A 57,671-nucleotide genomic window follows, 5' to 3' on the forward strand; every position below is an offset into this window, starting at 1 on the left:
GCGCCTTCTGGTGTACCCCACCCCCCACCCCCGAAACTCTTCTTTCGGCCAGGTGGGGGGGGGGGGGGGTTGGCCCCGAGCCCCCCCACCCCTGGGGATGTTCTACTAGCCAAGTGCCCAAGTGGAGCCGGGGCTTGCGTCGCTGCGAACACAGGACGCGTCCTGTCTCCCCGAGGAAGACTGGGGCAGTTGGCGATGCCCCGCAGCCGGGCATCGCAGCCTGGCCCGTCTGATGCGGTCACTGCCGTTCCATAACCGGGTCCACCAGCTCAGGGCTGGACTTGTGCCTCCGCGACTCGCGCACCGACAGCCCAAGCGTGGCACGGAGGCGTGCCACCTGTCCGGAGATTTCCTAACTTGCCGGGCGCGCGGAGGCGAACGCCTCGTACACCCGCTTCGGGATCCGGCCCCGCGCGGGCACGTCCATCTTGTTCGCCTGCGCCCAGGCCCGGACCGCCGCCGGGTCGGGGGCGACCTCCGTCTGCCGGTACGCCTTGCCGGACCGTGACCGCTTGCGGCCGGCCGACACGAACGGCTCGAGAGCTTTGCGCAGCTTTCGGGCATTGGCTTCGTTCAGGTCGATCTCGTACATCCGGCCGTCGACACCGAAGGCGATCGTCTCCGCCGCTTCCGAGCCGTCGATGTCGTCAAAGAGAGTGACCACGACACGCTGCGCCACGAATATCGGTCCCTTCGTGCGGCATCTCCGCGATGACGTGCCCGAACGTGCCAAGACACCGCGATGATGCCGACTGTTCGCCTGTAATTGGGCAAAGTATCGGCTAATGACATTTCATTTGTACAGTGCCCGGCATTGCAATGGGAAGCCCGACTAAATCTCTCCGCGTGTCCGTCGCGCAATAGGCGTCCATGCCCGATCCGGGATCTTTCCCGAAGCTTTTCGTGAGCACCTCCTCCCGATGCCGAATCGTGACAGGGCTCACGTAGTTTCCTCCAAGGCTACGCGCGTAGAAATTTTGTACGGGTAGTCTGAAGGAACCTGCTCAGCACCACACACCGGGAGTGCCAGTGGCACGCGTCGTAGTCGACGTCATGCTCAAGCCGGAGATCCTCGACCCCCAGGGCCAGGCGGTGCAGCGCGCACTGCCGCGGCTGGGATTCGAGGGGATCTCGGACGTACGTCAGGGAAAGCGATTCGAACTGGAAGTGGACGGGCCGGTCGACGACGCCGCCCTCGCCCGCATCCATGATCTTGCGGAATCCTTCCTCGCCAACACCGTGATCGAGGACTTCACCGTCAAGGTCGAGTCGGACGACGTAGTCGCGGGGGCAGTGAAGTGACCGCTCGTATTGGCGTCGTCACTTTCCCCGGCAGTCTCGACGACCGGGACACGCAGCGCGCGATCCGCGTCGCCGGCGCCGAACCCGTGGCCCTCTGGCACAAGGACAAGGACCTCAAGCAGGTCGACGCCGTGGTGCTCTGCGGTGGTTTCTCTTACGGCGACTATCTGCGCGCCGGCGCCATCGCGCGCTTCTCGCCGGTGATGGACACCCTCATCGACCGGGCGAAGGCCGGTCTCCCGGTCCTCGGCATCTGCAACGGCTTCCAGATCCTCACCGAGGCCCACCTGCTCCCCGGCGGCATGCTGGGCAACGACCACCTGCACTTCATCTGCCGCGACCAGAAGCTGCGGGTGGAGAACGCGGGCACCTCCTGGACCAGCGACTACACCGTCGGCCAGGAGATCCACATCCCGCTGAAGAACATGGACGGCCGCTACGTCGCCGACCGGCGCACGCTGGACGAGCTGGAGGCCGAGGGGCGGGTCGCGTTCCGCTACGTCGCCCGCGGCGAAGCCGCTGATGGATGCGGCAACCCCAACGGCTCGCTCAACGACATCGCCGGCATCACCAACGCCGCCGGCAACGTCGTCGGCCTCATGCCGCACCCCGAGCACGCCGTCGAGCCGCTGATCGGCACCGGCCGCACCGACGGCCTCCCGTTCTTCACCTCGATCCTCAAGAAGCTGGTCAACGCATGAGCCGGACGCCTCTGGACACGGTCGAGCACGCGGCCGAGACCCCCGACGTCGAGCTGCCCTGGGCCGAGCTGGGCCTGAAGAAGGACGAGTACGAGCGGGTCGTGGAGATCCTCGGCCGCCGCCCGACCGGTGCGGAACTCGCCATGTACTCCGTCATGTGGTCCGAGCACTGCTCGTACAAGAGCAGCAAGGTCCACCTGCGCCAGTTCGGCGAGAAGGCCCCCGAGTCCGACGCCATGCTCGTCGGCATCGGCGAGAACGCCGGTGTCGTCGACGTCGGCCAGGGCTACGCGGTCACCTTCAAGGTCGAGTCGCACAACCACCCCTCCTACGTGGAGCCCTACCAGGGCGCGGCCACGGGCGTCGGCGGCATCGTCCGCGACATCATCGCGATGGGCGCCCGCCCGGTCGCCGTGGTCGACCCCCTGCGCTTCGGCGCCGCCGACCACCCCGACACCAAGCGCGTTCTGCCCGGCGTCGTCGCCGGCATCGGCGGCTACGGCAACTGCCTGGGCCTGCCCAACATCGGCGGCGAGGTCGTCTTCGACGCCTGTTACCAGGGCAACCCGCTGGTCAACGCCGGTGCCATCGGCGTCATGCGGCACGAGGACATCCACCTCGCCAAGGCGTCCGGCGCGGGCAACAAGGTCATCCTGTACGGCGCCCGGACCGGCGGCGACGGCATCGGCGGCGCGTCGATCCTGGCGAGCGAGACCTTCGACGATGCCAAGCCCTCCAAGCGCCCCGCCGTCCAGGTCGGCGACCCCTTCCAGGAGAAGCTCCTCATCGAGTGCACCCTGGAGGCGTTCAAGGAGAAGCTGGTCGTCGGCATCCAGGACCTCGGCGCGGCGGGCCTGTCCTGCGCCACGTCCGAGCTGGCGTCGAACGGCTCCGGCGGCATGCGCGTCACCCTGGACGACGTACCCCTGCGCGACTCGACCCTCTCTCCCGAGGAAATCCTCATGAGCGAGTCGCAGGAGCGCATGTGCGCGGTCGTCGAGCCCGGCAAGGTCGACCGCTTCCTGGAGATCTGCGAGAAGTGGGACGTCATCGCCACCGTCATCGGTGAGGTCACCGACGGCGACCGGCTGGAGATCTACTGGCACGGCGGCAAGATCGTCGACGTAGACCCGCGCACGGTGGCGCACGAGGGCCCGGTCTACGAGCGCCCCTACGCCCGCCCGGACTGGCAGGACGCCCTCCAGGCCGACGACGCGAACAAGCTGCCCCGCCCGGAGACGAGCGAGCAGCTCAAGGACCAGGTCCTGAAGCTGGTCGGGTCCCCGAACCAGGCGTCCAAGCAGTGGATCACCCAGCAGTACGACCACTTCGTGCAGGGCAACACCGTCCTCGCCCAGCCCGAGGACTCGGGCATGATCCGCGTGGACGAGGAGAGCGGCCTCGGCGTCGCCATCGCCACGGACGGCAACGGCCGGTACGCCAAGCTCGACCCGTACACGGGCGCGCAGCTGGCCCTCGCGGAGGCCTACCGCAACGTGGCGACGACCGGTGCGAAGCCGCTCGCGGTCTCCGACTGCCTGAACTTCGGCTCGCCGGAGGACCCGGCGGTCATGTGGCAGTTCGCGGAGGCCGTGCGCGGTCTGGCGGACGGCTGCCTCCAGCTGGGCACCCCGGTGACCGGCGGCAACGTCTCGCTCTACAACCAGACGGGCGAGGCCGCCATCCACCCCACTCCCGTGGTGGCCGTGCTGGGCGTCATCGACGACGTGGCCCGCCGCACGCCGGTCGCCTTCCAGGAGGAGGGCCAGCTGCTCTACCTCCTCGGCGACACCCGTGAGGAGTTCGGCGGCTCGGCCTGGTCCCAGGTGATCCACGACCACCTCGGCGGCCTGCCCCCCAAGGTCGACCTGGAGCGCGAGCGCCTGCTCGGCGAGATCCTGATCTCCGCCTCCCGCGACGGCATGATCGACTCCGCGCACGACCTGTCCGACGGCGGTCTGGTCCAGGCGGTCGTCGAGTCGGCGCTGCTCGGGGAGAAGGGCGCGCGTCTGGTCGTACCGGACGGGCTCGACGCCTTCACCTTCCTGTTCTCGGAGTCGGCGGGCCGCGCGGTCGTCGCCGTCCCGCGCTCGGAGGAGCTCCGCTTCACCGACATGTGCGGCGCGCGGGGCCTGCCGGCCACCCGCATCGGTGTCGTGGACGGGGACGCGGTGGAGCTCCAGGGCGAGTTCACGCTGCCGCTGACCGAGCTGCGCGAGACCCACGAGGGCACGATCCCGGCGCTGCTCGCGTAGAAGGCCTGTGCAGTCGAGGTCCCGTCCGGTTCTTCCGGGCGGGACCTCGTGCGTTTCAGCGCACGTAGCTCTTGAGGATCTCCGTGTCGAGTTCGATGCCGACCGGGTCGGGCCCGTACGCGACCCGCTTTCCGTGCCGGTCCCGTCGGTCCGCGTCCGCGTCGTACGAGGTGACCTCGACGGCCATGAGGACTCCGGCCGGGCTCTGCTCTGCCGGAGTGTCGCCAAGGGCGGGCGCCGGGGTGACGGCTTTGCCGGCCGGACACACGCACGGGTGACTGCCGCATGGCCCCTTGCGCAAGATTACGTACTTACGTAATCTCGAAGGAGTGGAGCAACTGGAACAACGCGTAGCCGAGCTCGAACGGCGCCTGGCCGCACTGGAAGCCGCCGACCGGCCCGCGCCCCACCTCGGCGAGGGCGAGTTCTGGGCCCTTGAGGGGCTGAAGGAGCAGCTCGCGCGGCTGCGGGCCGGCGACGGGGGTGTCCTGTTCACCGGCGCCGTCCGGCTGCCGGCCGGTGAGCGGTACGAATGGCAGCACGGCGCCCTCACCGAGGGCCTGCTGGACGCCGACTGGGCCGAGACCGCCGAGGCGTTCGCCGCGCTCGGGCACCCCGTCCGGCTGCGGCTGCTGCGCGAGGTCCTCGGCGGCCGGCGCACCGCCGCCGAGCTGGCCGAGCTGGACGAGGTGGGCACGACCGGCCAGATCTACCACCACCTCCGCCAGCTCACCGGCGCCGGCTGGCTGCACACCACCGGCCGGGGCCGCCACGAGGTGCCGCCGGGGCGGGTCGTACCGCTGCTGGTGGCGCTGTCGGCGGCCCGCGGCTGACCGGAAACGGCGCGACCGCCGATCGAAGGGGGACCCATGTCCGCACGCAAGCTAGCCATGATCACCTTCCGGGCGCTGCAACTGGGCTTCATCGCCCTGGTGACCGCCCACATCGTCTTCGGCTTCGGGTACCCGTGGTGGTGGAACCTCCTGCTGCTGCTCCTGGCCTACGCCCTGATCACCGTGGTCAACCGCTGGGGCGGCGGCGCCCCGGACGCCCCGGGCGTCGCCCGTGAACCCGTCGAGGTCGACCCGCCCGTCACCGGCCGCTGGTCCGCGCTGAACAGCCCCGCCGACCGCACCCCGAGCCACGGCATCCACGCCTACGGCCAGACCTTCGCCATCGACCTCGTCGCAGAGCCGCAGCCCGGTGCCCGCCCCGGCTTCCGCGCCCTGTGGCCGATCGCCCGCCGCAGCCGTGACTTCCCGGCGTTCGGGGCGCCGCTGCTCGCGGTCGCCGACGGCACGGTCGTCCGGACCGAGGACACCCAGCGCGACCACCTGAGCCGCAACTCGCTGCCCGCGCTGCTGTACCTGATGCTCGTAGAGGGTTCGGTCCGCGAGATGGGCGGGGTCCGCCGGATCGTCGGCAACCATCTGGTGCTGGATCTCGGCGACGGCACGTACGCGATGTACGCCCATGTGCGGCGCGGTTCCTTCGCCGTACGCGAGGGCGACCGGGTGCACGCCGGCGAGCTGCTGGCCCGGTGCGGCAACTCCGGCAACTCCTCCGAGCCGCACGTCCACTTCCAGCTGATGGACGGTCCCGACCCGGACACCGCCCGGGGCGTCCCCTTCACCTGGCGCGGGATCGGCGTCCCGCGAGGCGGCGAGCTCTTCGACGTACCCGAACCGGCGGACCGCGCCTCCCGCCGCGGCTGTTAGCTTCGTCGGGCGGTCGCGGAGCCGGTGGAGCCGCCGGGAGCCGCGGAACCGGGCAACCGGGGAACGGGGGAGCGATGCGGGTTCCGGACGGTGTGCGCAAGTCTGTGAACGTCCTGCTGTGTCTGGCCGCCGTCGTGGCGATCGGCTGGAGCGGCCGCGAGATATGGCAGGTGTGGGACGGCCGGCGGCAGATCGACGAGGCCTGCGCGGGACTCGTCCCGGCCGGGCGGGTGCTGGCGCTCTCCCCGGCCGGCGGCCGGATCACCCACCGCGAAGCCGACGAGGGCGTGATCGAGATCGACCGTGGCCTCGGCGCCGGGTCCGCGCAGGACTGCGAGATCTTCAGCACCGAGGCCGGCGAGAAGGACGGCGAGGAGACGGGCGGGCGGTGGTTCTTCACGGCCGCGGTGGGGGTGCTGCCGGCGGACCGGCCCCTGATCGCCGACGGGCCGCTGGAGGACCTCGTCGACAGCTTCGGCGGTCCCACCCATCCCGACCAGCCGCTCGGCGGAGACATCGCGGGCCGGGTCACCGAATCCGACGTCGTCGTCCAGCTCCCGTGTGCCGAGGGCAGGGTGAACGGACGGCAGGTGGAGGCCCTGTGGGCGCGGGCCTCGCTGCAGAACCCCGGGCGGCGGTTCACCGTCGACGGCCAGGTCAGTGCCCACGACCGCGACATCCTCGCCGAGACCGCCGTGACCACCGCCAACAACCTCGCCGACCGGCTGGGCTGCGCCGACCGGCTGCCCGACCCGCCGGAGAACGTCCCCGCGCTGCCCGAGGGACCGGTCCCGGCGGCGCGCGCCGAGGGCACCTGCGCCTGGTACGGCAAGGCCGGCTTCGCCCGCCGGGAGGGGTTCCCGGACCAGGTCGTCGAGAGCCGCACGGACGACCGGCTGTGGGACCAGCGGTGCGGCCTCGTGCTCGGTGAGAGCCGGGCGAGCGCGCTCTACCTGACCGAGGGGAGCGAGCACCGCGTCAGCCGCCCGGAGCGCCCCGGACGGTGGTTCGTCTCCCTGCACACCTACGCCGGCGAGGAGGCGAAGACCCTCCTGCTCACCAGCACCGACCCGCGCGAGAAGCCCGAGCCCGCGACACCCGGCCGGGCCGGACGCAGCACCGAGGACCCGATCTGGTGGGCGTCCTCCGTCTGCGACGGGAAGCCGCAGATCCACACCATGACCGTCTCCCTGGGCTACAACAGCATCATGGCCCCGCGGATGGAGCAGGTCTTCCGCGCCTACGTCGACGACGTGACGAACCGCCGACACTGCACGGACCTGGTATTTCCCAAGAGCCCGACCTTCCGCGCCGACTAGGCTCGCCGCCATGCCGCCAGCCAGGAAACGCGCCCGCGCCTACGACCCCGCCCGGACCCGCACCGCCGTACTGGCCCAGTTCGGCAACGTACGGGAGGCCGTCCGCGCCCTCACCCCCGAACAGCTCGCCCTGCCGACACGGCTCGGCGACTGGACCGTACGGGAACTGGTCGCGCACATCGGGATGGCCCTGACGGCGGTGGACCGGCTGCTCGGCGAGCCCGAGCCGACGCGGCAGGACGGGCATCTGCTCGACTGGCCGTTCGCGATCGCCGCCGACGCGGACGCCATCGCCGGCACCGCCCGGCGCCTCGCGGCCGAGCACCCCGACCTCGACGCCCACCTCGCCGAGGTCGAGCGGCGCTTCACCGACCGCCTCGACGCCCACCCCGGCAGCCGGCTGCTGCCCACCAGCGCGGGCGCCCTGCCACTGGCCGACTACGTCGTCACCCGCACCGTCGAGCTGGTCGTCCACACCGACGACCTGAACGCCGCCGTGCCCGGCCTCGACATCCCGTACGACCGGCAGGCCCTGGCCGCCGCGACCCGGCTGCTGGCCGACGCGCTCGCCGCGAAGGCACCCGGCGGCTCGACGGAGGTGCGGATCCCGCCGTACGCCGTCGTGCAGTGCGTCGAGGGTCCCCGGCACACCCGCGGCACCCCGCCCAACGTCGTCGAGACCGACCCGCTGACCTGGGTGCGGCTGGCCACCGGGCGGCTGGCCTGGGAGGACGCCGTGGCCGGGGCGAAGGTGAGCGCGAGCGGGGAGCGGGCCGACCTCGGGGAACTGCTGCCGCTGCTCAGGTGACGCGGGGGACGGGAAAGCGGGGGACCGGAAAGGTGAACAGGTGAGGGGAACCAGATCCTCCGCACCTCCGTCGAATGGGCATGTACAGGCAGAAGCAGCAGCGCAGCATGACCCTGACCGTGGCGGCAGTCGCCGCGCTCGTGCCGCTCGCGGCGGCCTGCGGCAGCGAGAAGGCCGACGGCGGCAGCGGCTCCGTCGGCGCGGGCAAGCCCCTCACCGGCGTTCAGTGGAGCATCGACAGCGTCACCGTGGACGGCACCACCCACCAGGCGCCGGACGCGGCGCGGGTGCGGATCGACGACAGCGGTCAGGCGGCGGGCAGCACCGGCTGCAACACCTTCAGCGCCCGCGCCGACATCGACGGTGAGCGCGTCCGGCTCAGCGACGCCATGTTCACCGAGAAGGCCTGCGAGAAGACGCCCGTCGACTTCGAGACGTCCCTCGGCCGCGCCCTCACCACCGGCCCGCTCACCACGAAGACCGAGGGCGAACGGCTGACCCTCACCACCTCCGACGGTGACACCGTCCGACTCAGCAAGCAGCCGGACGCGCCCCTGTACGGCACGAAGTGGACCGTCACGGCCCCCGGCCAGAAGGACGCAGACCAGAAGGACGCGGACCAGAAGGACCCGAGCGGCCAGGGCAGCGCCCACCTCACCTTCGACCGGGACGCGAAGACCGTCTCCGGCCGCCTCCCCTGCAACCACGTCAACGCCAAGGCCACCGTCAGCGACGGACATATCACCCTCGGCGCTCCGTCCACCACCCGAATGATGTGCGAAGGCTCACTCATGGACGCCGAGAAGCGGATACTGCGCCTCTTCGACGGCCGGGTCGATTATCGGATCGATCAAGAAACCCTCACGCTGACCAGCGAAGACGGCACCACCGTCCGGGCCGTCGCCGATCAGTGATCCACTCGTGAGCCCATGTCCCCAATTCGGACCAGTGGTCGATCTCGCCTACACTCGAAGACGTGCCACGTGGTGACGGTCGACTCAATCACGATCTGCTTCCCGGCGAGAAGGGCCCCCAGGACGCTTGCGGCGTCTTCGGTGTCTGGGCCCCGGGCGAAGAGGTCGCAAAGCTCACGTACTTCGGGCTCTACGCCCTCCAGCATCGGGGCCAGGAATCCGCGGGAATCGCGGTCAGCAACGGCTCCCAGATTCTCGTCTTCAAGGACATGGGCCTGGTTTCCCAGGTCTTCGACGAGACCTCTCTCGGTTCGCTCCAGGGTCACATCGCGGTCGGTCACGCCCGCTACTCGACCACCGGCGCCTCCGTGTGGGAGAACGCCCAGCCGACGTTCCGTGCCACCGCGCAGGGCTCCATCGCGCTCGGGCACAACGGCAACCTCGTCAACACCGCCCAGCTCGCCGAGCTGGTCGCCGACCTGCCCAAGCAGGACGGCCGCTCGACGCGGGTCGCGGCGACCAACGACACCGACCTGGTCACCGCCCTGCTCGCGGGCCAGGTGGACGACGACGGCAAGCCGCTGACCATCGAGGAGGCGGCCGGCAAGGTGCTGCCCGAGGTGCGCGGCGCCTTCAGCCTCGTCTTCATGGACGAGCACACCCTCTACGCCGCCCGCGACCCGCAGGGCATCCGCCCGCTGGTCCTCGGCCGCCTTGAGCGCGGCTGGGTGGTCGCGTCCGAGTCCGCCGCCCTCGACATCTGCGGTGCCTCCTACGTCCGCGAGATCGAGCCGGGCGAGTTCGTCGCCATCGACGAGAACGGCCTGCGCACTTCCCGATTCGCGGAAGCGAAGCCCAAGGGCTGCGTCTTCGAGTACGTGTACCTGGCCCGCCCGGACACGGACATCGCCGGCCGCAACGTCTACCTCTCGCGTGTCGAGATGGGACGCAAGCTGGCGAAGGAGGCCCCCGCCGACGCCGACCTGGTCATAGCGACCCCGGAGTCCGGCACCCCCGCCGCGATCGGCTACGCCGAGGCCTCCGGCATCCCCTTCGGCGCCGGTCTGGTGAAGAACGCCTACGTCGGCCGCACCTTCATCCAGCCCTCGCAGACCATCCGCCAGCTCGGCATCCGCCTGAAGCTGAACCCCTTGAAGGAAGTCATCAAGGGCAAGCGGCTGGTCGTCGTCGACGACTCCATCGTCCGCGGCAACACCCAGCGGGCCCTGGTCCGCATGCTCCGCGAGGCCGGCGCCGCCGAGATCCACATCCGGATCTCCTCCCCGCCGGTGAAGTGGCCCTGCTTCTTCGGCATCGACTTCGCCACCCGCGCCGAGCTCATCGCCAACGGCATGAGCGTCGAGGAGATCGGCACCTCCATGGGCGCCGACTCCCTGGCGTACATCTCCATCGACGGCATGATCGAGGCGACCACCATCGCCAAGCCGAACCTGTGCCGCGCCTGCTTCGACGGCGAGTACCCGATGGAGCTTCCCGACCCCGAGCTGCTCGGCAAGCAGCTCCTGGAGACCGAGCTGGCCGCCGGGCCCGCCGGTACGGCCGCCACCGACGCCATCCGTCGCCCGTAGCCGTCCGCCTCCCTGGCCTGCCTTCCTGCCGTACGACACAAAGGTTCTCATCGTCATGCCTGACACAACTGGTGCCAGCTACGCAGCAGCCGGCGTCGACATCGAGGCGGGCGACCGCGCCGTCGAGCTGATGAAGGAGTGGGTGAAGAAGACCCGGCGCCCCGAGGTCCTCGGCGGCCTCGGCGGCTTCGCCGGTCTCTTCGACGCCTCCGCCCTCAAGCGCTACGAGCGTCCCCTGCTCGCCTCCGCCACGGACGGCGTCGGCACCAAGGTCGACATCGCCCGGCAGCTGGGCGTCTACGACACCATCGGCCACGACCTGGTCGCCATGGTCATGGACGACATCGTGGTGTGCGGCGCCGAGCCGCTCTTCATGACCGACTACATCTGCGTCGGCAAGGTCCACCCCGAGCGTGTCGCCGCGATCGTCAAGGGCATCGCCGAGGGCTGTGTGCTCGCCGGGTGTGCCCTGGTGGGCGGCGAGACGGCCGAGCACCCGGGCCTGCTCGGCGAGGACGACTTCGACGTCGCGGGCGCCGGTACGGGCGTCGTGGAGGCCGACCGGCTGCTGGGCGCGGATCGCATCCGTAAGGGTGACGCGGTGATCGCCATGGCGTCCTCCGGGCTTCACTCGAACGGGTACTCGCTCGTCCGCCACGTCCTGCTGAACGAGGGCGGCCTGTCCCTGGACGCGCACCTCGACGGCCTCGGCCGCACCCTCGGCGAGGAGCTGCTGGAGCCCACCAAGATCTACTCCCTGGACTGCCTGGCCCTCATGCGCACCGCCGAGGTCCACGCCTTCAGCCACGTCACCGGCGGCGGACTCGCCGCCAACCTGGCCCGCGTGATCCCCGACGACCTGCACGCCGTCGTCGACCGCTCCACCTGGACCCCGGGCGCGATCTTCGACCTCGTCGGCACGACGGGCCGAGTGGAGCGCCTGGAGCTGGAGAAGACCCTCAACATGGGCGTGGGCATGATCGCCATGGTCCCCGAGGAGTTGACGGACGTGGCACTGGCGACCCTGGCCGACCGCGGCGTGGACGCCTGGGTGGCCGGCGAGATCACCGACCGCGACGACCACGGGACGGGCGCGACGCTGGTGGGCGACTACGCCGTCTGAGACAGCGCGGTCAGCGCTGCGGGTAGCACAGAACCCGGTCGGTGACAGAGTCACCGACCGGGAAGGTGTTCAGTGCAGGGTCAAGCGCCGCGTCGCTGTTGAGACGGGGACTGGCCGTCCTCGTCCTCGTCGTCGTCCTCATAGAGGTCGGCGTACTTTGCGTACACGTCATCGTCTTGCTCATCGTCCTCGAATTGCTCGCCGTTAGGCGGTTGCGGATTCGACGGCGATGCGCCCAGCTCCTCGGCCAGGCGGGAGAGATCAGTCCCACCGCTGTTGTACTTCAGCTGGCGGGCGACCTTCGTCTGCTTGGCCTTGGCCCGGCCGCGCCCCATGGCTCGACCCCCTCAACGACGGGGCTCGACGGCCCCAGAGTCTTGACACGCGTTCATGGTCCGGAACGGGCTCTCCGTGGAGAGACCGGTCCGTAGGGCTTCCACGGTACCTGAGCCCACGCCCATACGGTACGTCGCCCGCAGCACGTGGCCATGCCCAGGACCCTCGAGGCGCCCCGTCCTCGCTGGTCAACGGCGATTTTAACCACCTTTCGACGGTCGACCCGCCGGGATAAGTGAGAGTTCTCTCCAACTGCCCCCCGACGGGTACCGGTCAAACCCGCGAAGACCCCGCCCCGACCAGTGCGTGATCACTGCGGGTGCACCGCGCGATCACCGCCGGGTACGTGCCTCCGCCATCCGCTGCTCGGCGATCCGGTCGGCCGCCGCGGCCGGCGGAATACCGTCGTCCTTCGCACGTGCGAATATGGCCAGCGTGGTGTCGTAGATCCTCGCGGCCTTCGCCTTGCACCGGTCGAAGTCGAAGCCGTGCAGCTCGTCGGCGACCTGGATGACGCCGCCGGCGTTCACCACGTAGTCCGGCGCGTAGAGGATGCCGCGGTCGGCGAGGTCCTTCTCCACACCCGGGTGCGCGAGCTGGTTGTTGGCCGCGCCGCACACCACCTCGGCGGTCAGCACCGGCACGGTGTCGTCGTTCAGCGCGCCGCCCAGCGCGCAGGGGGCGTAGATGTCCAGGCCCTCGACGCGGATCAGTTCCTCGGTGTCCCGGACGGCCAGCACGTCACGGTGGCGCTCGGTGACGCGCCGTACGGCGTCCTCGCGCACGTCCGTCACGAAGACCTCGGCGCCCTCCGCCACGAGGTGGTCGACCAGGTGGTGGCCGACCTTGCCGATGCCGGCGACGCCGATGCGCCTGGCGCGCAGTGTCGGGTCGCCCCACAGGTGCTGGGCGGAGGCGCGCATGCCCTGGTAGACGCCGAAGGCGGTGAGCACGGAGGAGTCGCCGGCGCCGCCGTTCTCGGGGGAGCGGCCGGTCGTCCAGCGGCACTCGCGTGCCACGACGTCCATGTCGGCGACGTACGTACCGACGTCGCACGCGGTGACGTACCGGCCACCGAGCGAGGCGACGAACCGGCCGTAGGCGAGGAGCAGCTCCTCGGACTTGATCTGCCCCGGGTCGCCGATGATCACGGCCTTGCCACCGCCGTGCTCGAGGCCGGCCATGGCGTTCTTGTACGACATCCCGCGCGCGAGGTTCAGCGCGTCGGCGACGGCGTCCGCCTCGCTCGCGTACGGGTAGAAGCGCGTACCGCCGAGCGCGGGGCCCAGGGCGGTGGAGTGGATGGCGATGACGGCCTTCAGGCCGCTGGCACGGTCCTGGCAGAGCACGACTTGCTCATGACCCCCCTGCTCCGAGTGGAACAGGGTGTGCAGTACATCAGCAGGTGCGCCGGTTACGTCGGTCACGGTGGTGACTCCTGTGTAGGTGCGGCGGGTGGAGACGGTCCCCGTGCGGGTGGCGGGGACTTTGGCATGAGATTAGAGCCTGCCGGTGCCCGCCCGCCGCACAGTGCTCAGGATCACCTCCGCACGGAGTACGGGCGTGCGACGATTTGCAGAGATTCCCGTGCGTTTGTGATCGGCTCCGGCAGGTTTTCGGGGCGGTGCGCGGGGGAGGGAGCAGGCGTGCCCAAGGTGTCCTCGGTGATCGTCCCCTACGCGGCGTACCTGCGTGTGTACGAGCCGCTGGCCGCGTTCCCCGAGGACGAGCGCGCCCACTGGACCCGCTACGCCCGCCGCACCGACCTGCCCTCCTACCAGGACGAGCTCCGCCGTTCCCTGGCCGACCTGCTGCCCACCCCGCCCGTGGCGGTACCGGTGCACGAGAGCGCCGACGCCTTCGTGACCGAGGTCGACGGCGTGGTCTGCGTCTGCCCCTGGCGGACCCGGCTGCGCGGCTGGCGGGCGCTCGGCGAACTGGCCGAGGACTTCCCGGAACCGGTGCTGGACGCCCTGCTCCCGCCGGTCGTACGCCGTGAGACCACGCAGGACTACGAGCGCTGGCTGGAGCGCAACCCGGACGCCCGCCCCTGGATCCGCACCGCGACCTGGCAGGTGCCGATCAACTGGTTCGTGCTGGTCTCCGACGCGGAGCGGGAGTACGACAAGGGCGGCGACGGCGAAGGGGCGGCCGCACCGGTGCTGCGCTACCGGACGCCGATGGTGCAGGCCCGCCGACGGGTGGCCCGGGGCCTGCGGGCCCTGAAGGAGGCCATGGACGAGGGGCCGCTCATCGACGGCCTGGTGGACGTGGGGCGCTGGCTGGAGGAGTTCCACCCGCGTTCACTGGTGGAGCTGGACTACGGGGGGCTCGTGCACGCCCTGCCGGCCGGTGAGTTGGAGGACGACCACTCCGCGGCGGACGTGGCCGAGGGCATCGAGGCGCTGCGCGAGGGCGACGGGGCCACGGCGGGGGCCGCGTACGGGCGGCTGGTGGAGCGCTGGCGGGCGGTCCGGGACCGGCGGTCGGCGAACTGACGTTTGACGTACCGCCCGATGTGGGGTTTCGTCTTCCGATCCGACACGTGCCCGGTGTGGGCTGATGTTCTGTCAACAAGGGACGTAGGTCCCGATCCGGGCGTATGCGTCAAGCGTGACGGACCGCACGTACATCACTCTTGCGCCGCTTCCCCCTCCTCATGCCAAAATAGGACAAGGAGTCCGGGGAGGGCTCCTTCCGTCCTGCTGTGATGCACTGTGGGCGGAATCTCCGCATTGCACGCTTTGGGGGGTCTGATGACAGGTCTGGTGACCCCTGATCGCCCTGTGACTGATCGTCACAGTGGCGTGACTGTCCGCTATGGCATGGTCCATCGGCTTCCGTCGCTGATGAACACCTGGGAGGGCAATTCCATCGGTTTGGCCGACGCGGCTGGACGGATGGTGTAGTTGTAGTGCCGAGGACAAGCCGTTCGTCCTATAACCGACTCGACCCGTGTCCGCCATTTCGGGCAACGCGGGTCAAGGTGCAGAATTTAAAGGAAAGAACCGAGAAGGTTCGGTTCTCCCGAGGAGGCCGCTCATGACCGCTCGCACCCCTGATGCCGAGCCGCTGCTGACCCCGGCTGAGGTCGCCACCATGTTCCGCGTCGACCCGAAGACGGTCACGCGCTGGGCGAAGGCCGGCAAGCTCACGTCGATCCGCACGCTCGGCGGGCATCGCCGCTACCGCGAAGCCGAGGTCCGCGCTCTGCTCGCGGGCATTCCGCAGCAGCGCAGCGAGGCCTGAACAACTGAATAACCGGGCAAAACGGCAGGTCCCCCAACCCGCCGAGGCGCTCGGAACCACAGCTCCACACGACGTCGTTCCTGCCCCAACAGGGGTGCGTCGTTGATCGCGCTGGACTCCGCCGGGTCCAGCGCGATCTTTTTTGTGTCCGGTCCTGTGCCTGGTGAGGGCCTGCCGGCCGGCTCTGTGAGCGGGCTTGTCGGAGTCTGGGGAGGGGTGTCGGATCGGCTGTGCGCACGCCCTGGGAGGTAGTGCAATTGCACATATTAAATTGACTACTTGTAGGGGAGCCGTAAGTGCCACGGTTTCAAAAACTCATGCGGTGACACCCGTCACACGGCGCGACGCTTGTTGGCTCCGGCGGATGTGCGCTAGTGGAGGCGTGGGCTCCAGTAGGTCTGCGTGGCAAGGGCGTTGGGACCGACGGGGATCACGCGGTGGACGCGCTCCCATCCTCGACGCCCTCTTGACGGCCCGTCGGAGACTGCGTGGCGGGCGAGTCCAACGCCAGGCGCAGCAGCCGGTGACAGATCGGACAGTGGCGCGTCAGATGGCGGTACGACGAAGCGGCCGACAGATGCGCGCGGAGAAGGGCCCGCGTCTCGTGCCTGACCGATGCCGCCATACGCCACCTCCGGGGGTCGCACGGAGAACGTGCCCTGTCCTTTGGAGTACCGAGCGAATGTGACGCCGTCAAGGCCGCGAGAGGGGCGCTGAGGGCCTTCTGGGGGTGAGGGGGCGGGGCGCTACGAGTGGGAGAGCGCGAAGAGGCCCGCACACAAGAGAAGAGGCCCGCACCAATAGGTGCGGGCCTCTTTACTGCGGTCCTGACGGGATTTGAACCCGCGGCCTCCACCTTGACAGGGTGGCGAGCACTCCAAACTGCTCCACAGGACCAGGTTTTGCTGCGCTTTTCTCGCCCTTGCGCTGCGAGAAGAGACTCTACAGGAGGGCGAGCCCCTAGGGCGAACTCACCCTCCGTGCGCACCTCGTCACGGAATCCGCTATGGATCCGCTACGGCGCGAGCGCGTCGATCGCCTTCACGATCCGCTTGTCGGAGACGGGGTACGCCGTGCCCAGCGCGTGCGCGAAATAGCTGACCCGCAGCTCCTCGATCATCCAGCGGACGTCCAGGACCTGCTGCGGAACCGGCCGCCCCTGCGGCATCTGCTCCAGCAGCCACGCGTACTCGTCGCGCATCTCGTGGACCTTCTCCATCCGGGACGTGTCCCGCTGGACGCCGGTCGGCATCTGCTGCAGACGCCGGTCCGCGGCGACCAGGTAGCGCATCAGGTCCGGCAACCGCCTGATCCCGGCCTCCGTGACGAACCCGGGCTTCACCAGCGCGTCCAGCTGCGCCCGCACGTCCTGGAGGTTCGCCAGCAGCGCGGGGCTCCGCACGGCCTTCAGACGGCGCTCACAGGCCTGCCACGCCGCCAGCACCTGCTGCACCTGCCCCACCGTACGGACGGTCGTGTCGACGATCTCCGCGCGGACCTTGTCGTAGAGCTTGCGGTACGACTCCTCGTCCCACGCCGGCCCGCCGAAGTCCGCGATCAGCTTGTCCGCCGCCGCCGTCGCGCAGTCGTCGAACAGGGCCTGGATCGAACCGTGCGGATTCGCGGACAAGTTCAGCTTCTGCTGGTTGGTCAGCTTCTCGGACGCGAACTTCGCGGGGCTGACCGGGATGTTGCGCAGGATCAGCCGACGCGTGCCCTTCCACATCGCCTGCGCCTGCTCCGCCTCGGTGTCGAAGAGACGCACGGAGACGGTGTTCGCCTTCGGTCCGTCGTCGACCAGCGCCGGATACGCCTTCACCGGCTGACCCGCCCGACGCGTCTCGAAGACCCGGGACAGCGTGCCGATCGACCAGTCCGTCAGGCCGGCCCGCTCCAGGGACTCGCCGCCGCTGCGCTCCGCCGTGGCCGCGGCGGCCTGGGAGAGGGCCTTGCGCGCCTTCGGCCTCAACCGGAGCTTCAGGGCTTCCAGGTCCTTGTCCTCGGCCAGCTTGCGGCGCCGCTCGTCGACGATCCGGAAAGTGATCTTCAGGTGGTCGGGGACCCTCGACCAGTCGAAGTCCTCCGCGTCGAACGGCACCCCCACCATGCGCTTCAGTTCCCGCGCCATGGTCACCGTCAGCGACTCCTGGAGCGGCACGGCCCGGTCCAGGAACGCCTGCGCGTAGTTCGGCGCCGGTACGTAGTGGCGGCGGATCGGCTTGGGCAGGGACCGGATCAGCTCCATGACGACCTGCTCCCGCAGGCCCGGGATCTGCCAGTCGAAGCCCTCGTCCGTGACCTGGTTGAGCACCTGGAGCGGAACGTGCACGGTCACGCCGTCGGCGTCCGCGCCCGGCTCGAACTGGTACGTCACCCGGAACTTCAGCGGCCCCTGCCGCCAGGAGTCCGGGTAGTCGTCCTTGGTGACCGCACCCGCCTTCTCGTTGATGAGCATCTCGCGCTCGAAGTCGAGGAAGTCGGGCTGCTCGTGCCGCTTGTGCTTCCACCACGAGTCGAAATGCGCACCCGACACGGCGTGTTCGGGCACCCGCTGGTCGTAGAAGTCGAACAGCGTCTCGTCGTCGACCAGGATGTCCCGGCGCCGCGCGCGGTGCTCCAACTCCTCGACCTCGGTCAGCAGCCGGCGGTTGTCCGCGAAGAACTTGTGGTGCGTACGCCAGTCGCCCTCGACCAGGGCGTTGCGGATGAACAGCTCGCGGCTGACCTCCGGATCGATCCGCCCGTAGTTCACCTTGCGCTGCGCCACGATCGGCACGCCGTACAGCGTGACCTTCTCGTACGCCATCACGGCCGCCTGGTCCTTCTCCCAGTGCGGCTCGCTGTAGGTGCGCTTGAGGAGATGCCCGGCGAGCGGCTCCACCCACTCGGGCTCGATCTTCGCGTTGACGCGGGCCCAGAGCCGGGAGGTCTCCACCAGCTCGGCGGACATCACGAAACGCGGGGGCTTCTTGAAGAGCGCCGAGCCCGGGAAGATCGCGAACTTGGCGCTGCGCGCGCCCAGGTACTCGTTCTTCGCTGTGTTCTTCCCGCCCTCCCCCCCGGCCGTCTTCACGTCCTTCATGCCGACGTGGGAGAGCAGCCCGGCCAGCAGCGACACGTGCACGCGGTCGTCGGGGGCGGCGTTGTCCTCGTCGTTGAGATGGAGGCCCATCTGCTTGGCGACCGTACGGAGCTGCGTGTAGATGTCCTGCCACTCGCGGATCCGCAGGAAGTTGAGGAACTCCTGCTTGCACATCCGGCGGAAGGACGACGAACCCCGCTCCTTCTGCTGCTCGCGGACGTACCGCCAGAGGTTCAGGAAGGCCAGGAAGTCGCTGGTCTCGTCCTTGAAGCGGGCGTGCTGCTGGTCCGCCTGCGCCTGCTTCTCCGCCGGGCGTTCCCGCGGGTCCTGGATGGACAGCGCCGCCGCTATGACCATGACCTCGCGGACACAGCCGTTCTTGTCGGCCTCCAGCACCATCCGCGCCAGCCGCGGGTCCACGGGCAGCTGGGCCAGCTTGCGGCCGGTGTCGGTCAGCCGCTTGCGTACGTCCTTCTGCGCGGGGTCGAGTGCGCCCAGCTCCTGGAGGAGCTGCACACCGTCGCGGATGTTGCGGTGGTCCGGCGGATCGATGAAGGGGAACTTCTCGATGTCGCCGAGGCCGGCCGCGGTCATCTGCAGGATGACGGAGGCGAGGTTGGTACGGAGGATCTCGGCGTCCGTGAACTCCGGCCGGGCGACGAAGTCGTCCTCGCTGTAGAGCCGGACGCAGATGCCGTCGCTGGTGCGTCCGCAGCGGCCCTTGCGCTGGTTGGCGCTGGCCTGGGAGATCGGCTCGATGGGCAGCCGCTGGACCTTGGTGCGGTGGCTGTACCGGGAGATGCGGGCGAAGCCGGGGTCGATGACGTACTTGATGCCGGGGACGGTGAGGGAGGTCTCGGCGACGTTGGTCGCCAGAACGATCCTGCGTCCCGTGTGCTGCTGGAACACGCGGTGCTGCTCGGCGTGCGAGAGCCGCGCGTACAACGGCAGCACCTCAGTGCCGTGCCAACTAGCGCCTCCGGCGCGGGGGTACTTCTTCTTCTCCAGCGCGTCGGCCGTGTCCCGGATCTCCCGCTCACCGGAAAGGAAGACGAGGATGTCGCCCTTGCCTTCCCCCATCAGCTCCTCGACGGCGTCGGTGATCGCGGTGATCTGGTCCCGGTCGGCGTCGTCCCCGTCCTCTTCGAGAAGCGGCCGGTACCGCACCTCCACCGGATACGTCCGCCCGCTGACCTCGATGATCGGGGCGTCGCCGAAGTGCCGGGAGAAGCGTTCGGGGTCGATGGTCGCCGAGGTGATGACGACCTTGAGGTCCGGCCGTTTCGGCAGCAGCTGGGCGAGGTAGCCCAGCAGGAAGTCGATGTTGAGGGACCGCTCGTGTGCCTCGTCGATGATGATCGTGTCGTAGGCGCGCAGCTCGCGGTCGGTCTGGATCTCGGCGAGCAGGATGCCGTCCGTCATCAGCTTGATGAACGTGGCCTCCGGGTTCACCTGGTCGGTGAACCGCACCTTCCAGCCGACGGCCTCACCGAGCGGGGTGTCCAGCTCGTCCGCCACCCGCTCGGCGACGGTGCGGGCGGCGATCCGCCGCGGCTGGGTGTGCCCGATCATGCCGCGGACACCGCGGCCGAGCTCGACACAGATCTTCGGGATCTGGGTGGTCTTCCCGGACCCCGTCTCACCGGCGACGATGACGACCTGATGATCGCGGATGGCCTCCGCGATCACGTCCTTCTTCTGGCTGACGGGCAGCTGCTCGGGGTAGCTGACGGTGGGCACACGGGCCCGGCGCTCACCGATGCGCTGCTCGGCCTTGGCCACCTCCGCCTCGATCTCGGCGAGAACGGTGGCGCGGGCCTCCGGCTTACGGATCTTCCGCGCACCCTCGAGCCTGCGGCCGAGCCGGTGCGCGTCGCGCAGGGACAGCTCGGTCAGCCGGGGGGCGAGGGTGCCGAGGGCGGGGGCGGGGTGCGTAGACATACGGATCCCAGGATCTCATCCCCACGAATTTCGTGGCGAACGATTTCCGCGCAGCATCTGCGGAACACAAAACCCCCGTCGATGATCTCGACGGGGGTTGCATGTGGCTGGGGCCGGGGTCGAACCGGCGACCTATCGCTTTTCAGGCGATCGCTCGTACCAACTGAGCTACCCAGCCGCGAGGTTTCACGTGAAACCTCAGCGGTCCTGACGGGATTTGAACCCGCGGCCTCCACCTTGACAGGGTGGCGAGCACTCCAAACTGCTCCACAGGACCAAGTGGCGTGTGCGTCTTGCCGGAGCAAGTCTCTCACACCGTACCGCGTGCCCCCAACGGGATTCGAACCCGTGCTACCGCCTTGAAAGGGCGGCGTCCTGGGCCGCTAGACGATGAGGGCGACAAGCCGTTACCGCTTGCTTCGCTTTCGCCTCCGAGGAGGAGACGTGAGAAGCATGTGACTCCGCTTTCCCTCGAAAGGTTCCGCTTCTCCTTGGCCCCTGACGGGGTTCGGGACGGTCAAGCCCTGACCGCTGCCCTTGGGCACGACGAGACTGTACTACGGCTTTCGAGGCGCGGCCAAACCGAATAATGGCGGGTCACCGGGGGGAGGGGCTTGTGCCGGTAGAGGAGGGGTTTGTGCCCGTCGGGGACGGGGTCGCGCCTGGCTGGTTCTCCTTGGGGAGGTGGCGGCTGACCTCGGCCGTCGTCAGGCCCAGGCCGCCCAGCTTGATCTGGTCCCAGGCCTGGAGGCGTCGGCTGTCCCGGTCCAAGTAGAGGATCGAAGCCTGGATCGGGTCGGGGTGCTTGCCCTCGACCGCGCGCAGGCCGCTGCCGCCTGTGGAGCCCTCGATGCGCAGGCGGGTGCCGTACTTCATGAGCTCCATGTCCTCGTGGTGGACGTGACCGGCGAGGACCAGCGGAACCGCGCCGTCGACCTCCCGGGCCGCCGACGGCTCGTGGGCGACGGCGATGTCCACGGGGGTGCCGGCCGCGCTCTGGTCGCGCAGGGCGGAGGCCAGGCGGGCGCCGGCCAGTTCCTGGGAGGCCTCGGCGCCGTCCGGCTTGGAGCGGTCGGGGGTGAACTGCGGGTCGCCGATGCCGGCGAAGCGCAGGCCCGCGACGGTCCGGGCCCGGCCGTCGTCCAGGACGTGCACGTTCTTGAGGCCCTGCAGATACTCCTGGGTGACACGGGAGTCGTGGTTGCCGCGGACCCAGACGTAGGGGGCGCCGAGGTCCTCGATGGGGTCGAGGAAGCCGTTCTCGGCGGCGGTGCCGTGGTCCATCGTGTCGCCGCTGTCGACGATCACGTTCACCTTGTACTGCTCCACCAGCGAGGCGATGATCTTCCAGCTCGCCGGGTTCAGGTGGATGTCCGACACGTGCAGGACGCGGATCGTGGTCGGGTCGGGCTGGTAGGCGGGGAGCGTGGAGGTGACGTCGTAGAGCTTGGTCACGTTCGTCACCAGGCGGGCGAGTTCCTTCTGGTAGACGTCGAACTCGGTGACGATGCTGCGCGCGTTGCCGACGAGGGAGGGCGCGGAGGAGAGCAGGCCGGAGAACTTCGGTTCCAGGACCGAGTCGGGGTTCCAGGTGGCGTACGCGGTGCCGCCGGAGGCGACCAGGAGGGTGAGGGCGAGGCCGCCGGCCGCGAGGGCGCGTCGGGGGCGGCGGTAGACGGCGAGGCCGAGGGCGGTGGCGCCGGTGACGACGGCGACGCAGGAGCGGACGGCGAGGTCGAGGGTGCCGTGTTCGACGTCCTGGGCGACCTCGTCCTGGAGGCCGGAGAGGCGTTCGGGGTGGTCGACGAGTGCCTGGGCGCGGTCGGGGTCGAGCTGGTCGACGTTGACGTCGAGGCGGACGGGGGCGACGTGGCTGTCGAGCTGGAGGGCGCCCAGCGGTGAGACGTTGATCTTCGTGCCGCCGGAGACGGACGGGCGCAGGGTCATCGTCGTGTTCATGGGGCCGACCGGGACGCGGACGTCGCCCACGACCAGCAGACCCAGCCAGGCGCCGAGCAGGACGACGGCGACGAGGCCGACGGCGCGGGTCCAGGGGCGCGACCGGGGGGCGAGTTCGACCGCCGGGGACGTCCGGCGGGCTGGGTGGCGGCGGATGAGGGCGCGCGGGGCGTTGCGGATGCGCTTGCGGATGGGCTTCATCACCTCGGCCAGGGCGTGCAGGGCTGCGGCTGGAACGCGGGCCATTGGTCCCGTATGCCCATGGCCCGGTGCGGGTATGCGGGGGCGGCTGTGTCGGCGGTCGGCGCCGAAGGCTGTGTCGTATGCCACGGTCGTACCCGACAATGGGCCTGTGCTGGAGATGACGCGCGAGGAGTTCGAGGAACTGGTCGCCGAAGCCCTGGACCGGATCCCGCCGGAGCTGACGCGGCTGATGGACAACGTCGCGGTGTTCGTCGAGGACGAACCGCCGACGGACGATCCCGAGCTGCTCGGGCTGTACGAGGGGACGCCGCTGACCGAACGCGGGGAGTGGTACGCGGGCGTGCTGCCGGACCGGATCACCATCTACCGGGGGCCGACGCTGCGGTTCTGCGAGACGCGGGAGGACGTCGTCGCGGAGACGGAGGTGACGGTGGTCCACGAGATCGCGCACCACTTCGGGATCGACGACGCGCGGCTGCACGCCCTCGGGTACGGGTGACGCGCTCGGGTCAAGGTCCGCCACCCGTGGCGCGTGTCCTCTTGTGGGTGACGGGAGTTGGGCACGGCGACTCCTTGACCCCCGGAGGTGGCCGCCCGTGCGCCCCTTGTACGTTCCCGTCCGTCTGGCCGCCACGGTCGTGGCCGTCGCCGCTGTCACCGGCTGCATGAGCGTCGGCGACGACGCGTCCGGCGGGGGCGCCAAGCCGTCGCACTCCGCCGGTGAGCGGGGCGGCGAGGTACCCGAGGGCGGCCCCGCGGTGTCGGGCGGGAACGCCGGGTACGACGCGGCGGCCGACGAGGACCGGGGGCGCGGCAAGGGGAAGAAGGGCAAGGGCGACGGCAAGGGCAAGGGCGAGAAGGAGGGCGGGAAGGGGAAGGACGCCACCCCTTCGGCCCCGACGCCCGCCCGCCCGACCGGGGCCCCTCCGGCCAAGGGCGGGGACGACGAGCCCGCGCCCACCCGTACGCCGCCCGCGGAGCCCACCCGGACGGCCGAGCCGGAGCCGACGCCGCCGCCGGAGCCGCCCGCGTCCCCGACGCCGGAGCCGACGGTGGCGGAGCCGTCCTCGTCGGCGCACGAGCCCCCGGGGACGCAGCTGGCGCAGCGGGAGCCGGCTCCCGAGGCCGGGGCGCCGGCGTAGGGCGGACGGGGTCGCGCGAGGGCTCGGGCGTGGGGTGACAACCCGGCTGAGCTGGGCATGTGCTACTCGGTTTGCCTTCGGGGGTGGGGGGTGCGTATGGTGGTAGATCGTTTGATCCCATTTGCCCGGCGCCACCGCAGAGCGCGCCGTGTGGCGCGTACTCTCTCCCTTGCCGTGGTGGACCGCATTGAGGCGGTCGTATTGCGAATCGCGATTCACGGAGTTGACGGGCGCGTGCCGACTGAGAGACTCCGGAAGGTTTCGCATTCGCATGTCCATCATCAGTACTGATCACGTCGTCGTGCCCGAGAACGCCGACATCCCCGAGATCACCGAGGCGGTCGAAGACGCCGGGACCGAGGCCGTCGAGGCCGCTCCCGAGGTCACCTTCGCCGAGCTCGGCCTCCCCGAGGGCGTCGTGCGCAAGCTCGCGCAGAACGGCGTGACCACCCCCTTCCCGATCCAGGCCGCGACCATTCCGGACGCGCTGGCGGGCAAGGACATCCTCGGCCGTGGCCGCACCGGCTCCGGCAAGACCCTCTCCTTCGGTCTGCCGACCCTGGCGACGCTGTCCGGTGGCCGCACCGAGAAGCACAAGCCGCGCGCCGTCATCCTGACGCCGACCCGCGAGCTGGCCATGCAGGTGGCCGACGCGCTCCAGCCGTACGGGGACGTCCTCGGGCTGAAGATGAAGGTCGTCTGCGGCGGTACCTCCATGGGCAACCAGATCTACGCCCTGGAGCGCGGCGTCGACGTGCTCGTCGCCACCCCGGGCCGACTGCGCGACATCATCAAGCGCGGCGCCTGCTCCCTGGAGAACGTGGAGATCGCCGTCCTCGACGAGGCCGACCAGATGTCCGACCTGGGCTTCATGCCCGAGGTCACCGAGCTCCTCGACCAGGTGCCCGCGGGCGGTCAGCGGATGCTGTTCTCCGCGACCATGGAGAACGAGATCAAGACCCTCGTCGACCGGTACCTGAACAACCCGGTCAGCCATGAGGTCGACGCCGCCCAGGGCGCCGTGACGACCATGTCGCACCACATCCTGGTCGTGAAGCCCAAGGACAAGGCGCCGGTCACCGCGGCCATCGCCTCCCGCAAGGGCCGCACCATCATCTTCGTCCGCACCCAGCTGGGCGCCGACCGCGTCGCCGAGCAGCTGAGCGACTCGGGCGTGAAGGCCGACGCGCTGCACGGCGGCATGACCCAGGGCGCGCGTACCCGCACCCTGGCCGACTTCAAGGACGGTTACGTCAACGTCCTGGTCGCCACCGACGTCGCCGCGCGCGGTATCCACGTCGACGGCATCGACCTGGTCCTGAACGTCGACCCGGCCGGTGACCACAAGGACTACCTGCACCGCGCCGGCCGTACGGCGCGCGCGGGCCGTACCGGCACCGTCGTCTCCCTCTCCCTGCCGCACCAGCGGCGCCAGATCTTCCGGCTGATGGAGGACGCGGGCGTCGACGCCACGCGCCACATCATCCAGGGCGGCGCGGCCTTCGAGCCGGAGGTCGCCGAGATCACCGGGGCCCGGTCGATGACCGAGGTCCAGGCCGAGTCCGCGGGCAACGCGGCGCAGCAGGCCGAGCGCGAGGTCGCCCAGCTCAACAAGGAGCTGGAGCGTGCCCAGCGGCGCGCGACCGAGCTGCGCGAGGAGGCCGACCGGCTGGTCGCCAGGGCCGCGCGGGAGCGCGGCGAGGACCCGGAGACGGTGCTGGCCGAGGTGGCCGCCGCCGCGTCCGGGACGGCGGAGGCCGAGGTCTCGCTGCCCGAGCAGCCGGGCGCGCGGGACGTGGAGAAGGTGGAGAAGGCCGAGCGGAGCGGCGGCGGCAGCGGCCGGGACCGCTTCGCCGACCGCGGCGACCGTTCCTACGACCGGGGTGACCGTGGCGGCGACCGTGGTGGTCGCTCCTTCGACCGTCGTGATGACCGCGGTGGCGACCGTGGTGGCTTCCGCCGTGACGACCGGGGTGACCGTGGCGGTGACCGTGGTGGGCGTTCGTTCGACCGTCGTGACGACCGTGGTGGCCGTTCCTTCGACCGTCGTGATGACCGCGGTGGCGACCGTGGTGGCTTCCGCCGTGACGACCGGGGTGACCGTGGCGGTGACCGTGGTGGGCGTTCGTTCGACCGTCGTGACGACCGTGGTGGTCGCTCCTTCGACCGTCGTGACGACCGCGGCGACCGTGGTGGGCACCGTGGCAGCGACCGTCCGTTCAACCGTGACCGCCAGGGCGACCGCCCCGGCAGCGACCGTCCGTTCAACCGTGACCGCCAGGGCGACCGCCCCGGCAGCGACCGTCCGTTCAACCGCGACCGTCAGGGCGACCGCCCCGGCTTCCGCTCCGGCGGTCACGACCGCCCGTACGGCCGTCGTGACGACCACCGCGGTTCCTCCTTCGGCCGCCGCGACGACAAGCCGCGCTGGAAGCGCAACGGCTGACGTCTGAACGTCTGAACGCCTGAACGTCTGAACGCGAAGTGGCCTCCGCCCCACCGGGTGGAGGCCACTTCGCTTTGTTCAGGCGCTTTGTTCAGGCCGCTGAGTGACGCATGTCACGCCCGTCGCAAGGGAATTGCTGGGGGCATGACAGATGACGCCAAGGCGAGCGGTCTCTCGGACGAGGAACGGCTGGCCCAGCTCGGCTACACCCAGGTTCTGGCCCGCCGCATGTCGGCGTTCTCCAACTACGCGGTCTCCTTCACCATCATCTCGGTCCTCTCGGGCTGCCTGACCCTCTATCTCTTCGGCATGAACACGGGCGGCCCCGCCGTCATCACGTGGGGCTGGGTCGCCGTCGGCCTGATGACCCTCTTCGTCGGCCTGGCCATGGCCGAGATCTGCTCGGCGTACCCGACCTCGGCGGGCCTGTACTTCTGGGCGCACCGCCTCGCACCGCCCCGTACGGCGGCGGCCTGGGCGTGGTTCACGGGCTGGTTCAACGTGCTGGGCCAGGTCGCGGTGACCGCCGGCATCGACTTCGGCGCCGCGTCCTTCCTGGGCGCCTACCTGAACCTCCAGTTCGGCTTCGAGGTCACGCCGGGCCGCACGATCCTCCTCTTCGCGGCCATCCTGATCCTGCACGGCCTGCTGAACACCTTCGGCGTCGGCATCGTCGGCCTCCTCAACAGCATCAGCGTCTGGTGGCACGTCGTCGGCGTCGCGGTCATCGTCGGCGCGCTGACCTTCGCCCCCGACCAGCACCAGTCGGCGTCCTTCGTCTTCGGCGAGTTCGTCAACAACACCGGCTGGGGCAGCGGCGTCTACGTCGTCCTCATCGGTCTCCTCATGGCCCAGTACACCTTCACCGGCTACGACGCCTCGGCCCACATGACCGAGGAGACGCACGACGCGTCCACGGCCGGCCCGAAGGGCATCGTCCGCGCCATCTGGACCTCCTGGATCGCCGGCTTCGTCCTCCTCCTGGGCTTCACCTTCGCCATCCAGTCCTACGAGGGCGCCCTGACGTCCCCCACGGGGGCGCCGCCCGCCCAGATCCTGCTCGACGCCCTCGGCGCGACCGCCGGAAAGCTGCTCCTCCTCGTCGTCATCGGAGCGCAGCTCTTCTGCGGGATGGCGTCGGTGACCGCCAACAGCCGCATGATCTACGCCTTCTCCCGCGACGGCGCGCTGCCCTTCTCCCACGTCTGGCACACGGTCAACCCGCGCACCCGCACGCCGGTCGCGGCGGTCTGGCTCGCGGCACTGGCCGCGCTGGTCCTCGGCCTGCCCTACCTGATCAACGTCACGGCGTACGCGGCGGTGACGTCGATCGCCGTCATCGGCCTGTACATCGCGTACGTCATCCCGACCCTGCTGCGCCTGCGCAAGGGCGAGGCCTTCGAGCGCGGACCGTGGCACCTGGGCCGCTGGTCCCGGGCGATCGGCGTGGTCGCGGTGACGTGGGTCGGCGTCATCACGATCCTGTTCATGCTGCCGCAGGTCTCCCCGGTCACCTGGGAGACCTTCAACTACGCGCCGATCGCCGTCCTGGTCGTCCTCGGCTTCGCCGCGACCTGGTGGCTGGCCTCGGCCCGCCACTGGTTCCTCAACCCCGACCACGAACGCACCAGGGCCCGCGCCGCCGCCCGCGCGAACGCCCCCGAGCCGGTGGATCCGTAGCCGCCCCGTCCCCTGTCTCCCGCGTCCGGCGCTACCGGCATCACCGGCGCGACGCGGCCGTGACCCCGATACCCGATCGGCGTCCCGGCCGCGTCGGGCTATGCTCGGTGTGGCAACATCACGCAACACGCCCCGGGCCCTTAGCTCAATTGGCAGAGCAGTGGACTTTTAATCCATTGGTTGTGGGTTCGAGTCCCACAGGGCCTACGGTTCGCAGGCGGGCGCACCCTCCTTGACCCACCACACAGCGCCCGGGTCAGCTTCGGCCGACCCGGGCGCCGACTCGTTTCCGGGCTCGTCCCGGCGGCGATGGCCGCCGAGTGTGGCGGCGAAGCGCTCCACGCGTGTCAGGTCGGCAGCGCCGTCCGCGGTTGCTCCCGCGTTACCTCCCGCGTCACCTCGCGGGCCGCGCCGGCGAACGCCTCCACCGCACCGGTGTCGTTCCCGGCCCGCCACACCAGGCCGTATCCGACAGGTTCCGCGTCGACGAAGGGGAGGTACGCGACGCCCGGCCGCGCGTAGTACGTCGTCGTGTGCGCGGCTGCGAGCAGCGCGCCCCTGCCGCCCGCGACCAGCATCAACGCCTCCTGCATGTTGGTCACCGCCGGCCCGCGCGCGATCGGCCGCCCGCCCGGTGTGTGCGTGGGGACGTGCTGCTCCAGCCAGTAGTCCGGCAGTCGGCCCTCGATCGTGAGCACGGGGATGCCAGCGAGGTCCTCCATGGGCACCGAGTCCCGCGCGGCGAGCGGGTGCGCCGAGGAGACGGCGAGGACGCGTTCTTCGGAGACCAGCGCCGGGCCGCCGCCCAGATCGTCCTCGCGCACCGGGAACTCCTGCAGCTGGACGTCGAATTCACCGCGGCGCAGCTGCCCGTACGGGTCGGACAGTGGGACCTCGCAGATCTCCACAGCGAGCCCGGGGTGGCTGACCCGCAGTGCCTCCGTCGCCTTCAGCACGATCTCGCCGGTCAGCGGGTTGGAGAACCCGACGTGCAGCACGGTGTCGGTGCCGCGTGCGGTGGCGGCGGCGCGGGCGAGGGCGGCCTGCATCGCGCGGTGGTGCGGTTCCAGGTCCGTACGCAACTGGCTGCCCAGAGTCGTGAGGGCGACCCGGCGGCTGGTGCGTACGAACAACGGCGCGCCGACGCGCCGCTCCAGGCGCTGCACGAGCTGGCTGGCCCGGGCCCGGGAGAGCCGCATCCGGTCGGCCGTGCGGCCGAAGTGCAGCTCGTCGGCGAGCAGCAGAAAGCACTCGATCTCGTTGCGTTCCATCGAATCCCCCAGGTGAACCGGATCGGTAAGCCCGGCTGAACGAACGTCTCGTTCTTCGCCGTTGTTCCGGCCGGTGCCCCGGCCGATGGTGAGTGAGCCGCCATCCTCAATCACTCGCGTACGCCCTCTTCCTGCCGGTCGGCGCCGACTGGACCTACCTGACCATGCTGCCGAGCCTGGTGCTGATCGGCGTCGCCTTCTCGCTGGCCTACGGTCCGCTCACCATCGTCGCCACCGAAGGTGTCAAGGAGGAGGAGCAGGGCCTGGCCGGCGGGCTGCTCTACACCTCGTTCCAGTTCGGCGCGGCGGTGGGACTCTCGGGAGCGGCGACCGTCAACGTCGCCGCCACCGCGTCGGACTCACCGGACGCGTTGCTGGAGGGGTACCGGGCGGCGCTTTGGGTGCCGCTCGCCGCGGCCCTGCTCGCGACGCTCATCAGCGGCTTCGGGCTGCGCTCCCGCCGGTCCGCGGACAGCCGGGTGCTCGGCGGGGGCGAACGGCCGGCCGACGACAGCCCGTCCGAACTTCCCGCTGCCCGCTGACGCTCCCTCCGAAGAACAGGGCTGAGAGTTTCGGAGAACAGCCGGGACATGGCGGCGGGGCGAGGTGTGGGCGTCGTCGCCACGGGCCGGCAGCCCAGGTGATTATCGGTGAGGAAGGGCTGTCACGCTGGGTGTCCCACGTGACCCGTTTCCTGCGCGGGCCGCGGACAATGCCCACGGATGCAGCGAACATGGCGGCCAGCGCGTTGGACGTCCAGTAAGCGAGCGGATAGAACGGCTCCAGCAGGTAGGACCTGGTCAGCGTAAGGGCCCGCGAGGCGGCGACGGCGTCGCCCCACCGTTTCTCGCACGGCTCTCAGGCGACGCATATTCCCGATATGCGGTCAATCGGGCAAACGCCTGCCACTAGGATGCCGCTGGAGGTCAGGCGCGGCGCGTGCGCGGGCAGGCCCGGTCGGCCCACCGGATGCGGCTGGTGCGCACTTGGTGTGCTGCGGCCCTGGGTCTCCGTCCTGCACCCATGTCCCACTGCCCGAGGAGGCCCTCAGTGACGCCAGCCGCGCGGCCGTCCGCTCCCAAGCCCGGACCGCCCCCGGTGCGCGAACGCTGGTTCCAGCCGAGGCGCAGTGGCCATGCGTGGGAACAGGAGGGGCTGGACCATGTCCGGCAGCGGATGCCGAAGGCTGAGCCCTACCGGGCGTGGGCGACGTTTCAGTTCACCGGTCCTTCCGGCCGGGTCAGCGAGTGCGACCTGCTGATCGCCGTGCCCGGCGGCGTGTATCTGCTGGAACTGAAGGGCCACCCGGGCCGGGTCGTGAACCACGGGGACACCTGGCAGTTCCACGACGACCGGGTACGCACGATCAAGAATCCCCTGCATCTGACCGATCTCAAGGCCAAGGAGCTGAAGGACCAGCTGGCGCGGGCCGCACGTGCCATGAACGAGGACCCCAGGCGGGTCCCCTTCATCAAACCCGCTGTCTTCCTCCACGATCCCGACCTGGTGAGTGGCCTCGACGAGTTCCAGCGGACCGGTGTCTACGGACGTGACGGCGGCGGGAGCGGCCTGCCCGGGATCTGGGGCGGGCTGCTGAGCCTGCCGCCCGAGCGCGAGAGCTGGCGCGTCACCCCGCAGACCAGTCGGCTGCTCGAAGAGCTGATGAAGCGCATCGGGGTCAGCCACTCGACGGCGCACCTGCGCTTCGGCGACGACTGGCGGCTGGAGCCCCGCGCGCTGGACGCGGGCCCGGGCTGGGAGGACCGGATCGCGGAGCGCGACGACGGCCTGGTCCGGGAAAACGGCCGGGTGCGGATCTACCTGGCCGGAGAGGCCGCCTCGCAGCATCAGCGGGACCAGGTGGACCGGGCGGCTCGCCGCGAGTACCACGTGCTGCAGGGCATCAACCACCGCGGCATCGTGCAGGCGGTGCAGATCCAGGAGCATGCCAGCGGTCCGGCGATCCTGTTCCGGCACCGCAGGTCGGACCTGCGCCTCGACGCCTACCTGGACGCGTACGGTGGTCGGCTCAGCCCGGAGGCCCGGACGGACCTGGTCCGGCAGCTTGCCGAGGCGGTGCGCTACGCCCACAACCGCTCGCTCTACCACCGTGCTCTGTCCGCCCGGTCGGTGTACGTGTCGGCGCGGGAGGACGGCAGCGAGCCGGTGCTGCGCATCGCGGACTGGCAGACCGCCGCCCGCGACTTCAAGACCACGATGCACCACACGCTCGGTGACACCCCGCTGGACGGGGACTTGATCGCGGACGTGGCGCACGTGTACCTCGCCCCCGAAACCGATCAGGAGTTCGCCGACCCGGTGGACCTCGACGTGTTCGGGCTGGGCAGCCTCGCGTACCTGCTGCTCACCGGGCGCCCGCCGGCCGACCGGCGCAGCGCCCTGGTGGACCGGCTGCGGGAGGAGGGCGGCCTGCACCCGTACGCCGTCGCCGACGGGGTGTCCACCGCCCTGGACTCCCTGGTCTTCCGCGCCACAGCGGCCGACGTACAGGACCGGCTGACGTCGGCCGAGGAGTTCCTGCGGCTGCTGGACGCGGCCGAGGCCGACGCCGCGGCACCCGAGCCGGCCGGGGCGGCGGCCCCTGACCCCCTGACGGTGCAGCCGGGCCAGCCGCTCGACGCCACCTGGACGGTGGCCCGGGTGCTCGGCACCGGTGCGACGGCGCGCGCCCTTCTGGTGCGCCGCACGGAGGGCGAACCGGGCGGCGAAGCGGATTCCCCGAGAGTGTTCAAGGTCGCGCTCGACCACGAGAAGGACGCCCGGCTCACCGCGGAGGCCGCGGCTCTCAAGGAGGTCGGCGGCGGACGCATCGTGAAGCTGCTGGCCGAGCCGCGTGAGCTCGGCGGGCGCATGATCCTGGAGATCGAGTACGCGGGTGGCTTCCGGCCGGCCGGCGACCGTGAGCCGGTGAGTCTCGGCTCCAGGCTGCGCGGCGAGGGAGCCCTCGGCTACGACCAGCTGGAGCGCTTCGGCAACGACCTGTTCGAGGCCCTGGACAGCCTCTCCGCGCGCGGCGTGCGGCACCGGGACATCAAGCCGGACAACCTGGGTCTGTTCAAGCGCAGTGACGGCTCCTGGCAGCTGATGCTGTTCGACTTCTCGCTGGCCGACGCGCCCGACCAGGACCTGCACGCGGGTACGCGTGGTTACCTCGACCCGTTCCTGGGCGGCAGCAGGCGTGAACGCTACGACGACCACGCGGAGTGGTACGCCGCGGCGGTCACGCTGCACGAGATGGCCTCGGGCGAGCGCCCGGTGTGGGGCGACGGCCAGGGCAACCCGCTCACGGCCACCGACGCCGAACTGCATGTCGCGGGCGAGCTGTTCGACCAGGCGCTCCGCGACGGCCTGAGCGACTTCTTCCAGCGTGCCCTGCACCGTGACGTCGAGCGGCGCTACGACAGCCTGCGCGAGATGCAGGAGGCATGGCGACGCCTGTTCCGTACGGCGGACAAGGCACCCCCCGCCACCACCCCCGCCACGGTCGGGATGACGGTCGAGGACATCGAGGAAGCCCGCGACCGGGCCGCCGAGGCGGCGGAGCCGGGCACTCCGCTGGATGCCGCGGGACTGTCCCCGCGTGCCGTGTCCGTCGCCGCCGCCCTCGGCGCGTCCACGGTCGGCGCTCTGCTCGACATTGCCCCGCACACCATTTCCCGCGCCCGCGGCGCGGGCAACGTGATCCGCAAGGAGCTCAACCGCCGCCACCGCCAGTGGACGCAGGCCCTGCGCAAGCGTGCCGCCCGGCCCGCCGCGGCCGTCCCCGCGGACGCGCCCGAGGACGCGCTGGAGTCCGTGGAGACGCTGGCGGCCCGGCTCACACCGCCGGAGGGCAAGCGCCGTACGAAGCCTCGCCCCGACGTCGTACGGGCCATGCTCCAGCTGCCGGGCGCCGAACGGCTGGAACTGTGGCCCGCGCAGTCGGCCATCGCCCGCGCACTGGGCATCACCCAGACCACCGTCTCCCATCACCAGCAGGCCGCCGTCGAGCTGTGGTCGGCCCTCGGGTGGCTGCGCCGGGTACGGGACGAGATGGTGGCGATCCTGTCCGAACAGGGCAGGGTCATGACCGCCGAGGAACTCGCCGTGGACCTGCGTGCTCGGCACGGGGCGGGCGACAGCGATCCCGCCGACACGCTGGCGCAGGCGCTGGCCGTGGTCCGGGCCGCTGCGGAGGCGGAGTACCGCAAGCGCGAGGAGACCACCGGCCCCGACGCCGAGCCGCCGGCCCGGCTGGCGGTCCTGCGGCGCGGTGGAAGGGTCCTGCTGGCCCTGGAGGACCAGCTTGGCACCGACGACCCCACCCCGGCCGAACTCGCGGACTACGCCACGATGCTGGGCGAGGCGGCCGTCGCGGTCGCCCGGCGCGACCCCCTGCCGGGCCGGGCGACGGTACTGCGCGAACTGCGTGAGGTGCCCGCACCGGAGGGCATGACGGCCATCGCGGACACCCGGCTCGTCGACCTGGCGGCGGCCATGACGCCCGGCGTCTCCGTCTCCCCGCGCCTGGAACTCTTCCCGCTGGACCTGGACCTGGTCCGTGCCCTGCGGATCTCCCAGGCTCCCGCGGGCGTGCGCGCCGACGCCGGCATAGGCGTCGCGGACCTGGTCGCCCGTATCCGCGCCCGTTTCCCCGGCCTGGAGGTCCTGGCCGACACCACGTACGTGGATCTGGAGGAGGCCCTCGCCCAGACCGACTTCCCGCTCACCTACGACCACCAGCGCAAGCGGTTCATGCCCCGGGTCCGCGAGGCCGACGGCAGCCGTTACGAACCGTCGGTGTCCATGCTCACCAGCACTGGCACGCTCGTCGCCGCCGCGCAGGGTGAGCTGGCCCTGGGCAACGACCCGCGCCGGATCATGGCGGCGCGGCTGCAGGCGGCACGCCGGCGTGGCGGGTTCCTCGCCCTCACCGTCAAGGCCGCCGAGCTTGTGGGGGTCGCGGAGCGGCTGGCAGAGCGCTTCGGGGTCGTGCCCGTGTCGCTGGACGACCTGTTCCTCACGGCGCTGCGGGAGCTGGCCGCCGAGAACGGCGTCGAATGGCAAGCACTCTTGCGCGCGGACGCCGCGTTCGCCACCTCGGGCACGCTCGGCGCGGGCCTCGCCTCCTACGCCCGGGCCGCGACCGAGCGGGTCGCCGAGCGAGCCGTGGGCCTTGCGGAGAAGTCGGGCCCGCGTACGGTGCTCTTCGCTCACGAGGCCGCGCTCACCGCCCGCTACTGGACCGCTGGAGGCCGGGAACTGCTCGTCAGGCTCCAGGACTTCGCCCGCCGCCCGGCCGACATCCCACATGGGCTGTGGCTGCTGGTCCCCATGGAGGACCCGGACGCGTCGCCCGCGCTGGACGGGCGGACGGTGGACATCCCGGACCGCAGGAGTGAGTGGGAGCCGCTGAAGGGGCTGTTCCTCAAGGAGTTGAAGGCCCGGGACGCTGCCGCTGACCAGCCGGCGGGACGGGGCTGACGCGTTGCCGAGAGGCCGGCCCGTTGCTGCGCGACGGGCCGGCCTTCCGCAGCAGGGAGCTCAGGACAGGCGGCGCCCCAGCTTCGCCGACTGCCGGTTGTACCCCTTGGTGTCCCACCACTCCTCCAGCAGCGCACGTACCAGGTGCACGAGTTGCTGGAGGCGGGCGGGGTCCGGGGCCGGCGAGTCGAGGACGTCGGTGAAGGAGCTGTCCTCCCAGGGCAGACCGACGGTCCATCGTTCGTCCGGCCGGCCCGGCTGCTTCACCGTCAGGTCGTACGTCAGCAGAGCGTGGCCTCCCGGATGCCGCTCGACCGACAGTCCGGTGATGCCGAACCGCACACTGCCGTCACCGGTGGTGTAGGAGCGGGCCAGTGCCCGCTCGGCCGGTGTCTGCGCGGTCATGCGTGCCCCTTCACGTTTCCGGCCCGTGAGCACGGGTCGGCGTGCGTCTCGCGCTCAACCGGCGCTCAGCACTTGGCGGCCGTGGCGGCTGCCGCCGACTGGTTCACCTTGTATGCCGTCAGCAGGTCGTTGGTTCCGGCCGGGGTGCCGATGATCGTCCGGAACTTCTCGATGCGCGGGCAGGATTTGGTGTAGGTGGAGTACCCGCCCCGGCCGTTGGCGCTGCCGGACCAGATGGCCGTGCTTATCTTCTTGTCCATGGTCGCGTTCCAGCCGTGGCGGGCCTTGATGTGCTTCCACCCCCACGTCTTGGTGCCGCAGCGCAGCGTGTAGAACTGCGGGCCACGGTAGTACTTGCGGACCACGTAGTTCCGGCTGTGGCTCCTGCACGTGGCGTCGATGCTGTCGACGGCGATGCCGACGGCCCGGCCGTCAGGGTCGGGCGCGGCGGACGCGGAGGTGGCCGGTACCAGCAGAGCCGAGGCGGCGACAGCGGTCACCAGTGCTGCGCCGGCAGTGTTGAAAGCGAGGCGAGGCAAGCTTTCCCCCTTGTGACGATGGCCCCCGTGGTCAGCGGAGGCACGTTGGCTGGCCCCTAGTCCAGGGCCGCGTACAGCCCAACATGATCCGTTCGGAGGGAACAAGAGAGGTTTCAAGCCGCTGTTGACCCTTTGGCCGCAAAGCGCCGAAAGCAGTTCATTGCTCGCCGGAACCATCAACAGCTGTCGGCGCGGGCCTGGTTCGGCGGCAGCAGATCTTGGAGGGCCAGGTGATTGTCACCGATAGGATCCGAATGTGCCGGAGACCTTACAAGAGGATCATTTCGCCAAGGCGGCGAAGCGTCACTTCGACGATGCGGACTATGTCCACCGCGACAGCCGCCTGCCGACCGCCGACCACCTCTACGGTTTCGCGGCGGAGTGCGCCATCAAGAGTCTGCTGCTGCGCTTCACGGATGTGGAGATGGGTCCGTCCAACAAGCCGGAGATCGCGCACCCGGCCCCGCCGGGGGACGATCCCGACCGGACCCTTCAGTTCGGCCACATCAACGAACTGGTCAGGGAGATCAAGCTGCTGGCACACGGCCGTACCGGCGCGCCGCTGCACGCAGCGCTCGACGGCGATCTGCGTGTCTTCAGACGATGGCACGTCAGCAGCCGTTACTCGGACGGGGCCTACGCCCAGGCCGAGGTGGTGCAACGCCGTTGTGACGCCGCCCGCCGCATACTCGTCCTGCACGAACAGGCCCTGCTCAACGGAAGGCTTCCCTGATGTCCGCCGCGCTCCCCGTCCGCTTCGACCAGGCCCGGGAGCGTGCCTTCGAAGCCGCCCGTGAAGTCGCCGGGCAAGGCTTCCCCGTGGTGCTGGTCCGCGACGTGCTCGGGCGTTTCTCGCTCGTCGTCGACGACTCCGGGAAGGACAAGGGCGCGGTACGCGGGCTGGTGGCGGGCTGGGAGGCGGTGTTCTCCGACGGACTGGGACGGTACCGGTCCGGCCAGCCCGTGCTGTTGGCCTCGGACATGTTCTCGGCGGACACCCTGCTGGGCTCGCCGCGTGCGGTGGCCGACCAGGACGGCCCGAGCGGTCCGGACTCCGTCCGCTTCATCGACAACACCGTTGTCGGCGAGGACTGGGCGATGGTCCGTATGCCGGACAACGGGGACGCCGATGGCCGCCCGCATCGCACCGCGCTGTACGGGTTCAAAGGCGGCGTGGGCCGTACGACCGCGATGGCGATACTGGCCCGGCACCTGGCCGACCGGGGCCACGCCGTCCTGGTCGTCGACCTCGACCTGGAATCCCCGGGGGCGGGCCCGCTCCTCATGGGCCGCGAACTGCCCCCGCACGGGCTGGTGGACCACCTGGTCGAGGACGCGGTCGGCAACGCCGACGGCCTGGAGATGGTGGCCCGCACCCCCTACGCCCCACCCCGCGCGGCGGACGGCCGGTACGGGGAGCTGTGGGTGGCCCCGGCCCGGGGCAGCGGCACGCCGGACGCTCGTTACGCGTACGTCGACAAACTGAACCGCGTCTACGCGGACACTGCCGACGCGTCCTTCGCGGAGCGGCTGGAGCGGGCGGTGTGCGCCTGCGAGGACACGATGGAACGGGACAGCGACACCGGTCGCCGCCCGGATGTCGTCCTCCTGGACAGCCGTGCCGGCATCCACGACGTCGCGGCTGTCGCGATCTCCCGGCTGAGCGACCTGGCCCTGTTGTTCGCCGGGAACAACGACCAGACGTGGATGGGCTACCAGGACCTTTTCACCGCCTGGCAGACCACGGGACAGGCGGCGCGCATCCGGAGCCGGTTGCGGATGGTCGCCTCGATGGTGCCCGACTCCGTGCACCACCCGATGGAGACGTACCTGGCGGACTTCCGCAGGCGTGCCTTCGAATGCTTCGACGAGGTCCTCTACGACACCGTCGAGCCGGTCGACGTGCATGCCGACGACGCGCTTGCCGACGCCGTGGCCGCGGCGAGGGACGACGTGTTCGCCCCACCCCTGACCGACGATCAGGCACCGCACTGGGCCATCCCCATCCTGTTCGACCCTGGCCTGGTCGGCATGGACGCGATCAACGCGCCGGGCTGGCAGGACCGCGCCTTCGTGCAGGCCGCGTACCGTGACTTCCTGGCTGCGGCCACTCCGCTGATCGAGCAGGAGCTGTGCGCCGGACGGGACAAGGAAGGGACGCGAGACAGGTGACGAACGAGCAGGCCCTCACCCCCGCCGAGTACCGCGCTCTCCTGACGGCGGCCCTGCGGGAGTCCGGTCACGCCGACACCAGCCGCCCCACCGCGCACACCCTGTTCATGCCGGACTCGCACCGCACCGCGCTCTACGTCGACAACGTGGTGGTACCGGGCGGACGGGGTGTGGGCAAGACCTTCTGGTACCACACGCTCCTGGACGAGCGCCTGCGCGAGCTGGCCGCCACGGAGTACCGCATCAACCGGCTCCGCCGCCTGAAGGTCCACCCCGGGCACGGACTGGACCTGAAGTCAGAGCTGTACCCGGGACCGCCCGCGCTCCGTGCCCTGGTCGAGGCGAAGGAGGACCCGTACTACATCTGGTACGCGGTGCTGCTGACGGCGCTCGGGCAGGTGGAGCTGCGGGACCTGCTGGAGTGGCGGGACAAGGCTGCGTGGGTGCGTGCCAACCCCGGCGCCGCACAGCGCACCCTGGAGCGGGCGGACGAGGAAGCCCACGCGGCCAAGATCGTCCACCTGCTCCTCTTCGACGCCCTCGAACACTTGCACCCGGAGCGCGCGCACGCGGACCGGCTGGTCGTGGGCATCCTGCGGCTCGCGCTGGAGATGCGGTTCGGCACGCGCAACATCCGGCTCAAGGTCTTCATCCGCCCCGACATGTTCGCGTCGGCACAGGCCGCCTTCGCCGACGCGTCGAAGCTGTCCGGTTATGCGGCGGCCCTGGAGTGGACGCAGACGGACCTGTACGGGCTGATGTTCCACTGCCTGGGCAACGAGGACGAGGACGAGCCCGAGCTGGCGCGGCGGTTCCGTGAGGTCACTGGTGGCTGGGAGGACGAAGTGGCCGGTACGCGGCACGTCCCGCCGATGCTGATGCGCAACGACGCCTTCGTCCAAGAGGCGCTCTTCGGCAAGATCGCCGACCCGTTCATGGGCGGCAACTACCGCAAGGGCAAGCCCTACACCTGGCTGCCGAACCATCTGATGGACGGTAAGGGGAAGACGAGTCCCCGCAGCTTCCTCCAAGCCCTGGCCACGGCGGCGGAGGCGACGCGCTCGGCGAACCCGGCGCATGACCGTGCCCTGCATCACGAGGCGATCCGCGTGGGCGTGCAGGACGCGTCGAAGCGGCGGGTGAAGGAGGTCGGCGAGGACACGCCGTGGGTGAAGCTGGCGATAGAGCCGTTGATCGGCTGCCAGGTGCCCATCGAGGAGTCGATGGTCCTCAAGCTGTGGAAGGAAGCGGGTCTGTCCGGTGTGCTGGCCGATGACGCGGCGCGATACGTACAGGCCGACAGGCCCGAGCATGTCCGCACCGGCCCACGACACCCGGACGACCTGCCCCGGCTCATCAAGGAGCTGATCGACCTGGGCGTGATGACGGAGCCCCGCAGCGACGGCCGGCTCGACCTGCCCGACGTGTACCGGATCGCGTTCGGGCTGGGGCGCAGGGGCGGGGTTCCCAAGCCCAAGCCGTAGGGGGGCGGCGGCTGGTCCTTGTCACCGCAGGCCCGGCGGGCGCCATAGCACTCTCACTTTGCAAAGTCGACCTGGCAGGATGGGCGGGCACGCCGTGTCCACACGGCGGGTGGGTCGGGATGGAGAGTGTTCACCGGTGTCGTCTGCGGAAGTCCGGGGCGTTCAGTCGCCCGCATCGTCCGAGGAGAGCGCGTCGCCGCGCCACGAGACGTTGCTGAAGGACCTGCAGAAGCAGGTCGCGTTGCTGGAGGCGGATCTCAGGGAGCGGGCGGCCCGTGAGGAGTTTGCGTCCTCGCTGGTCGCCGAGTACGAGCGCGCCGACGGCGAGGGCCGGGTCGGCGTCGGCTACGAGACATGGCTCGACGACCGCCTCGTGCAGATCGCCGCCGCGTGGGTGCTGGCCTGCGTCTTCGTCCGCTTCAGCGAGGACAACGGGCTGATCCCGGACGCGTGGCTGTCGGGTCCGGGGGAGCGGCTCGCCGAGGCGCAGGACCGGCACGACGACTACTTCCGGGCGCACCCGGAGCACAACGACCGGGACTGGCTGTTCGAGGCATTCAGGGCATTGAGTGACGCCCACCCGACGGCGGCCGGTCTGTTCGACGAGCGGTTCAACCCGCTGTGGGAGGTCGCCCCGTCGTACGGGGCCGCGACCCGGCTGCTCTCCTTCTGGCGCGAGCGCGATGCGGAGGGGCAGGTCCGGCACGACTTCACCGACCCCGAGCTGGACACGCGTTTCCTTGGTGACCTGTATCAGTACCTGTCCGAGCATGCCCGGAAGACGTACGCGCTGCTTCAGACCCCGCGGTTCGTGGAGAAGTTCATCCTCGACCTGACGCTGGAACCGGCCGTGGAGGAGTTCGGCCTCGACCCGGTGTGGAAGCACCGGCCGGACGGCTGGCGCGGCGAGATCGACGAGGACGGGCAGGTGCGGGGGCTGCGCTGCATCGACCCCGCGTGCGGCTCCGGGCACTTCCTGCTCGGCTTGTTCGAGCGGATCTTCAACAAGTGGCGTGAGCTGGAGCCCGGTACGGACCGGTGGGTTCTCGTCCGGCGTGCGCTGGAGTCTGTTCACGGCGCGGACAAGAACCCCTTCGCTGCATCGATCGCGCGATTCCGGTTGCTTGTCGCCGCGCTGAAGGAGGGCGGCGTACGGGAGCTTCGACGGGCGCCTGCGATGCCTATTCGGGTGGCGGTGGGGGATTCGCTGCTGCACGGGCGGGAGGCGGGGCAGGAGGCCGACGCGACGTTCGACGACCTCACGCGCCGAGAGGTGTTCACGTACCGGACGGAGGACGTCAAGGAGTACGTCCGGGAGGTGGACCTCCTGGGGCGCGGTTCGTATCACGTGGTGGTGGCGAATCCGCCGTACATCACGGTGAAGGACAAGCGGGAGAACCAGAATTACCGGGATGTGTACTGGGCCTGCTCGGGCAAGTACGCGCTGTCGGTGCCGTTCGCTCAGCGGATCTTCGAGCTGGCGCTGCGGGCGGGGGGTAGTTATCAGGACGGTGGCTTCACCGGGCAGATCACGGCGAACTCGTTCATGAAGAGGGAGTTCGGCAAGGTTCTGATCGAGTCGTTCTTCCATGGAGGGCCGTATAAGGACCCGAAGAGTAAGCGGAAGCGTGACTTCGGTGGTGTGGATCTGACGCACGTCATCGATACGTCCGGGGCTTACATTCCGGGGCATGGGACGCCGACGGTGATTCTGGCGGGGCGGAATCAGGTGGCTCGGCAGGCTAAGCCGATTCGGGCGGTGCTGGGTGTGCGGGGCGAGGCCACCGTTCCTAAAGATGGCACGCTTGGGCCGGTCTGGATGGCGATCACTGAACAGGTAGATAAACCTGGAAGTGAGTCTGAATGGGTTAGTTCTGTGGACCGCTCACGGGAGAGCTTCGCACGGTACCCCTGGAGCCTTTCAGGGGGTGGCGCTGCTGACACCTTCTCAAAGATAGAAAGTAGCCATTGCCGCCTAGAGAGTATGTTGGAGCGACCCATTGGGTTCGCCAGCTTCCCTGGCCAGGATGAGGCTTTCTTTCTCTCGGAATCTTGGTTCCGAAATCGCCCCGGCGCAGCTGGTCTAAAGCGAATGCTTATCACTGGAGATGTCGTTCGCGACTGGTCTGAAAGATGCGAAATCCCCGCGCTAGTGCCATACGGGGATGATTTGCGACCCATTGCCTTCGATGGGCGGACTGACTGGGGGCGGCACCTGTGGCACCTTCGTGAGGTCCTCGGGTCGACCACTGGGTTCGATGGCGTCACCCGAGCTGAGGCGGGTGAAGATTGGTGGACGTGGTACCGATGGGTGCCTGAACGGTACAAGAATCCGCTATCCATCACATATGGAGAGGTGGCAACGCATAACCACTTCGTGCTGGATCGAGGTGGGAAGGTGTTCAAGCAGACGGCGCCAGTGATTAAGTTGCCTGGCGCGGCTGATGAGAGTGACCATCTGCGGATCTTGGCACTTTTGAATTCATCGACCGCGTGCTTCTGGCTGAAGCAGGTGAGTCACGATAAAGGGATTCGCGGAGAGGGAGGTGGGTTTACTAGTAGTGAATGGGAGCGTTTTTATCAATTCGGCTCCTCTAAGCTGCAAAAGTTTCCAGTTCCAGCAACTCAGCCTCTCGAGCTATCCCGTGAAATCGACGCACTTGCTCAGAGGTTGGCCCAGTATGAGCCCTCTGCTGTGGCTTATTCCTGCGCTCCCAACCGCACGGTCCTTGATGGCGCCGCCGAGGCGCAAGGCCGTATCCGAGCGCGAATGATTCTTCTTCAGGAGGAGCTGGATTGGGCCGTCTATGCAGCCTATGGGTTGCTCACCCGAAGAGAGGTAGAGGCGGCCACTTTGCTTAGTCACCCAGCCGATTTGTCCGATGATGAGGTGCCGCAGCTCGAATTGGGTCAAAGGGCCTTTGAAATCGTGCTGAAACGCGAGGTCGATGCGGAAGGGCCTAGCAGCGCGTGGTTCGAGCGGCACCGGTCGCTGAGTACGGCTGTTTCCGACATCCCTGCCGACTGGCCGAGTGGCTACAAGGATGTAGTGCAGGCTCGGCTCGACCTCATCGCCTCCAACAAGGACATTCGGCTCCTCGAACGTCCCGAGTACAAGCGCCGTTGGTCCGTCGAGGAGTGGAGCAAGCGAGAGGCTGCCGCGCTCAGCGCATGGCTGCTGGACGCTGCCGAGAAAGAGGAGTTGTGGTTCGGTGAGCGGGGTGACTACACCTCTCCTCGCACCCTCACCGTCTACCAGCTCGCCGACGCCCTGCGTCACGACGAGGACGTGCAATCCGTTGCCGCACTCTACGCCGCTGATCACCTCAAGAAGCCCGAGGCGTCCCTCGCTACCGTGCTCCAGGCCGTCATCGAGAACGAGCACGTCCCCTACCTCGCCGCCCTCCGCTACAAGGAGTCCGGCCTGCGCAAGCGAGCCCAGTGGGAGCGGGTCTGGGACCAGCAGCGCGAGGAGGACCGTACCGGCGAGCGGCTCGACATCAAGGTTCCGCCGAAGTACAGCGGGGCCGATTTCCTCCGGCACTCCTACTGGTCCAACCGCGGCAAGCTCGACGTGCCGAAGGAGCGGTTCATCTCCTATCCCGGTGCCTCCACCGACAGCGACCCCTCCCTGCTGCTGGGCTGGGCCGGCTGGAACCATCGGGATCAGGCCGAGGCCCTCGTCAACCTCATCAGCGACCGTGCCGAGCAGGACGGCTGGAAGCGGGAGGATCCCAGGTTCGTGCCGCTGCTGGCCGGGCTGCTGGAGATCATGCCCTGGGTCCGCCAGTGGTACGACGAGTACGACGAGGAGTGGGGCGACAACCCCGCCCGCGAGTTCCAGACCGCGCTGAACAAGGGCTGCGCCGACCGGCATCTCTCTGAGCCCGACCTCCGTGACTGGCGTCCCGAGAAGGGGCGAGGCGGCCGTAGGAAGGCCGCTCAGTAGCGACACGGCGAGGGCAACAGGGCGGGATCGTCACTCGGCGTTCCCGGCCTCGGTTTCGGATGCCCTGGTCGGCAGTTGCTCCACAACGAAAGAGCCCTTGCCGCGCACGGTGACGATGAGGCCTCGCTCGCGGAGTTCCTGCGCGGTTCGTCGCGCAGTGAGCCGCGCGACGCCGTACTCGTCGGCGAGATGGTTCTCCGAGGGGATGGGCCTGTCCGGGGCCAGTTCCCCTGACTCGATCTTCTTGGCGATGACGTCGGCCAGCTGAACATAGAGCGGCCTCGCGCTCATTGGGTCCAGGGCGGGCGGTTGTTCTGTATCGCTCATATACCCAAGGTAGGCATGTACTGATGTCCCCGTTCGAGTGAATCCCTCTGTACTTGTATGCAGAGGGCTACACCTGAAAGTAGCTTCTGTGGTGTAAGCCCGGACCGAGTGCAGAGGGAGGCCTCAGTCGACGGTCTCTCCTTCGTTTCCGGAGTTGCCGGAGGCTGGCTCCTTCGCGCACACGAAGGTCCCTTTGACAGGAACAGTGATGAGTAGCCCTTGATCCCGCAGGTCACGGATGGCCCGGCGGACGGTGTTGACCGCCACGCCGTACTCCTCCGCGAGGTCTCGCTCGCCGGCGAGACGTGCGCCCACGGGAAGCCGCCCCGTCCGAATCTGCTCGGAGATGTGGTGCACCACTTGCAGGTACACATACACGTGACTCGTTGGGTCGGGTCGCCATTCTCGCTGATCGGCCATAACCGCACGCTAAAACGCTGACCAGCAGACAGCCACGTACGAGTGCAACCGTCTGCTACCTATTGCATGCAGGCGCTACCTAGTGCAGTGTACTCACGAAAAACAACGAAAGACCCCGGCGAGGTGGCTAGACCTCCCGGGGCACGGCCAACGCTTCGAAGGAGCGTCAACATGCCCAACCTTATCCGCCGCATCGCCCACTGGCTCACCCTTCTCCTCGGCCCCGGTACCGGAACCCACCGAGCAGGCGCCCCCCGCCACCGAGCCCCGCGCCCCACCCACCGCACCCCACAAACCGCCGCCCCCGCGCGCCTCCCCCTCCACCACTCCCCTTATTGCCGTCACCTCCCCCTCGACGGCGCCGCCTCCCGCCTGGTCCGCCCCTACCTCGCCGCCCACGAACACGCGCAGGAGCAGGAGCGCCGACGGCATCGCCGACTCGCCCTCGTCCTCGCCGCCGACTTCGGGGTCGACCTCGACCAGCACATCGTCGGCGCCGAGCAGCGGACGGTGGCCGCGTGAGGTATCAGGCCGCCCCTCTCCGCCTTCTCCCGTGGCTGTCACCGGAAGGCAAGTCCTGCTACCTCGCCCCCGGCAGCAACGGCGGGATCATCACCCGCCTCGCCGACGAGACGGAGGCCCGGCAGCTCGCCGAAGGGCTGGATGTGTGCAGTTCGGCCCGCCGCGTGCTGGACGATCCGCTCACCCCGAACGCCGAGGTCCGCTACACCGCGATCCGGCTCACCGAATGCCTCGCCGACGCCCTGAGGGTCGCGGAGTCCCGAGGCCGACGCCTGGCCGACGACGGCACCGACGACCCTGGTGACGAACCCACCCCCGAGGCCGGCAACAGCGCCGCTGACCGTGACTCGGGAGCACGCCGATGACCGCTCACATCGCAGAACCCACGCCGGGCGTCCCGCCCATGCCCGAGCGGAACCCGAAGGCGCTTCGCGCTGCCATCGCCCAGCACGCTCCCCAGCTGCTGCCCGACTTCGACGAGCACTGGAAACGGGCGATCGCCGACACCTTCGACGTCGGGCCGCTTCCCGCGTTCATGGCCCGCTGGTGGGGTGAGTACGCGATCGCCCGTGATCCGGAGCTGGACGCGCACATGGCAGATCTCCACCACCGCGCGGCGGAGTCCACCGACCTCGCCGAGGCCAAGGGCCTTCTCGAAGAGGCGTCGGAGATCCGCCACAAGGTGCGGAAGACGGAGCCCGGCGCGTGACCGGGCTTCCGATGCCCCATCGGAAGCCCCTCGACCGACCACGCGGGACGGCATCCGGCCCCGGCGGGCAGTCACCCCCGGTCCCGCACACCCCCCGCCCCCGCCCCGCCGAGCTGGCAGGATGGAGGGGTTGTGTGCGGGGCCCGGGTGACCGCTGGGCCGCGCCGGGCAGCCGGCCGGGTGGCGGTCGGGTGGGACGTGGGAAGCAGGGGCGGCAGATGGCCAGGGGCGGCGGAAATGTCGTACTGAAGGACGTTCTCGACATCAAGGAGGACGCCCACGCCGGCGACTTCAAGATCGAGCTGTCCCGAGGGTTCGGCGACGACTCGGCCGGTTCCGTCGCGGACTACGTCGTCACGGAGCAGTTGGCGAAGGAGTTCGACAAGGCGCTGAGGCTGGTTCGCGGCGCCGTCCGGAAGAACAGCTCGTACGCCGCCTACCTGCACGGATCCTTCGGCTCCGGTAAGAGCCACTTCCTGACCGTGCTGCACGCCGTGCTGAACGGCGAGCCGTCCGTCCAGGGCAAGCCCCGGCTGCGCGAGGTCGTCGCGGAGCACCGCGAGTGGCTCGGCGGCCGGAAGTTCCTCATGGTGCCGTACCACCTGATCGGCGCCGACAACCTGGAGTCCGCCCTGCTCGGCGGCTACGTCAAGACCGTACGGGCGCTGCCCGGCAACGTGCCCGTGCCGACTGTGTACAAGTCGGACGCGCTGCTGGCCGACGCCCGCGCGCTGCGCGAGTCCGTTGGTGACGAGGCCTTCATCCGGCTCCTGGGCGACGCGGCCACCGCCGGGCCCCAGGCGGCCGGGGACGGCCTGGCCCCCATCGGTAGCGCGTCCGCCGTCGCAGGAGACCTCGCGCCCATCGGGTCCGGAACCGCCGCCCCCTGGACCGGCGACCAGCTCAACGCCGCCTTCGCCGCGCCCGCCGGGGACAAGGGGCGGGAGCGGCTGGTGTCCGCCCTGGTCAACGGGCCCATGAAGTCGTACGCCGGTGGCGTCGGCGGGTTCCTGTCGCTCGACGACGGGCTCAGCGTGATCAGCAAGCACGCCCGCTCCATCGGGTACGACGGCGTGGTGCTGTTCCTGGACGAGCTGATCCTCTGGCTCCAGGCCCGAATGCGGGAGCGGACCTGGGTCAACGAGGAGATCCAGAAGCTCGTCAAGCTGATCGAGTCGGACAACCCCGACCGGCCCGTCCCGATCGTCTCCTTCATCTCCCGCCAGCGTGACCTGTCCCAGCTCGTCGGCAAGGACATCCTCGGCTCCGACGTGCAGAACATGGAGCAGGCGCTGGAGTACCTGAAAGAGCGCTTCACGATCATCAACCTGGAGGACCGCAACCTCCCGGAGATCATCAAGGAGCGGGTGCTCAAGCCCAAGGCGGGGCAGGAGGACGTCCTGGAGGCGGCCTTCCGGGGCGTCGACAAGTCGAACCAGCAGGTCAAGGACGTCCTGCTGGACGACAAGGGCGTCACGCACGCCGACTGGGACGACTTCCGCGCCGTTTATCCCCTCTCGCCCGCCCTGCTGAACGTGCTCGTCGCGCTGTCCGGCGCGCTCCAGCGCGAGCGCAGCGGTCTCAAGCTCGTCCAGCAGCTGCTGGAGCGGAACGCCGACGCGCAGCTCGGCGGGCTCATCCCGCTCGGCGACCTGTGGGACGTGCTGGTCGACGAGACCGGTGCCGCCTTCACCGACCAGCTCGCACACGAGGCCGAGGCGGCGAAGAAGTTCCACGCCAAGGCGCGTCAGTTCCTGCTGGCGAAGTACGGGCGCCCCGACCACAAGGACTTCCTCGCCGACGACCGCTTCGTCAAGACCCTGCTGCTCGCCGCCCTCGCCCCGGAGGTCCCCGCGTTGCGCAGGCTCACCGGTACTCGGCTCGCCGCCCTCAACCACGGCTCCGTGCACTCGCGGACCGTTCCCGTGGGCCACAAGGTGCTGGAGCGGATGGCCGCGCTCCAGGGCGAGTTCATCACCGAGGTGCGCACCGAGGGCGACACCGACCCCGTCTTCTCGCTGCACCTGTCCGACCTGGACATCGAGCCGCTGCTCAACACGGTGGCCGGTGAGGACAAGGACGGTGTGCGCCGGGTGTGGGTGCGCGACCGGCTGTGGGAACTGTTCGGCGTCAAGCAGGGCGAGCTGCTCGACCAGAAGGACATCGTCTGGCGCGGCACCAAGCGCACCGTGGAGTTCGTCTTCGGCAACGTCTGCGACTCCGGGAAGCTCGCCGACGAGCAGTTCGCCCCGGGCACCGGCGGCAACATCCGGTTCGTCGTCGACTACCCCTTCGACGAGGACAACGACCGCACGCCGTCGTACGACTACCAGCGGGTCAAGGAGCTCCAGCAGAACGACGTGGAAGAACCCACCCTCGTCTGGCTGGCCGATTTCTTCTCCGAGCAGCGCAAGGCCCAACTCGGCCGCCTGATGCGGATCAGCTTCCTCCTGGAACGCAACCGCCTCGACGAGTTCACCCGCAACTACGCGCCCGACGACCGCGCCAAGATCCGGCGGCAGCTCGAGATGGGCCGCGACAACCTCACCAACACCCTCGTGGACTCCCTCGGCGAGGTGTACGGCATCTCCCACCCCCGGGAGGACACCAAGGGCGCCGAGGTGGTGGGCGGCCGGCACGTGCTGTCGCTGCTGCCCGCGTTCGCGCGGCCCGAGCCCGAGGGCGGCAAGACCTTTGCCGACAACGTCCTCCACCTCGCCGACGGTGTGTTCGGTGCCCTGTACGACAAGCACCCCGACTTCGGCCCCGACCCACGCAGCGGACAGCGCCGGGCCGTCACCGTGGGCGAGCTGCGGACCACCCTGGAGTGGATCACGCGGGCCATGGACGAGGAGGGCCGCGTCGAGGTCGACAACGGCCACCTCGCCACCGTCAAGCGCATCGTGGAGCCCCTGGAGATCGGTACCGTCCACGACGGGCCGCTGGTGCTGCGCGGGGAGTGGCGCACCCGGATCAACCAGGCCGCGGCCAAGCACGGCGAGCGCGAGCTGCTCAAGGTCGAGGACATCCGGCGCTGGCTCGCCGAGGACCTCGGGTACACCGGCCTCGACCGGCAGACCGAGAACCTGATCATCGCCGTGTACGCACTGCTCGACGACCGCGCCTGGGTGTTCCACTCGGGCCCGGAGACCGCCGCACCCGACCTGACGTCGATCGCTCCCGGCTGGGCCCTGCGCGCCCAGCCGCTGCCCGACAAGGACGTGTACGAGGCGGCCCGGGACCAGGCCGCCCGCCTGTTCGGCGTGCCCGCCAAGCCGAACCCGTACGCCCGCCACGTCAACAAGCTCGCCGAGGACGTGCGCGTCCGCGCCGGGAGGTTCGAGGACGACGTGATCGCCGTACGCGCCACCCTGGAGCGGCACGCGGCACTGCTCGGCCTCGACGGCCCCGACCCGGCCCCGCGCACGATCGTCCTGCGGGAGGCAGCCGGGCTGCTCGCACGGCTCACTCGGCACGCCACCGACGCCACCGCGCTGGTCGCGGAACTCGCCGGACTCTCCTACGAGACACCCGCCCGTGAGCTGGCCCAGGCCATGGAGAGCGCGGCGGAAGTCCTGGCTGCCCTGGACGGCACGGACTGGCGGCTGCTGAAGAGCGTCCGCGAGCTGACCGGCCGCGACGACAGCGTCGGCGACCGCGCGAGCCGGCTTCTCGCCCAGCTCACCGAGGCCGGCCGCGCCTCGGAGTACGAGCGGTCGCTGGTGCCGGTACTGGGCGGCGTACGGGAGACAGCGATGGCCGTCGTCGATGCCGCGCTGCGGGTCGAGCGGACCGTTCCGGTCACCCCGGAGCCGCCCGCGCCGGGGCCCGAGCAGGTGTCCCTGACCCAGCACGGGAATCCGGCCGTGCCCTCGCAGCCCGTCCTGCCGAGGCCCGCCGACGGGGAGCCGTCCGGAGCGGCGCCGACCGGAGCCTCCCTGCCGCCCGGTACGTCCGCCGGGGGCGTCCGGCGGGTCATCGGTGCGGGGACCAGTGGCCTGGAGACCCTCATGACCGAGCTGACCGCCGTACGGCAGGAGATCGAGGAGTTCCGGGCCGGGCATCCGGACGCCGAGGTGGAAATCATCTGGCGCCGGGCCGACGGCACGGACAGCACCGGCCGGGACTCCGGCGGCGCCGATACCGGAGGTACTCGTTGACGACCACGCGTCCCGTCGTCGGCCGACGCGCGATCGAGGTCCTGCTGCAGGCCGAACTGCCCAAGGCCGTGGACCGACGTCTCGTGCTGGTCGACGCCGCCTACGAGTTCCGCGGCCAGGAGACCGAGTTCGGTCTGCGCATCGACGGCAGGACCCACTGGGTGCGGGTCAGTGACCAGGACTCCGTGCTCGGTATCACCGACGCCTGGCAGCGCCACCGCGCCGAGGCCGAGCCGGACCGCGCCGACGTCCTCGTCGTCACCGGGCAGGTCCCCGCCGACCAGCTCGGCTGGGACCTGCGGGCGCACGCCGTACGTCACCACCCCCTGGCCGTCGACCGCGCCGACATCGTCAAGCAGCTCTTCGGCGCCGCCGACCTGGACACCCGCATGGCCGGGGAACGCTGGCTCCTCGACGCCCTCCTTGAGGCCGAGCCGGTCGACGGCTGGCCACGCGTCGGCGCGGTCCTCACCCGCGACCGCGCGGTGCGGGCCCTGATCGCCGCACGGCTCGGGATCGGTGACACCGTCTCCGAAACTCTCGACCTCGACGCCGACACCCTGTTCGTGTGGTCCCGGAACGTTACCGGGCCGGCACGCTACGCCGCGCTGTCCGCGGCCGAGCGGGACGGAATCGGCGCATGGCTCGCCATGACAGTGGGGTTCGCCGCTCCGACCTTGCTGGCTCTCGCCGCCGACGGGCGGGGCACGGACGCCCTGCCGCTGGGCGCCCTCGCCTCCGCCGCGCTGTCCTCCACCGCGGCAGAGGCCGCCGGGTTCGCCCTCGGTACGCTCTTCGGCTCGGCGCTGGCCTCCTTCGACGCCCTGCGGCCCTTCGCCAACGCCGCGACCGGCGTCCTCAGCCGCTGGATCGCCCAGGCCGAGGGCAGCGGGCCACAGCGCGGCGCGGCCCGCGACCGCGTCCTCGACGTCCTCGACCACGCCGACCGGCTCGCCGCCGATGCCCGACTCAGCCCTTTGATCGGCGCCGACCGGTTGCTCCCCTCCGGGTACCGGGCGCGGCTGCGCGCTCTGGCCGCCATCCTCGACGGACCCGCGGCGCCCGCTGAAGCCGCCCTGCGGGAACTGACCGAGCACCAGCTGAGCGGGCTGTACGCGGAGTCCACGGAGACCGCCCGCACCGCGGTACGGCTCGTGCGCTGGATGCGGGCGCCCCTGCCGGAAGTGGAGTCGGTGGCCCAGGGCGTGCGCACCCACCTGGCTTCGTCCGGCTGGGCCGACCTGGCCGTGGGCGTCCTCGCCGAAGGGGAGAGCTCCCGGGACCCGGCCGTCGCCGACGCCTACCAGCGGCTGATAGGAGCCGTACGCGCCCGCCGCGCCGGACTCGACGAGGCGTTCGCCCGCAAGCTCACCCGGTGGGCCGAAACCGCCTGCCAGCAGGCACCGGGCGGCGCCCTGCTGATCGAGGACGTTCTCGCCCAGGCGGCGGCGCCCCTCGCCCGCGACGGCGGCCGGCCCCTGATCCTCGTCCTGGACGGCATGAGCGCCGATGTCGCCGTCCAGCTCGCCGGGGAGCTGGACCGGCGCGTGTGGACCGAGGTGGTGCCCAAGCCCCGTGAGGGAGCCCGGCCTGCCCGGCAGGCCGCCGTGTCCATGCTGCCGTCCGTCACCCGGCCCAGCCGCACCTCCCTGCTGTGCGGGCAGCCGGCCGAGGGCGGACAGGACAGGGAACGCAGCGGATTCACCACCTTCTGGAAGAAGCGCCACCGGGGCGCCCACCTCTTCCACAAGGGCGGCTTCGAAGGCCCGCCCGGTCACCGGCTGGCACCGGAACTGCTCCAGGCGCTCGCCACCGACGACATCGTCGCCGTCGTCGTCAACACCATCGACGAGGCGCTGGACGACGGCCGGGAGGGCGCCCGGGGACGCTGGTCGATCGGCGACATCGCCAAACTGCCCGACCTGCTGAACGCCGCCCGCGACTACGGCAGGCCCGTCCTGCTCGTCTCCGACCACGGCCACGTCCTCGACCGCACCCCGCGCGGGCGGCAGCAGCCCTCCGCAGAGGGAGTCGAAGGCGCCCGCTGGCGCACCGGTACGCCGGGCGACGGCGAGATCACGGTGTCCGGGCCACGGGTGCGTACGCCTGGCGGCCGGGCCGTCCTGCCCTGGCGCGAGGACCTCCGTTACACCGCCCGCCAGGCCGGATACCACGGCGGAGCCTCCCTGGCAGAAGTCACCGTTCCCGTGATCACTCTCGTACCGTCCGCCGACCAGATCCCGGCCGGATGGACGCTGCTGCCCATCGAGGACATCGCTCCCGGCTGGTGGCGAGGCAGCGACGAACACCCGCCCGCCGCATCCGTGTCTGACACCCGGACCCCCGCGGGCGGGACACGCCGACAGAAGCTGGAGCCGCAGAGCGAGGGCATCTTCGAGGTGCCGGGTCAGGGTTCGCTCGGGGAACGGACCGTGCGGTCGGATCCCTACAAGGCTCAGCGCGAGTTCGTACGGCTCGCCCCGGCGGACAAGGCCGTCGCCGCCGTACTCGACGCACTGCTCACGGCGGGCGGGAAACTGTCGCCCGGAGCGGTGGCGGCTGCGGCACAGGCGGCCACGGGCAAGTCACAGCGCAACCCCGAGCGATTCGCCACCGTGCTGGAACGCCTCCTCAACATCGACGGTTACCCCGTGCTCCAGCTCATCGAGTCCGGACGCACCGTCCAGCTCGACAAGGCGCTGCTCGTGCAGCAGTTCCTGGGAGAACCGGCATGAGCGGCGGGCCCGCACCCGGAACGGACATCAGCCTCGTCCGCAGGCGCGACGTGATCGACGCCCTGCGGCGGGGCACCGTGCCCCAGGCCGGTCTCGGCCTGTTCGCCGTCGGCCTGGAGCGCTTCGAGACCGCCCTCGACGACGACCTCGCCATCGTCGCCCGCGGTGGCTCCGCCTTCCACGCGCTGCGCGGCGAGTACGGCTCCGGCAAGACGTTCTTCGCGCGCTGGCTCGCCGAACGGGCCAAGCGGCAGGGGCTCGCCGTGAGCGAGGTGCAGATCTCCGAGACCGAGACGCCGCTGCACCGCCTGGAGACCGTCTACCGTCGGCTCGGCGAGCGTCTCACCACGGTGACCCACCCGCCGTCCGCGCTCCGGGCCGTGGTCGACTCATGGTTCTACGCACTCGAGGAGGAGGTCCTCGACGGCGGTGAGGCCGCCGAGGACGACGAGGAGGCGCTGGCCGAGGCGGTCGACGCGCTGCTGGAACGCCGGCTCACCGACGTGGCCCGCACCACCCCGGCCTTCTCCGCGGCCCTGCGCGGCTACCGGCGGGCCGTGGCGGCCGGGGACGGTGCGGGCGCGGAGGCGCTGATCGCCTGGCTCGGCGGGCAGCGCTCCGTGGCGGCGTCCGCGAAGCGCGCCGCCGGCGTCCGGGGCGACCTCGACCACTTCGCCGCTCTCGGCTTCCTCCAAGGTCTGCTCACCGTGCTGCGGGACTGCGGGCACCCCGGGCTGCTCCTCGTCCTCGACGAGGTCGAGACCCTCCAGCGGGTGCGCAGCGACGTGCGCGAGAAGTCCCTGAACGCGCTGCGGCAGCTCCTCGACGAGATCGACGCGGGCCGCTTCCCCGGACTGTTCCTCGTCATCACCGGCACACCGGCCTTCTACGACGGTCAGCAGGGCGCGCAGCGCCTGGCGCCGCTCGCCCAGCGACTGGCCACCGACTTCACCACCGACCCGCGGTTCGACTCACCGCGGGCCGTGCAGCTGCGCCTGCCCGGCTTCGACCTGACCTCCCTCGGCGAGCTGGGCCGCAAGGTACGGGACCTGTACGCGGGGGCCGCCCGCCATCCCGAACGGCTCACCGAGCGGGCCGACGACGCCTACCTCGACGAACTGGCGCGCGCGGTCACCGGATCGCTCGGTGGCAAGGTCGGCGTCGCGCCGCGGCTCTACCTGCGCAAGCTCGTCGCCGACATCCTGGACCGCGTGGACGAGTTCGCCGACTTCGACCCGCGCGCCCACTACGCGCTCACCGTCAACACTGAGGAGCTGACGGAGACCGAACGGAACGCGGCCGTGAGTGCCGCGGAGATCGCCCTGGACCTGGACCCGTGATGAGCGACACCGGCGCAGGCGAACACCCGCACGCGGGAGAGGAGCTCGCCGACGTCTTCGACCTGCTCGACCCGGTCCTTGGCCACCACATCGTCAACTCGCTGGGCTGGCGTTCCCTGCGTCCCCTCCAGGAGGCGGCGATCGAACCGCTCCTCGGCGGCGAGGACGCGCTGCTGCTCGCCCCCACGGCCGGCGGCAAGACCGAGGCCGCCGCCTTTCCGCTCCTGACCCGCATGGGCCGGCACGGCTGGAAGGGCACCAGCGTCCTGTACGTCTGCCCGCTCAAGGCCCTGCTCAACAATCTTCACCCCCGGCTGAGGACCTACACCGAGTGGCTGGGTCGCACCGCCGAGCTGTGGCACGGCGACATCACGACGCCGCGCCGCCGCCGCATCCTCACGCAACGTCCCGACATCCTCCTCACCACGCCGGAATCCCTGGAGTCCATGCTGGTGAGCACACACGTCGATCATCGCGCCTTCTTCTCGGGACTGCACACAGTCGTGGTCGACGAGGTGCACGCCTTCGCGGGCGACGACCGGGGCTGGCACCTGCTCGCCGTACTCGAACGCCTGAGCCGTACGGTCGGACGCCCGCTCCAGCGCGTCGGCCTCTCGGCCACCATCGGCAACCCGCAGGAGCTGTTGAGCTGGCTCCAGGGCTCGGGACGGGGGCGAAGGCCCGCCCGTGTCGTGGCCCCGCATCTGGACGGGCACTCCGACTCCCGCCAGGCAGTTTCCCCTCCGTCACCGCCGCCACCTCCCGGGAGCATCGAGCTGGACCACGTCGGTTCGGTCGCGAACGCCGCGACCGTCATCGCGGCCCTGCACCGGGGCGAGAAGCGCCTGGTCTTCTGCGAAACGCGCCGTACGGTCGAGGAACTGGGCGAACGGCTCCGTGCGAAGGGCGTCACCACCTTCCTCTCCCACGCCTCGCTCGCCGTCGACGAACGACGACGTGCCGAGGCCGCCTTCGCGGAGGAACGGGACTGCGTGATCGTGTCCACCAGCACCCTGGAACTCGGGATCGACGTGGGAGACCTGGACCGTGTCATCCAGCTCGACGCACCCTCTTCTGTCGCCTCCTTCCTGCAACGCCTCGGCCGCACCGGCCGACGCCCCGGCACGACACGCAACTGCCTCTTCCTGGCCCTGGACGGTGAAGGGCTGCTCTCCGCCGCGGCACTGCTGCTCCAGTGGTCCCGCGGATGGGTGGAGCCGGTCGTCGCCTCTCCCGAGCCACGCCACCTGGTCGCCCAGCAACTCCTGGCGCTCTGCCTGCAGGAACAGCGGGTCGGAGAGAACCTGTGGCAGGAATGGTGGAACGGCATGGGGCCCTTCGGGTCGGGCGCCGCACCCGTCGTACGTCACCTCGTGGAGCAGGGGTACCTCGACGAGGACGGCGGACTGCTGTTCGTCGGACCGGAAGCGGAACGCCGCTACGGCTACCGGCACTTCATGGACCTGACAGCGGTTTTCACGGCCCCACCCGAGTTCACCGTGTTCCACGGCCGCACCGAGATCGGACGCACCGACCCGGATCTGCTCACCGAGCACGTCGAGGGCCCACGCAAGCTGCTGCTCGCGGGGCGCAACTGGCTGGTCACCTACATCGACTGGAACCGCAGGCGCTGCTTCGTGGAACCGGCCGACGAGGGCGGACGCGCGCGGTGGAGCGGATTCGCGACCGTCCGCGTCCGTTCCTTCCACCTCGCCCGTGCCGCCCGCGACGTCCTGCTCGGGGAGGACCCGCCGGTCCGGCTGACGCCCCGCGCGGCCACCAGACTCGCCGAGGCCCGCGACAGGCACCTGCACACCGTCCACCCCGGCGGAACTCTCGTCACCCGACACACCGACGGCGACATCCGCTGGTGGACCTGGGCGGGCCACCGGGCCAACGCCACCCTCGCTGCGTCCCTGTCAGCCGTCGTCGTGCCGCATCGGCGGGCCAACGACCAGTGGGTCCAGCTCCGGGAGGACGTCACCCCCGCAAGCTGGCGTGCTGCCGTCGCCGGAGTCCCCTCGGGGCTGTGCCTGCCCGAGGTGGACGAGCGGGCCGTGCGCGGCCTGAAGTTCGCGGAGGCACTGCCGACCCGGCTCGCGGTGGCGACGCTCGCCGCGCGTACCGCGGACGTGCCCCATGCCGGCGAGGTCCTGGCGGAGCCGGTGCGGTTCGTCCGTCTCACGGGCACCTAGCGGCCCTCGGTCGTCGTTCCCAGTCCATCCGCCCGTCCCACCGGAGTGCTGCCTGATGCCCCTCCCCTACGTCCTCCTCTCCGCCGCCGTCTCCCTCGACGGCTACCTGGACGACACCGGCCCCGACCGGCTCCTGCTCTCCTCCCCGGCCGACTTCGACCGCGTCGACGAGGTGCGGGCGTCCGTCGACGCGATCCTCGTCGGCGCCGGCACGATCCGGGCCGACAACCCGCGGCTGCTGGTGAACTCGGACGAGCGGCGCGCGGCCCGGGTCGCAGCCGGGGAGGCGGAGTACCCGCTGAAGGTCACGGTCAGCGCCACCGGCGAGCTGGACCCGGCGGCGCCGTTCTGGCACACGGGCGGGGAGAAAGTGCTCCTGACCACGGACGACGGCGCCCGGCTGGCCCGCGCGCTGGGGATCGGCGCCGACGTCGTGCCGCTCGGCCCGGCACTCGACTGGCACGCGGGCCTGGAGTACCTGCACGACCGGCGGGGCGTGCGGCGGCTCATGGTCGAGGGCGGCGGGACCGTGCACACCCAGTTGTTGCAGCGGGAACTCGCCGACGAACTCCAGCTCGTTCTCGCGCCGCTGTTCGTGGGGGACCCGGCCGCGCCCCGGCTGTTCGGGCCCGGCGCCTACCAGGGTGGGCGGCTGCGGCTGGTGGAGTCGCGGCGCATCGAGGACGTGGTGCTGAACCGGTACCTGCCCACCGCGCCCGGCTCCGGTGACCGCGTGGCCGCCGCCGACCGGCACTGGCTGGCGCTCGCCTGTGAGCTGGCGGAGCTGTGCCCGCCGTCCGGGACGGCGTTCAGCGTGGGGGCGGTCGTGGTCGCCGCCGACGGGACGGAGCTGGTTCGGGGGCACTCGCGGGAGGGGGGCGACCCTGTCGTGCACGCCGAGGAGGCGGCGCTCGCGAAGGTCGACCGCGCCGATCCGCGGCTCGCGGGCGCCACCGTGTACAGCAGCCTGGAGCCCTGCGCCCGCCGCGCCTCCCGGCCCGCGCCCTGTGCGCGGCTGATCCTCGACGCCGGGGTGCGCCGCGTGGTCACGGCCTGGCGGGAGCCGGACACCTTCGTGCCGGGGGCGGACGGGAGCGGGGTGCTCGCCACCGGGGGCGCCGTCGTCGTCGTACTGCCGGAGTACGAGTGGCGGGCGAAGGCGCCGAACCGCCACCTGGAGGGGTAGCGGGAGGGGTGCGGAGATACGGATGTGCATTCCACCCCCGGGATGACGTACAGTAGAGACACAACGGCGCGGGGTGGAGCAGCTCGGTAGCTCGCTGGGCTCATAACCCAGAGGTCGCAGGTTCAAATCCTGTCCCCGCTACTCAAGGCCGAAGGCCGGAATCCATGAGGATTCCGGCCTTCGGTGTGTTTGCCCCTCGCACATGCTCTGCGTACGCGCCCCTCGCACGCGCCCCGCGACGTCACCCGCTCGGCCCTCACGGCTCGCCCCCCGCCCCCGCTCCGGGAAACCTGGAGGACGGGACGGCAAGCGGCGCGAACGTGCGGGGTGGCGGGAGACGAGTGTGCGGCCAGGTGACGTGGAGGACGAGGGAGCGTACGCCCGGGCCGGCGGCCGGCTCCCCGGCGATCCCGTGCCCGACCCCGGCCTCGGCGACGGGCCGGAGCGCGTGCCGCCGCTCGCGGGGCTGCCGACCGCGGGGCCACCGCCGCGGCGGACCTCGTACGGGCGGACTTTCGTACGCCTGCTCCCCGTGCTGCTGATCGTCGCCGCCGTCCTGTACGACATCTTCACCCCGAGATACTTCACCGCAGGCCCCCTCTACACGGCCGCGCCCCTGGTCGCCGCCCCGATCTACTCACGGCGCGGCACGGCGCTCACCGGTGTCGCGGTGGTCGCCGCCGTCATCGGGCTGCAACTCGGCAAGGGCGTCATCCACTACGTCGACTCCCTCACCGAGCTGATCACCATCGCGACGGTCGCCGTGCTCGCCGTCCTCGTGAACGGCTTCGTCCGTCGCACCGGCGAGCGCCTCGTCTCCGTCCGCGAGATCGCCGAGGCCGCCCAGCGCGCCGTGCTGCCCGAGCCCGCCGAGCGGATCGGCGGTTTCGAGATCGCCGCCTGCTACGAGGCCGCGCAGGCCGACGCCTTCATCGGCGGCGATCTGTACGCGGTGCAGGACAGTGCGCGCGGCATCCGGCTCATCGTCGGGGACGTACGCGGCAA

41 protein-coding genes, 6 tRNA genes and 2 pseudogenes (1 of these 49 cut by a window edge) are annotated in these 57,671 nt (G+C 70.4%); 33 read left to right on the plus strand and 16 right to left on the minus strand.

Features of this window, described 5'->3' with window-relative positions; genetic code table 11:
* Positions 1 to 352 precede the first annotated feature (352 nt).
* Positions 353 to 679 (minus strand): Lsr2 family protein, encoded by a 327-nt coding sequence (locus ACFCZF_RS25325; protein ID WP_375918800.1) that lies wholly within the window; start codon positions 677 to 679, stop codon positions 353 to 355.
* A gap of 350 nt (positions 680 to 1,029) precedes the next feature.
* On the opposite strand from ACFCZF_RS25325, the gene purS reads away from it, so the two are divergent.
* From purS to purL, 3 genes are read left to right on the plus strand one after another with little or no spacing between them, the layout of a single operon-like run.
* Positions 1,030 to 1,302 carry a phosphoribosylformylglycinamidine synthase subunit PurS gene (purS, locus tag ACFCZF_RS25330; RefSeq protein WP_053133538.1) on the plus strand — a complete coding sequence of 91 codons (273 nt, stop codon included), beginning with the start codon at positions 1,030 to 1,032 and terminating at the stop codon, positions 1,300 to 1,302.
* A complete protein-coding gene (gene purQ / locus ACFCZF_RS25335) occupies positions 1,299 to 2,003 on the plus strand; it encodes a phosphoribosylformylglycinamidine synthase subunit PurQ (RefSeq protein ID WP_376673601.1) in 705 nt (234 codons plus the stop codon). Before purS ends, purQ begins: the two co-directional genes overlap by 4 nt.
* Positions 2,000 to 4,258 carry a phosphoribosylformylglycinamidine synthase subunit PurL gene (purL, locus tag ACFCZF_RS25340; RefSeq protein WP_376673602.1) on the plus strand — a complete coding sequence of 753 codons (2,259 nt, stop codon included), beginning with the start codon at positions 2,000 to 2,002 and terminating at the stop codon, positions 4,256 to 4,258. Before purQ ends, purL begins: the two co-directional genes overlap by 4 nt.
* Positions 4,259 to 4,313: 55 nt before the next feature.
* Here purL and ACFCZF_RS25345 read toward each other — a convergent pair.
* Positions 4,314 to 4,460, minus strand: a pseudogene (locus ACFCZF_RS25345) (Uma2 family endonuclease); the annotation flags it as partial.
* A gap of 127 nt (positions 4,461 to 4,587) precedes the next feature.
* On the opposite strand from ACFCZF_RS25345, the gene ACFCZF_RS25350 reads away from it, so the two are divergent.
* The 7 genes from ACFCZF_RS25350 to purM all read left to right on the plus strand — a co-directional run bounded on the left by ACFCZF_RS25350 (position 4,588) and on the right by purM (position 11,729).
* Positions 4,588 to 5,091 (plus strand): ArsR/SmtB family transcription factor, encoded by a 504-nt coding sequence (locus ACFCZF_RS25350; protein ID WP_376673603.1) that lies wholly within the window; start codon positions 4,588 to 4,590, stop codon positions 5,089 to 5,091.
* A gap of 36 nt (positions 5,092 to 5,127) precedes the next feature.
* Positions 5,128 to 5,976 carry a M23 family metallopeptidase gene (locus ACFCZF_RS25355; protein WP_376673604.1) on the plus strand — a complete coding sequence of 283 codons (849 nt, stop codon included), beginning with the start codon at positions 5,128 to 5,130 and terminating at the stop codon, positions 5,974 to 5,976.
* A 74-nt stretch (positions 5,977 to 6,050) separates the two neighbouring features.
* Positions 6,051 to 7,295 (plus strand): hypothetical protein, encoded by a 1,245-nt coding sequence (locus tag ACFCZF_RS25360; RefSeq protein ID WP_376673605.1) that lies wholly within the window; start codon positions 6,051 to 6,053, stop codon positions 7,293 to 7,295.
* Between the two features lie 10 nt (positions 7,296 to 7,305).
* Positions 7,306 to 8,103, plus strand: coding sequence for a sterol carrier family protein (locus ACFCZF_RS25365; RefSeq protein ID WP_376673606.1), 798 nt, complete (start codon positions 7,306 to 7,308; stop codon positions 8,101 to 8,103).
* A gap of 80 nt (positions 8,104 to 8,183) precedes the next feature.
* Positions 8,184 to 9,017 carry an META domain-containing protein gene (locus tag ACFCZF_RS25370; RefSeq protein ID WP_376673607.1) on the plus strand — a complete coding sequence of 278 codons (834 nt, stop codon included), beginning with the start codon at positions 8,184 to 8,186 and terminating at the stop codon, positions 9,015 to 9,017.
* 62 nt (positions 9,018 to 9,079) lie between these two features.
* On the plus strand, positions 9,080 to 10,606 hold the full coding sequence (gene purF / locus ACFCZF_RS25375; RefSeq protein WP_376673608.1) for an amidophosphoribosyltransferase: 1,527 nt from the start codon (positions 9,080 to 9,082) through the stop codon (positions 10,604 to 10,606).
* Positions 10,607 to 10,661: 55 nt separating this feature from the next.
* Complete coding sequence (purM, locus tag ACFCZF_RS25380; protein ID WP_376673609.1) at positions 10,662 to 11,729, plus strand: phosphoribosylformylglycinamidine cyclo-ligase; 1,068 nt, start codon at positions 10,662 to 10,664, stop codon at positions 11,727 to 11,729.
* 80 nt (positions 11,730 to 11,809) lie between these two features.
* Here purM and ACFCZF_RS25385 read toward each other — a convergent pair whose 3' ends face one another.
* Positions 11,810 to 12,064, minus strand: coding sequence for a DUF3073 domain-containing protein (locus tag ACFCZF_RS25385; RefSeq protein WP_375918833.1), 255 nt, complete (start codon positions 12,062 to 12,064; stop codon positions 11,810 to 11,812).
* A 333-nt stretch (positions 12,065 to 12,397) separates the two neighbouring features.
* Complete coding sequence (locus ACFCZF_RS25390; protein ID WP_376673610.1) at positions 12,398 to 13,492, minus strand: Leu/Phe/Val dehydrogenase; 1,095 nt, start codon at positions 13,490 to 13,492, stop codon at positions 12,398 to 12,400.
* Between the two features lie 219 nt (positions 13,493 to 13,711).
* Between ACFCZF_RS25390 and ACFCZF_RS25395 the strand changes: the two genes are divergently transcribed.
* Both ACFCZF_RS25395 and bldC read left to right on the plus strand, forming a co-directional pair.
* Positions 13,712 to 14,563, plus strand: a complete 852-nt coding sequence (locus ACFCZF_RS25395) for a hypothetical protein (RefSeq protein ID WP_376673611.1) — start codon at positions 13,712 to 13,714, stop codon at positions 14,561 to 14,563.
* A gap of 544 nt (positions 14,564 to 15,107) precedes the next feature.
* Positions 15,108 to 15,314 carry a developmental transcriptional regulator BldC gene (bldC, locus tag ACFCZF_RS25400; RefSeq protein ID WP_003949541.1) on the plus strand — a complete coding sequence of 69 codons (207 nt, stop codon included), beginning with the start codon at positions 15,108 to 15,110 and terminating at the stop codon, positions 15,312 to 15,314.
* A 430-nt stretch (positions 15,315 to 15,744) separates the two neighbouring features.
* Here bldC and ACFCZF_RS25405 read toward each other — a convergent pair whose 3' ends face one another.
* The 7 genes from ACFCZF_RS25405 to ACFCZF_RS25435 form a co-directional block, all read right to left on the minus strand.
* Positions 15,745 to 15,939, minus strand: a complete 195-nt coding sequence (locus ACFCZF_RS25405; RefSeq protein WP_375918841.1) for a DUF6274 family protein — start codon at positions 15,937 to 15,939, stop codon at positions 15,745 to 15,747.
* A gap of 197 nt (positions 15,940 to 16,136) precedes the next feature.
* Positions 16,137 to 16,211 (minus strand) — tRNA-Asp (locus ACFCZF_RS25410).
* Between the two features lie 118 nt (positions 16,212 to 16,329).
* A complete protein-coding gene (hrpA, locus tag ACFCZF_RS25415) occupies positions 16,330 to 20,337 on the minus strand; it encodes an ATP-dependent RNA helicase HrpA (protein WP_376673612.1) in 4,008 nt (1,335 codons plus the stop codon).
* Between the two features lie 104 nt (positions 20,338 to 20,441).
* Positions 20,442 to 20,515: transfer RNA gene (locus ACFCZF_RS25420), tRNA-Phe, on the minus strand.
* A gap of 24 nt (positions 20,516 to 20,539) precedes the next feature.
* A tRNA-Asp gene (locus ACFCZF_RS25425) sits at positions 20,540 to 20,614 on the minus strand.
* 48 nt (positions 20,615 to 20,662) lie between these two features.
* Positions 20,663 to 20,735 (minus strand) — tRNA-Glu (locus tag ACFCZF_RS25430).
* Between the two features lie 199 nt (positions 20,736 to 20,934).
* Positions 20,935 to 22,542: a metallophosphoesterase gene (locus tag ACFCZF_RS25435; protein ID WP_376673613.1), complete on the minus strand. Its 1,608-nt coding sequence runs from the start codon at positions 22,540 to 22,542 to the stop codon at positions 20,935 to 20,937.
* A gap of 106 nt (positions 22,543 to 22,648) precedes the next feature.
* On the opposite strand from ACFCZF_RS25435, the gene ACFCZF_RS25440 reads away from it, so the two are divergent.
* The 5 genes from ACFCZF_RS25440 to ACFCZF_RS25460 all read left to right on the plus strand — a co-directional run bounded on the left by ACFCZF_RS25440 (position 22,649) and on the right by ACFCZF_RS25460 (position 27,975).
* Positions 22,649 to 22,999 (plus strand): metallopeptidase family protein, encoded by a 351-nt coding sequence (locus tag ACFCZF_RS25440; protein ID WP_189869689.1) that lies wholly within the window; start codon positions 22,649 to 22,651, stop codon positions 22,997 to 22,999.
* A gap of 97 nt (positions 23,000 to 23,096) precedes the next feature.
* Positions 23,097 to 23,642, plus strand: coding sequence for a hypothetical protein (locus tag ACFCZF_RS25445; RefSeq protein ID WP_376673614.1), 546 nt, complete (start codon positions 23,097 to 23,099; stop codon positions 23,640 to 23,642).
* A gap of 271 nt (positions 23,643 to 23,913) precedes the next feature.
* Entirely contained in the window at positions 23,914 to 26,088 is a 2,175-nt protein-coding gene (locus ACFCZF_RS25450) for a DEAD/DEAH box helicase (protein ID WP_376673615.1), read from the plus strand.
* A gap of 144 nt (positions 26,089 to 26,232) precedes the next feature.
* Positions 26,233 to 27,768, plus strand: coding sequence for an amino acid permease (locus ACFCZF_RS25455; protein WP_375918856.1), 1,536 nt, complete (start codon positions 26,233 to 26,235; stop codon positions 27,766 to 27,768).
* 134 nt (positions 27,769 to 27,902) lie between these two features.
* A tRNA-Lys gene (locus ACFCZF_RS25460) sits at positions 27,903 to 27,975 on the plus strand.
* Between the two features lie 140 nt (positions 27,976 to 28,115).
* Here ACFCZF_RS25460 and ACFCZF_RS25465 read toward each other — a convergent pair.
* A complete protein-coding gene (locus ACFCZF_RS25465; protein WP_376673616.1) occupies positions 28,116 to 29,039 on the minus strand; it encodes a LysR family transcriptional regulator in 924 nt (307 codons plus the stop codon).
* A 110-nt stretch (positions 29,040 to 29,149) separates the two neighbouring features.
* Between ACFCZF_RS25465 and ACFCZF_RS25470 the strand changes: the two are divergent.
* A pseudogene (locus ACFCZF_RS25470) lies at positions 29,150 to 29,581 on the plus strand (MFS transporter); the annotation flags it as partial.
* A 508-nt stretch (positions 29,582 to 30,089) separates the two neighbouring features.
* Entirely contained in the window at positions 30,090 to 34,523 is a 4,434-nt protein-coding gene (gene pglW, locus ACFCZF_RS25475) for a BREX system serine/threonine kinase PglW (protein ID WP_376673617.1), read from the plus strand.
* Positions 34,524 to 34,583: 60 nt separating this feature from the next.
* On the opposite strand, the gene ACFCZF_RS25480 is transcribed toward pglW, so the two are convergent.
* Together ACFCZF_RS25480 and ACFCZF_RS25485 are read right to left on the minus strand one after the other, a co-directional pair.
* A complete protein-coding gene (locus tag ACFCZF_RS25480) occupies positions 34,584 to 34,928 on the minus strand; it encodes a hypothetical protein (RefSeq protein WP_376673618.1) in 345 nt (114 codons plus the stop codon).
* 65 nt (positions 34,929 to 34,993) lie between these two features.
* Positions 34,994 to 35,467, minus strand: a complete 474-nt coding sequence (locus tag ACFCZF_RS25485; protein WP_376673619.1) for a hypothetical protein — start codon at positions 35,465 to 35,467, stop codon at positions 34,994 to 34,996.
* Between the two features lie 256 nt (positions 35,468 to 35,723).
* On the opposite strand from ACFCZF_RS25485, the gene ACFCZF_RS25490 reads away from it, so the two are divergent.
* The 4 genes from ACFCZF_RS25490 (at position 35,724) to pglX (ending at position 43,072) form a co-directional block, all read left to right on the plus strand.
* Positions 35,724 to 36,200: a hypothetical protein gene (locus ACFCZF_RS25490; protein WP_376673620.1), complete on the plus strand. Its 477-nt coding sequence runs from the start codon at positions 35,724 to 35,726 to the stop codon at positions 36,198 to 36,200.
* Positions 36,200 to 37,639, plus strand: coding sequence for a KGGVGR-motif variant AAA ATPase (locus ACFCZF_RS25495; protein ID WP_376673621.1), 1,440 nt, complete (start codon positions 36,200 to 36,202; stop codon positions 37,637 to 37,639). The genes ACFCZF_RS25490 and ACFCZF_RS25495 overlap by 1 nt, the downstream gene beginning before the upstream one ends.
* Positions 37,636 to 39,123, plus strand: coding sequence for a hypothetical protein (locus ACFCZF_RS25500; protein WP_376673622.1), 1,488 nt, complete (start codon positions 37,636 to 37,638; stop codon positions 39,121 to 39,123). Before ACFCZF_RS25495 ends, ACFCZF_RS25500 begins: the two co-directional genes overlap by 4 nt.
* A gap of 136 nt (positions 39,124 to 39,259) precedes the next feature.
* Positions 39,260 to 43,072, plus strand: coding sequence for a BREX-2 system adenine-specific DNA-methyltransferase PglX (gene pglX, locus ACFCZF_RS25505; RefSeq protein ID WP_376673623.1), 3,813 nt, complete (start codon positions 39,260 to 39,262; stop codon positions 43,070 to 43,072).
* A 30-nt stretch (positions 43,073 to 43,102) separates the two neighbouring features.
* On the opposite strand, the gene ACFCZF_RS25510 is transcribed toward pglX, so the two are convergent.
* On the minus strand, positions 43,103 to 43,399 hold the full coding sequence (locus ACFCZF_RS25510; protein ID WP_376673624.1) for a GntR family transcriptional regulator: 297 nt from the start codon (positions 43,397 to 43,399) through the stop codon (positions 43,103 to 43,105).
* A gap of 123 nt (positions 43,400 to 43,522) precedes the next feature.
* Positions 43,523 to 43,819, minus strand: coding sequence for a GntR family transcriptional regulator (locus tag ACFCZF_RS25515; RefSeq protein WP_376673625.1), 297 nt, complete (start codon positions 43,817 to 43,819; stop codon positions 43,523 to 43,525).
* A gap of 171 nt (positions 43,820 to 43,990) precedes the next feature.
* Here ACFCZF_RS25515 and ACFCZF_RS25520 point away from each other — a divergent pair, with 171 nt between their 5' ends.
* The 10 genes from ACFCZF_RS25520 to ACFCZF_RS25565 all read left to right on the plus strand — a co-directional run.
* A complete protein-coding gene (locus ACFCZF_RS25520) occupies positions 43,991 to 44,341 on the plus strand; it encodes a hypothetical protein (RefSeq protein ID WP_376673626.1) in 351 nt (116 codons plus the stop codon).
* Positions 44,338 to 44,706 carry a hypothetical protein gene (locus ACFCZF_RS25525; RefSeq protein WP_376673627.1) on the plus strand — a complete coding sequence of 123 codons (369 nt, stop codon included), beginning with the start codon at positions 44,338 to 44,340 and terminating at the stop codon, positions 44,704 to 44,706. Before ACFCZF_RS25520 ends, ACFCZF_RS25525 begins: the two co-directional genes overlap by 4 nt.
* Positions 44,703 to 45,050 carry a DUF6247 family protein gene (locus tag ACFCZF_RS25530; RefSeq protein WP_376673628.1) on the plus strand — a complete coding sequence of 116 codons (348 nt, stop codon included), beginning with the start codon at positions 44,703 to 44,705 and terminating at the stop codon, positions 45,048 to 45,050. Before ACFCZF_RS25525 ends, ACFCZF_RS25530 begins: the two co-directional genes overlap by 4 nt.
* Positions 45,051 to 45,268: 218 nt before the next feature.
* Positions 45,269 to 49,210 carry a hypothetical protein gene (locus ACFCZF_RS25535; RefSeq protein WP_376673629.1) on the plus strand — a complete coding sequence of 1,314 codons (3,942 nt, stop codon included), beginning with the start codon at positions 45,269 to 45,271 and terminating at the stop codon, positions 49,208 to 49,210.
* On the plus strand, positions 49,207 to 51,945 hold the full coding sequence (gene pglZ, locus ACFCZF_RS25540; RefSeq protein WP_376673630.1) for a BREX-2 system phosphatase PglZ: 2,739 nt from the start codon (positions 49,207 to 49,209) through the stop codon (positions 51,943 to 51,945). Before ACFCZF_RS25535 ends, pglZ begins: the two co-directional genes overlap by 4 nt.
* On the plus strand, positions 51,942 to 53,285 hold the full coding sequence (gene brxD, locus ACFCZF_RS25545; RefSeq protein ID WP_376673631.1) for a BREX system ATP-binding protein BrxD: 1,344 nt from the start codon (positions 51,942 to 51,944) through the stop codon (positions 53,283 to 53,285). Before pglZ ends, brxD begins: the two co-directional genes overlap by 4 nt.
* Positions 53,285 to 55,480, plus strand: coding sequence for a DEAD/DEAH box helicase (locus tag ACFCZF_RS25550; RefSeq protein WP_376673632.1), 2,196 nt, complete (start codon positions 53,285 to 53,287; stop codon positions 55,478 to 55,480). Before brxD ends, ACFCZF_RS25550 begins: the two co-directional genes overlap by 1 nt.
* A gap of 55 nt (positions 55,481 to 55,535) precedes the next feature.
* Complete coding sequence (locus tag ACFCZF_RS25555; RefSeq protein WP_376673633.1) at positions 55,536 to 56,666, plus strand: dihydrofolate reductase family protein; 1,131 nt, start codon at positions 55,536 to 55,538, stop codon at positions 56,664 to 56,666.
* A 67-nt stretch (positions 56,667 to 56,733) separates the two neighbouring features.
* Positions 56,734 to 56,807, plus strand: a tRNA-Met gene (locus ACFCZF_RS25560).
* A gap of 217 nt (positions 56,808 to 57,024) precedes the next feature.
* Positions 57,025 to 57,671, plus strand: the 5' portion of a protein-coding gene (locus ACFCZF_RS25565) for a PP2C family protein-serine/threonine phosphatase (protein WP_376673634.1). It continues 556 nt past the right edge of the window; the window shows 647 of its 1,203 coding nt (coding positions 1-647); its start codon is at positions 57,025 to 57,027; its stop codon lies beyond the right edge, outside the window.

The sequence above is a fragment of the Streptomyces sp. NPDC056296 genome (genome assembly GCF_042268605.1).
GTDB lineage: Bacteria > Actinomycetota > Actinomycetes > Streptomycetales > Streptomycetaceae > Streptomyces.

Coding starts and splice junctions, on each gene's coding strand:
- ACFCZF_RS25530 (WP_376673628.1), top strand. CDS start 44,703: ATGACCGCTCACATCGCAGAACCCACGCCGGGCGTCCCGCCCATGCCC.
- ACFCZF_RS25365 (WP_376673606.1), top strand. CDS start 7,306: ATGCCGCCAGCCAGGAAACGCGCCCGCGCCTACGACCCCGCCCGGACC.
- ACFCZF_RS25520 (WP_376673626.1), top strand. CDS start 43,991: ATGCCCAACCTTATCCGCCGCATCGCCCACTGGCTCACCCTTCTCCTC.
- ACFCZF_RS25465 (WP_376673616.1), bottom strand. CDS start 29,039: ATGGAACGCAACGAGATCGAGTGCTTTCTGCTGCTCGCCGACGAGCTG.
- ACFCZF_RS25510 (WP_376673624.1), bottom strand. CDS start 43,399: ATGAGCGATACAGAACAACCGCCCGCCCTGGACCCAATGAGCGCGAGG.
- purM (WP_376673609.1), top strand. CDS start 10,662: ATGCCTGACACAACTGGTGCCAGCTACGCAGCAGCCGGCGTCGACATC.
- ACFCZF_RS25495 (WP_376673621.1), top strand. CDS start 36,200: ATGTCCGCCGCGCTCCCCGTCCGCTTCGACCAGGCCCGGGAGCGTGCC.
- ACFCZF_RS25370 (WP_376673607.1), top strand. CDS start 8,184: ATGTACAGGCAGAAGCAGCAGCGCAGCATGACCCTGACCGTGGCGGCA.
- ACFCZF_RS25535 (WP_376673629.1), top strand. CDS start 45,269: ATGGCCAGGGGCGGCGGAAATGTCGTACTGAAGGACGTTCTCGACATC.
- ACFCZF_RS25435 (WP_376673613.1), bottom strand. CDS start 22,542: ATGGCCCGCGTTCCAGCCGCAGCCCTGCACGCCCTGGCCGAGGTGATG.
- ACFCZF_RS25450 (WP_376673615.1), top strand. CDS start 23,914: ATGTCCATCATCAGTACTGATCACGTCGTCGTGCCCGAGAACGCCGAC.
- ACFCZF_RS25385 (WP_375918833.1), bottom strand. CDS start 12,064: ATGGGGCGCGGCCGGGCCAAGGCCAAGCAGACGAAGGTCGCCCGCCAG.
- ACFCZF_RS25550 (WP_376673632.1), top strand. CDS start 53,285: ATGAGCGACACCGGCGCAGGCGAACACCCGCACGCGGGAGAGGAGCTC.
- ACFCZF_RS25455 (WP_375918856.1), top strand. CDS start 26,233: ATGACAGATGACGCCAAGGCGAGCGGTCTCTCGGACGAGGAACGGCTG.
- ACFCZF_RS25515 (WP_376673625.1), bottom strand. CDS start 43,819: ATGGCCGATCAGCGAGAATGGCGACCCGACCCAACGAGTCACGTGTAT.
- brxD (WP_376673631.1), top strand. CDS start 51,942: ATGAGCGGCGGGCCCGCACCCGGAACGGACATCAGCCTCGTCCGCAGG.
- bldC (WP_003949541.1), top strand. CDS start 15,108: ATGACCGCTCGCACCCCTGATGCCGAGCCGCTGCTGACCCCGGCTGAG.
- purL (WP_376673602.1), top strand. CDS start 2,000: ATGAGCCGGACGCCTCTGGACACGGTCGAGCACGCGGCCGAGACCCCC.
- ACFCZF_RS25480 (WP_376673618.1), bottom strand. CDS start 34,928: ATGACCGCGCAGACACCGGCCGAGCGGGCACTGGCCCGCTCCTACACC.
- ACFCZF_RS25360 (WP_376673605.1), top strand. CDS start 6,051: ATGCGGGTTCCGGACGGTGTGCGCAAGTCTGTGAACGTCCTGCTGTGT.
- ACFCZF_RS25405 (WP_375918841.1), bottom strand. CDS start 15,939: ATGGCGGCATCGGTCAGGCACGAGACGCGGGCCCTTCTCCGCGCGCAT.
- ACFCZF_RS25555 (WP_376673633.1), top strand. CDS start 55,536: ATGCCCCTCCCCTACGTCCTCCTCTCCGCCGCCGTCTCCCTCGACGGC.
- ACFCZF_RS25355 (WP_376673604.1), top strand. CDS start 5,128: ATGTCCGCACGCAAGCTAGCCATGATCACCTTCCGGGCGCTGCAACTG.
- hrpA (WP_376673612.1), bottom strand. CDS start 20,337: ATGTCTACGCACCCCGCCCCCGCCCTCGGCACCCTCGCCCCCCGGCTG.